The sequence below is a fragment of the Neobacillus sp. NRS-1170 genome, assembly GCF_050468025.1.
On the sequence record NZ_JBITPF010000019.1, the window covers coordinates 1 to 57671 of the forward strand.

The 57671-nt window shown below is 41.1% G+C and carries 42 protein-coding genes (1 of these 42 running past the window's edge); 3 read left to right on the top strand and 39 right to left on the bottom strand.

Translation table 11 applies throughout. The features are described from left to right. Nucleotides 1-134: 134 nt before the first annotated feature. From mglC to ACIFOT_RS07675, 6 genes are all read right to left on the bottom strand, one after another. Nucleotides 135-1157: a galactose/methyl galactoside ABC transporter permease MglC gene (mglC, locus tag ACIFOT_RS07650; RefSeq protein WP_430063658.1), complete on the bottom strand. Its 1023-nt coding sequence runs from the start codon at nt 1155-1157 to the stop codon at nt 135-137. Between the two features lie 12 nt (nt 1158-1169). Further along, nucleotides 1170-2672 (bottom strand): galactose/methyl galactoside ABC transporter ATP-binding protein MglA, encoded by a 1503-nt coding sequence (gene mglA / locus ACIFOT_RS07655; RefSeq protein ID WP_430063660.1) that lies wholly within the window; start codon nt 2670-2672, stop codon nt 1170-1172. Nucleotides 2673-3020: 348 nt separating this feature from the next. Continuing rightward, entirely contained in the window at nt 3021-4085 is a 1065-nt protein-coding gene (gene mglB, locus ACIFOT_RS07660; protein WP_430063662.1) for a galactose/glucose ABC transporter substrate-binding protein MglB, read from the bottom strand. Between the two features lie 261 nt (nt 4086-4346). Continuing rightward, on the bottom strand, nt 4347-6317 hold the full coding sequence (locus ACIFOT_RS07665; RefSeq protein ID WP_430063663.1) for a beta-propeller fold lactonase family protein: 1971 nt from the start codon (nt 6315-6317) through the stop codon (nt 4347-4349). Nucleotides 6318-6330: 13 nt separating this feature from the next. After that, the gene (locus tag ACIFOT_RS07670) at nt 6331-8418 is read right to left on the bottom strand and encodes a hypothetical protein (RefSeq protein ID WP_430063826.1); all 2088 of its coding nucleotides are present in this window, start codon (nt 8416-8418) and stop codon (nt 6331-6333) included. A 145-nt stretch (nt 8419-8563) separates the two neighbouring features. After that, nucleotides 8564-9184 (bottom strand): hypothetical protein, encoded by a 621-nt coding sequence (locus ACIFOT_RS07675; RefSeq protein WP_430063665.1) that lies wholly within the window; start codon nt 9182-9184, stop codon nt 8564-8566. A gap of 329 nt (nt 9185-9513) precedes the next feature. Here ACIFOT_RS07675 and ACIFOT_RS07680 point away from each other — a divergent pair, with 329 nt between their 5' ends. Both ACIFOT_RS07680 and ACIFOT_RS07685 read left to right on the top strand, forming a co-directional pair. Beyond that, nucleotides 9514-10188 (top strand): response regulator, encoded by a 675-nt coding sequence (locus ACIFOT_RS07680; RefSeq protein WP_430063666.1) that lies wholly within the window; start codon nt 9514-9516, stop codon nt 10186-10188. Between the two features lie 6 nt (nt 10189-10194). Continuing rightward, entirely contained in the window at nt 10195-11598 is a 1404-nt protein-coding gene (locus tag ACIFOT_RS07685) for an ATP-binding protein (RefSeq protein ID WP_430063668.1), read from the top strand. A gap of 170 nt (nt 11599-11768) precedes the next feature. Here ACIFOT_RS07685 and ACIFOT_RS07690 read toward each other — a convergent pair whose 3' ends face one another. The 30 genes from ACIFOT_RS07690 to ACIFOT_RS07835 form a co-directional block, all read right to left on the bottom strand. Continuing rightward, the gene (locus ACIFOT_RS07690) at nt 11769-13346 is read right to left on the bottom strand and encodes a response regulator (RefSeq protein ID WP_430063670.1); all 1578 of its coding nucleotides are present in this window, start codon (nt 13344-13346) and stop codon (nt 11769-11771) included. Then, nucleotides 13321-14802, bottom strand: coding sequence for a sensor histidine kinase (locus ACIFOT_RS07695; RefSeq protein WP_430063672.1), 1482 nt, complete (start codon nt 14800-14802; stop codon nt 13321-13323). Before ACIFOT_RS07695 ends, ACIFOT_RS07690 begins: the two co-directional genes overlap by 26 nt. Then, entirely contained in the window at nt 14802-15803 is a 1002-nt protein-coding gene (locus ACIFOT_RS07700; protein WP_430063674.1) for a sugar-binding protein, read from the bottom strand. The genes ACIFOT_RS07695 and ACIFOT_RS07700 overlap by 1 nt, the downstream gene beginning before the upstream one ends. Before the next feature lie 155 nt (nt 15804-15958). Beyond that, nucleotides 15959-16951, bottom strand: coding sequence for a LacI family DNA-binding transcriptional regulator (locus ACIFOT_RS07705; RefSeq protein WP_430063676.1), 993 nt, complete (start codon nt 16949-16951; stop codon nt 15959-15961). A 3-nt stretch (nt 16952-16954) separates the two neighbouring features. Further along, the gene (locus tag ACIFOT_RS07710) at nt 16955-18013 is read right to left on the bottom strand and encodes an aldose epimerase family protein (RefSeq protein WP_430063678.1); all 1059 of its coding nucleotides are present in this window, start codon (nt 18011-18013) and stop codon (nt 16955-16957) included. A gap of 30 nt (nt 18014-18043) precedes the next feature. Further along, nucleotides 18044-19525, bottom strand: a complete 1482-nt coding sequence (gene galT / locus ACIFOT_RS07715) for a UDP-glucose--hexose-1-phosphate uridylyltransferase (protein WP_430063827.1) — start codon at nt 19523-19525, stop codon at nt 18044-18046. 4 nt (nt 19526-19529) lie between these two features. Next, on the bottom strand, nt 19530-20519 hold the full coding sequence (gene galE / locus ACIFOT_RS07720; RefSeq protein WP_430063680.1) for a UDP-glucose 4-epimerase GalE: 990 nt from the start codon (nt 20517-20519) through the stop codon (nt 19530-19532). Continuing rightward, the gene (locus ACIFOT_RS07725; RefSeq protein ID WP_430063682.1) at nt 20520-21701 is read right to left on the bottom strand and encodes a galactokinase; all 1182 of its coding nucleotides are present in this window, start codon (nt 21699-21701) and stop codon (nt 20520-20522) included. It lies immediately after the preceding gene. Between the two features lie 158 nt (nt 21702-21859). After that, nucleotides 21860-22696 carry a DMT family transporter gene (locus ACIFOT_RS07730; protein ID WP_430063684.1) on the bottom strand — a complete coding sequence of 279 codons (837 nt, stop codon included), beginning with the start codon at nt 22694-22696 and terminating at the stop codon, nt 21860-21862. Nucleotides 22697-22849: 153 nt separating this feature from the next. Continuing rightward, complete coding sequence (locus tag ACIFOT_RS07735) at nt 22850-25090, bottom strand: alpha-galactosidase (RefSeq protein ID WP_430063686.1); 2241 nt, start codon at nt 25088-25090, stop codon at nt 22850-22852. Nucleotides 25091-25169: 79 nt separating this feature from the next. Continuing rightward, on the bottom strand, nt 25170-28385 hold the full coding sequence (locus tag ACIFOT_RS07740) for a glycoside hydrolase (protein WP_430063688.1): 3216 nt from the start codon (nt 28383-28385) through the stop codon (nt 25170-25172). 348 nt (nt 28386-28733) lie between these two features. Beyond that, nucleotides 28734-31778 (bottom strand): glycoside hydrolase family 2 TIM barrel-domain containing protein, encoded by a 3045-nt coding sequence (locus tag ACIFOT_RS07745; protein ID WP_430063690.1) that lies wholly within the window; start codon nt 31776-31778, stop codon nt 28734-28736. Between the two features lie 33 nt (nt 31779-31811). Next, nucleotides 31812-32630, bottom strand: coding sequence for a carbohydrate ABC transporter permease (locus tag ACIFOT_RS07750; protein WP_430063692.1), 819 nt, complete (start codon nt 32628-32630; stop codon nt 31812-31814). Beyond that, complete coding sequence (locus tag ACIFOT_RS07755; protein ID WP_430063694.1) at nt 32623-33552, bottom strand: carbohydrate ABC transporter permease; 930 nt, start codon at nt 33550-33552, stop codon at nt 32623-32625. Before ACIFOT_RS07755 ends, ACIFOT_RS07750 begins: the two co-directional genes overlap by 8 nt. A 149-nt stretch (nt 33553-33701) precedes the next feature. Next, complete coding sequence (locus ACIFOT_RS07760; RefSeq protein WP_430063696.1) at nt 33702-34991, bottom strand: ABC transporter substrate-binding protein; 1290 nt, start codon at nt 34989-34991, stop codon at nt 33702-33704. 187 nt (nt 34992-35178) lie between these two features. After that, nucleotides 35179-36948 carry a sensor histidine kinase gene (locus ACIFOT_RS07765; protein WP_430063698.1) on the bottom strand — a complete coding sequence of 590 codons (1770 nt, stop codon included), beginning with the start codon at nt 36946-36948 and terminating at the stop codon, nt 35179-35181. Between the two features lie 12 nt (nt 36949-36960). Beyond that, nucleotides 36961-38493, bottom strand: a complete 1533-nt coding sequence (locus ACIFOT_RS07770) for a response regulator transcription factor (RefSeq protein ID WP_430063700.1) — start codon at nt 38491-38493, stop codon at nt 36961-36963. A 227-nt stretch (nt 38494-38720) separates the two neighbouring features. Then, a complete protein-coding gene (locus ACIFOT_RS07775) occupies nt 38721-39083 on the bottom strand; it encodes a VOC family protein (RefSeq protein WP_430063702.1) in 363 nt (120 codons plus the stop codon). A gap of 265 nt (nt 39084-39348) precedes the next feature. Further along, nucleotides 39349-40626: a sensor histidine kinase gene (locus tag ACIFOT_RS07780; protein ID WP_430063704.1), complete on the bottom strand. Its 1278-nt coding sequence runs from the start codon at nt 40624-40626 to the stop codon at nt 39349-39351. Between the two features lie 97 nt (nt 40627-40723). Then, the gene (locus tag ACIFOT_RS07785; protein WP_430063705.1) at nt 40724-41398 is read right to left on the bottom strand and encodes a response regulator transcription factor; all 675 of its coding nucleotides are present in this window, start codon (nt 41396-41398) and stop codon (nt 40724-40726) included. Nucleotides 41399-41501: 103 nt separating this feature from the next. Further along, nucleotides 41502-42170, bottom strand: coding sequence for a PspA/IM30 family protein (locus ACIFOT_RS07790; RefSeq protein ID WP_430063707.1), 669 nt, complete (start codon nt 42168-42170; stop codon nt 41502-41504). A gap of 1 nt (nt 42171) precedes the next feature. Continuing rightward, the gene (locus ACIFOT_RS07795; protein ID WP_430063708.1) at nt 42172-42570 is read right to left on the bottom strand and encodes a hypothetical protein; all 399 of its coding nucleotides are present in this window, start codon (nt 42568-42570) and stop codon (nt 42172-42174) included. A 277-nt stretch (nt 42571-42847) separates the two neighbouring features. Beyond that, the gene (dmpG, locus tag ACIFOT_RS07800) at nt 42848-43876 is read right to left on the bottom strand and encodes a 4-hydroxy-2-oxovalerate aldolase (protein WP_430063709.1); all 1029 of its coding nucleotides are present in this window, start codon (nt 43874-43876) and stop codon (nt 42848-42850) included. A gap of 21 nt (nt 43877-43897) precedes the next feature. After that, nucleotides 43898-44782, bottom strand: a complete 885-nt coding sequence (locus tag ACIFOT_RS07805) for an acetaldehyde dehydrogenase (acetylating) (protein WP_430063711.1) — start codon at nt 44780-44782, stop codon at nt 43898-43900. A gap of 47 nt (nt 44783-44829) precedes the next feature. Continuing rightward, the gene (locus ACIFOT_RS07810) at nt 44830-45609 is read right to left on the bottom strand and encodes an IclR family transcriptional regulator (RefSeq protein WP_430063713.1); all 780 of its coding nucleotides are present in this window, start codon (nt 45607-45609) and stop codon (nt 44830-44832) included. A 160-nt stretch (nt 45610-45769) separates the two neighbouring features. Beyond that, entirely contained in the window at nt 45770-47002 is a 1233-nt protein-coding gene (locus tag ACIFOT_RS07815; RefSeq protein WP_430063715.1) for a Zn-dependent hydrolase, read from the bottom strand. Nucleotides 47003-47489: 487 nt separating this feature from the next. Beyond that, complete coding sequence (locus ACIFOT_RS07820; RefSeq protein WP_430063717.1) at nt 47490-48782, bottom strand: ATP-binding protein; 1293 nt, start codon at nt 48780-48782, stop codon at nt 47490-47492. Nucleotides 48783-48859: 77 nt separating this feature from the next. Further along, nucleotides 48860-49486 carry a histidine phosphatase family protein gene (locus ACIFOT_RS07825; protein ID WP_430063719.1) on the bottom strand — a complete coding sequence of 209 codons (627 nt, stop codon included), beginning with the start codon at nt 49484-49486 and terminating at the stop codon, nt 48860-48862. A 197-nt stretch (nt 49487-49683) separates the two neighbouring features. Beyond that, nucleotides 49684-51066, bottom strand: a complete 1383-nt coding sequence (locus ACIFOT_RS07830) for an L-cystine transporter (protein ID WP_430063721.1) — start codon at nt 51064-51066, stop codon at nt 49684-49686. Between the two features lie 365 nt (nt 51067-51431). Beyond that, complete coding sequence (locus tag ACIFOT_RS07835) at nt 51432-52481, bottom strand: LacI family DNA-binding transcriptional regulator (protein WP_430063722.1); 1050 nt, start codon at nt 52479-52481, stop codon at nt 51432-51434. A gap of 241 nt (nt 52482-52722) precedes the next feature. On the opposite strand from ACIFOT_RS07835, the gene ACIFOT_RS07840 reads away from it, so the two are divergent. Beyond that, nucleotides 52723-54480, top strand: a complete 1758-nt coding sequence (locus ACIFOT_RS07840; RefSeq protein WP_430063724.1) for a hypothetical protein — start codon at nt 52723-52725, stop codon at nt 54478-54480. 47 nt (nt 54481-54527) lie between these two features. On the opposite strand, the gene ACIFOT_RS07845 is transcribed toward ACIFOT_RS07840, so the two are convergent. The 3 genes in view from ACIFOT_RS07845 to ACIFOT_RS07855 are tightly spaced (at most 55 nt apart) and all read right to left on the bottom strand, a layout consistent with a single transcriptional unit that may run on beyond the window. Continuing rightward, the gene (locus ACIFOT_RS07845) at nt 54528-55619 is read right to left on the bottom strand and encodes a glycoside hydrolase family 172 protein (protein WP_430063725.1); all 1092 of its coding nucleotides are present in this window, start codon (nt 55617-55619) and stop codon (nt 54528-54530) included. A 55-nt stretch (nt 55620-55674) separates the two neighbouring features. Beyond that, a complete protein-coding gene (locus ACIFOT_RS07850; protein ID WP_430063727.1) occupies nt 55675-56751 on the bottom strand; it encodes a glycoside hydrolase family 172 protein in 1077 nt (358 codons plus the stop codon). 22 nt (nt 56752-56773) lie between these two features. Then, nucleotides 56774-57671, bottom strand: partial view of a DUF4185 domain-containing protein gene (locus ACIFOT_RS07855; RefSeq protein WP_430063729.1) — the 3' portion only. The gene runs 281 nt beyond the window's last position; only the last 898 of its 1179 coding nucleotides appear in the window; its start codon lies beyond the right edge, outside the window; the stop codon is at nt 56774-56776.

Sequence of the window (57671 nt, forward strand, 5' to 3'; positions counted from 1 at the left end):
GGTTCTACGTTACCCAAAACGAGGTCAGGATCAGAATTCAGTCACGTAGCGGGTTTATGTATCTGAACACAAAAAAGGGCGTCCTCCACCGCCGGACAAATGTCCACAAGTGGTGCCTGACACCCTGTTTTTTATTATTTTTTCTTCGCGTGTTTGCGCATGTCGAAAGCGACTGCGACGATGATGATTAGGCCTTTTACGATGAATTGGATGTATGGGCTTACTCCTAGGAACGCTAGTCCGTAGTTGATAACTTGGAAAATGAGAACCCCAGTGATGACGCCAGGAACAGATCCGATACCGCCTGATAGGGATACGCCGCCGACTACGCAGGCTGCGATCGCATCTAGTTCGTACATGTTACCAGTGTTGTTCGTTGCACTGCCAACACGTCCTGCTTCAAGTGTACCAGTTAAGCCGTAAAGAAGACCGGCAATCGTATAAATAATAATAAGATTTTTTGCGACGTTTACACCAGAAACCTTAGCTGCTTCTGGGTTACCGCCAATCGCATACATGTTTTTACCAAGCTGCGTTTTATTCCAAATCACCCAAATAATGATAGAAACGATAATGGCATAAAGAATAAGATACGGGAATTCATATGAACCAACTTTAATTCCGCGCTGGGCAAAGGTTGTAAATTTTTCGCTTAAACCGCCGATTGGCTGTGCTCCATATGGAGGGCGGTCAAAGTAAATCGAAGTTAAACCGTATACACCTATCATCATACCTAATGTAGCGATGAATGGAGGAACGTGAAATTTAGATACAATCACACCATTTAAGGCAGCGATTAGGCCTGTTGCAGCCATTGCGATTAAAATCGGTACAAATAGCGGCAGATCAGGCAAATTAGGATACATCTTATAAGCATAATCGCCAGCCTGCAGCATAGATGCTGAAATAACGGCGGCAAGACCGACCATCCGTCCAGCAGATAGGTCCGTCCCTGCTGTAATCAGGATACCTGCAACCCCAAGTGCAATGATGATCCTTGATGAAGATTGGGCCAAAATATTAATTAAGTTGGTCATCGATAAGAAATCAGGAGATGCAACGACGATACCGACTACCAATAGGATTAAAACTACATAAATAACATTATCAACAAGCCATTTTGATACATTCGATTTTTTTGAAGCTTGCGTATTCATTTCCATCGCCTCCTAATACAAAGCTGCTAATCGCATGATTTCTTCTTGCGAAGTTGAAGACGTCTCCACGATTCCAGCTGCTTTTCCATTACTCATTACTAAAATTCTATCTGTAACCCCTAAAAGCTCTGGCATCTCGGAAGATATCATGATGATGCCTTTTCCGTCTGCTGCTAATTGGTTAATAAGTTGATAGATTTCGAACTTAGCTCCTACGTCAATTCCCCGTGTTGGTTCATCGAGCAATAAAATGTCCGGCTTAGTCAACAGCCATCGGCCGATAATAACCTTCTGCTGGTTACCGCCAGAAAGACTTCCGATTGATGTTTTTTGTGTAGGTGTTTTAACCTTCATTGAATCAATCACCCATTGTGTATCTTCCTTCACCTTACTATCAGACAGGAACGGACCTGTTCGATATTGACCCAAATTAGAAATAATCGAGTTAAAGCTGATGCTTAGCTCTGGAAAGATTCCAGTGGATCTTCGCTCTTCCGTTACAAGGGCAAAGCCATTTTTAATGGCATGCTGCGGTGAATGATTTTTGACCGTCTTACCATGTAATTCAATTGTTCCGGATTTCAAAGCTCTCATTCCAAAAATCGCTTCGACGACCTCCGTCCGTTTCGAGCCTACGAGGCCTGCGATTCCTAAAATTTCGCCTTTTCGGAGTTCAAAGTTCACATCCACAAAGGAAGGCTGCGTTTCTGCTGTTAAGTTAGAAACCTTTAAAATCATATCGCCCGGCTTGTTGATTTTTGCAGGGAAGCGCTGTGATAAATCACGGCCGACCATCAGTTTGATGATTTCGTCAGTCGTTAGTTCTTTCGCGCTTTTTGTCGAAATGTACTGACCATCACGCATGATGGTGACTTCATCGGAAATCTTTAAGATTTCTTCCATTTTGTGCGAGATATAGATGATGGCAACATTATCACTTTGCAGCTTTTTGATGATTTTAAAGAGATGGTTGACTTCATTCTCTGTTAAAGATGAGGTAGGCTCATCCATTACGATGATTTTGGAACCGTAAGAAACAGCTTTGGCGATTTCCACCATCTGCATCTCGGAAACGGAAAGCGTGCTGACCTTGCTGCGAGGGTCGATGTTAATATCAAGACCTTTGAAAATCGCTTTCGTGTCCTCGTACATTTTCTTTTCATCTATAAAAATACCTTTTTTCGTATAACGGCCGAGCCATAAATTATCCATTACATTTTGCTGGCGTACTTGGTTCAATTCCTGGTGCACCATGGAAACGCCGTTTTCAAGCGCCTGCTTCGAATTGACAAAGGAAACCTCTTTTCCGTCGAAAAGAATTTTGCCTTCATCCATCGAATAAATTCCGAATAAGCATTTCATTAAGGTTGATTTTCCTGCCCCGTTTTCCCCCATCAAAGCATGCACCGATCCCGCCTTCACTTTGAGAGATACATTATTAAGGGCGATAACGCCAGGGAATCGTTTCGTTATATTCAGCATTTCGAGTAAATTAGTTGAACTAGCTTCTGCCATGAGCGAACCTCCTCACTTAACCATTTAAAAAATATGAGACCCTGAAAGTTCGTCTCATATCTATTCATTAAAAGTATTCATTTATCAAATATATAGGGCGATGTCCTGCTTCAAAGGGGGTACTCTTTGAAGCAATGCCCCGAACGAAGGAAAAGCAACATCTTTTCCTTCGTTCGAGGAGCGCCTGAGGGCTGAACCCTGGACTGGCGCTTCCGCTTTTCTTACTGTCTAGCTCCAGCGCCTAGGGGCTCGGGGGGTCATAAGCCAATCAGTCAAGAAGCTAAAAAGCAGCCTTCTCGCCGGCTCGTCTTATGCCTGTCGCCCCTGTTCAAGGCGCTTCCGCTTTTCTTACTTATAAGCGTCTTTACCTACTTGGATATTGTCTTTTGTTACTTCAACGTAAGGAACGCGGACTGCTTTCTTATCGTCGAGCTTCCAAGAAGTTCCGTCTAAAACATCCTTGCCTTTTGCAGCGTTCGTAGCAAGCTCGACCGTTGCTTTACCTTGGTTTTTCGCGTCATTTAAGACTGTACCAACCATTTTGCCTTTTTCAATCATTTCAAGTGCTTCCGGAATCGCGTCAACACCTACAACTGGCATGAATTTGTCGCCAGAGAAGAATCCAGCTTTTTCAAGGGAAGCAATTGCTCCAAGTGCCATACCATCGTTATTAGCGATAACGAACTCAATTTTGTCGCTGTATTTTGCTAACCAAGCATCCATTTTCTCAGTTGCCTTTGTTGCATCCCACATAGCTGTATCCATTGCTAATTCTTCAACTTGGATACCTTTTTCTTTTACAGTATCAACGGCGAATTTCGTACGTGCTTCCGCATCTGGATGTCCTGGCTCACCTTTTAGTAATACGTATTGAAGCTTGCCATCTCCATTTTTATCCCATTTAGCTTTGTTCGCTTCCCAAGCTTTTGCAATCAACTCACCCTGGATGACACCTGATTCAGAAGAAGTTGTTCCTACATAGTAAGCTTTGTCATAGCCAGCTAAAACATTGGCATCCGGCTCTTTATTAAAGAAGATTACTGGAATATTTTTTGGTTTCGCTTTGTCAATGATAGTTTGTGCTGCTTTTGGATCTACTAGGTTAATAGCAAGAGATTTCGCACCTTTTGCGATCAATGTGTCCACTTGCTCAATTTGTTTTGCTTGGTCGTTTTGGGAGTCGTTCAGCATTAGGTTTACTTTGCCTTTTGCGGAATTCTCCATCGCACGACGTACATAGCTCATGAAGTTATCGTCAAACTTATAGATGGTTGCACCTACTGCAGGAAGTTTACTGTCTTTGCTGCCTGCAGAATCGCCAGAACCGCTGGTTGAACTGCTGCAGCCTGCAGCTAATAGAATACTAGATGCAATTGTTAATGATAGAACTAAGCCTTTTTTCTTTTTCACCATGTCATCATTCTCCTTTTACTTTTTGTAAAGACTCTGGTAAGCACTAAGAACCTGCTTAACTCAGCCTCCCTGTAAGCCCTTACACATATGTTAGCATCAGGAGTATTTTCGCAATAGTTCAAAACTATAGCACATATTTGTGATTATCTAGACTTTTTTGCAAACGCTTTCTAATGTAAATGTAATATTTGTAAAAAAACACCCACCTCTATGCACCTGCCCGTTAAAAAAAAAACCTGCCGCTTTTACGGCAGGTTTCGACTATTCAATCGATTTAATATATTCGGCAATGGCGTTCACTTCCCATGAAGATAGCTCCGGAATGCTGTTATTTCCATGACGTTCAATTGCATCCTCTATAGTCTTGGCGCTGCCATCATGAAAGTACGGTGCTGTTGCCCACACACCTCTTAGAGTTGGGGTATCAAACTTTTTTCCATCACGCGGGTTTTGATACTGACCGCGTGCATCTCCTTTTGATGGAACATCGAGTTTGCTTCCTGTTCCAATATCATGGAGAAAGTTTGTGTTCCGCTCCGTCAGCTCCCCATTTCCATTCACAGCCTTGCCGCTGTCAGTGAAGAACTCCCCGCCATGGCAGCTTAGACAGTTTCCTTTTCCGTTAAACAATTGTTCTCCTTCTTTGGCTGTGTTTGTTAAACTGCCATCTTTTTTCCGATAAGGACTTTGTGGGGGTGGAAACGAGTTTGGATCTTTCAAAAAAGCCTGGAGCGCATCATACATGTGCTGTACATCTTTAGGTATCGGTTTGGCAGGATCAAGTTCCGTCATGCCTCCCATTTCGCCTTGGACAGTATGAATGTAATCCGTAAACTCATTCCGTGACCCATCCCACAAAAACAGCCCTGTTTCCATCGTCACCACGTTGCTTGGAATATTGCGTGGACCTTTTGCCGTCGTTAACGTTAAGCGATTCATGTCCCCATCGGCATGACACGAGGCACAGCTCATCCAGTTGTTCCCCGTAATGCTTGAAGCAAATTCACCACTGTTGGCACTGTAAAATATTGTTTTACCTTCCCGCACCTCTTTTGACAGAGAATCTTTTTTAATCAGCTTTACAGGTTCCCCTGACATGGTGGCCCGTGCGTATGGGCTGTCTCCCCCTGTTTGAATCGTCGCTAAATTATGACTCATCGCATTATGGATATAAAGTGTCTTTCCATCATTTGAAATGACAATCCCCCGTGGGTTGTCTCCTTTAATGCGGCGCAAAACCTGTGTCGCATTTCCGCCGCGTGTTAAATCAAAGACGACAAGGTCTTCGCTGCCCGACATCACCACATAGGCTTTACTTCCATCCGGCTGAAAGGCTACATCATAGGGATTCGCTACAATGATGGTTTCATTTTTTACATCGCGAATATTCATTTCGTCAAAGAGCTCTTTTCGTTCAGCTACGATTTCTTCATCTTTTTCCAGATCAATAACGGACACTCCAGGAAAAATCGTTTCTTCAAAATTTATAGGTGTATCGATATTCGTTAACAAGTGTGGAACAAACGCCTTTTTCCCGTCAGGCGATATTACAAACTGCTCAAACGTATTCGGAATCCCTTGGCTTTTCTTACGGTCAGGCTGATCCGGTGAATTGGCCAAGGTAATAGTCTTTGTCACTTTGTCTTCCCCTGTGTCGATGACAGAAATATTGCCATCTAAATAATGAGGAACATATAGCTTTTTCCCATCCTTTGTCATGGCAAGCGTTCGAGGACGGTCACCAATTTTTAATTCCTTCTTTACTTCCCTCTCATTTGTATCAATGATAGATAGGGTACCAGACTGATAGTTTGCTACATAAAGTGTATCACCATTCGGGCTTGTGACAAGCCCGAATGGTTGAATGCCAACCTCTATGGAGTCGACCACTTTCCTCTTTTTTGTGGAAATAACGTCTACTTGGTTATCAAATAAACACGATACATAAACATATTGGCCATCAGGGCTTACTGTTAACTGCTGCGGTTGTTTTCCGACCGAAACTTCTGCTTGTATTTTTTTCGTTTTTACATCAAGGATCGATACGGTGTCCACATCTATATTGGCAACATAAAGTGTATCCCCTTTGTCATTTAGCACCATATTATCGCTGTGGACCGCATGGTCGCGATGGACCTCTTTGGTCGTGACCGCCTGTTCCCGCACACAGCTTGCAGCGATAATGGCGGTTACAGATAAAATCGTCAATTGCAAAAGTCTCTTCCAGCTCATAATGTTACCTTCCTTAACGTTTCTTCACTTCTACGTTCACTAAAACAGGGGCAATTCCATATTTCCCGTGTCCTGCCTGTACTTGCGGAACATTGTCTTTGTCGGTATTCCCAAGCTTTTTACCTTCAATATAAGCATCTCCTGTATCCCAGAACTCACTTGCTTGCATTCCTTCCTGTAATGATGGACCGTCAATTACCGTATCGTAAAAAGCAACATAGCGGGAGATAATCGTTTCACGGTCCAGAGCTGAAAATGTCTCTTGATCTCCGTCCGTATTGTATAAATTATTTAAGGCAACACGGAAGACAGCTGATAAAGCCCCTGCTGTCATTGGGTTATATTTCATTTCATCTTTACTTGTGTAATATAAATTTGTTTCTTTATCGAGCATTTTCTCATCCATCGCCTGGTATAATTCACGGGCAGCATCGCGGTACTTAGTTTCTTTCGTTGCTAAGAATGCTCCAGTCAAGCCTCTGATCGCTCCTAGTTGGGCATCTAACGCTGGCTCTGTGTCGTCTTGGCCTTTTCCGATCGTATAGCCGTTTGCAACTAGGCCATCTTCACGTTTTAACTCATTGATGATAAAGTCGGCCTGCTTTTTAATCATTTCCAGAGCACGCTTTCCTTCTTCTGTCTCTAATCCTTTTGCATCCTCACCATTGGCGTATCCGACAGGAAGACCGTCAATCGCGCGCTGGAACATTCTTAGTGCCTCTGTCGTGTATCCGGCCTGGAATGTATCTACATGGGCTCCCTGTGTCTTTCCGTCATGTTGATCGATAAAAGCTCCCGCTTCATTGTTAAAGTGCATGGCATCGATATTTTTAAAGACTTGGAGCAACACATCGCGGTTGATGGAATATGGATCTGACGCTTTTACATCGTTGGCAGCAGATTTGTCCACATTCTCCTTAGCTGCACTTGGAAACGGTTTTCCGTCAAAGGCAGCTAAAAACGCCGGGTTTTGCGCTTTGTTTTCCGGACGCTGATCTGTCATGCCGTAAAATTCGGATGCCGGCCATAACATCAGCCATTGGTCCTGCAGCATGCTTCGTGCATCTTTTACGGTCAATTGTTTGGCGTTTGGCATCTCATCATTGCCGTCTTCCACGACTTCGATTTGGTGCGGTAAATAAACAAAGCCATTAGCCGGATTATATTTACTTCCAGTCCCAGCCGTCAGCTGCTTTTTAGCTGTATCATAAAATAATCCGTCGCGAATGTAGGCCAGCTTGTTCCAAATTTGTTCCGTCAGAATAGCTCCCTGCATCCCATCAGCTGAACTAACCCCCAGTGCGATGTTTGCATCATCATCATCTTTCAGTGATACCGCTTCAAGTTCTTCATCGCTGTCTACTTTATGTAAGCCTCCCATAAAGTCTCCAGACCAAAGCGCCTGCTTCAAGAAGGTTGCTCCATATGCTGACGGATTTAACATTTTTTCCATCTTTGCCCTGCCCCAGCGCAACGTTTCAAAATTCACCTGATACATTGGGACATAGGAGTCATCGTCATTTTCTGCATAAACATTTGTATCCACTTTTTGTATGTAGTGCGGGTCACCGGAGGAATATTCAATTAATGTCGGAAACATATTCCTAAACAACTCATCTTTGGGATATCCGACACTGTCTGCCAGTTCGTAAAAACGTTCACCCAGCATAGCCGGTGCGTCTTTTCCTGCTTTCTTCGCTAATTCCGCAACCGCCGGTCCGTGGATTAAATGTAAGCCCATACCGGATTTCTCCGTCACTTCATACATCGCTTCTTCTGAATATTCATATGATTCTACACCCGCTGTGTAGTCAAATTTGGAAGGCTGATCAAGCTTTCTTGCATCAAGAACATCTAAATCTAAGCCGAGGCCTTCTACTAATGGCTCTCCGGAGAGCTCAAATTCTGCATAAGCAAACATATTCGAAGCTGTATCAAATGTATAATCTGTCACTGGAACAGATACGCTGCTTTTTTTTGTTTTCGTCTCTGCTTTTGTATCTTCTTTGACGGTTGATTTCTCGTTTGAGCAGGCGCTCATTAATAAAAGCGACGAAGCCAATGCCACTGTGGTCATCACTTTCCATGGTTGTTTTTCCATCATCGTTCCTCTCACCCTTCATTTATGCCTCTATATTAGATTTTAATTATTTTTCTATTATCTATTTTTAATTGAGAATAACTTTCATTATCAATTAAAAATAGATTAATTTATGAAATTAAGTCCTTTATCCTATACATTGAATCTATTTATTTAATTGTTCGATCCGCTCATTTTGGGATACCTGAGCTTTTTCAACAGAACTTGCAATCTCGTTAATACTGCCTTGCAAAAGTTTTTTAAAATCGTCTTGAGAATTCCGTTCTATAAATTTAGGGATCGTATGCTCTAACTTGAAATATCGATCCAAGCTAAAACCATACATTTTTCGCCCGCTTAGTAACAATCCAAAGGCGCTTGTATAAAGGGTAAGGCTCATTATATTGATGTTTCCTGAAAGAAGAAAATTTATATGCATAAGGAGACATGACAGAATGGATGGAAGGATCATAAACCCGGCGATGAGAAATAAACCAACCATCACCTGAACGATGGGAATGGTATAATTTAATGCCATCACATGCTTCAAGGCTGCCTCTTCTATAAAAAATTTATAAAACTCAGGTACATTCGGTTTATCTAATGATTTCACCAAGTAATCACTGAGCAATACTCCGGGTTGAGCAAACCAAGAATGTCCAGAAGAACCCCCTTCACCTAAAATTTTCGTTACTCCCGCTAATAACCAGCCTATCCCAAATAGAATACGCATTAAAACAACTAAATGATGAAAAACGTATTTTCCAAAATTATTTTGATTTTGCACCTTAAAGCCCCCCAGATTATATATATAAACAGGAAATCGGTAATGATAATCATTATCATTTAATTTACTAATAGCGATATGTTACAAAAAAAATCTTAAAAACTATTTAAGGAAAAATTAAAAAAGTTTAATGATTTAAAGTTAATGTAAGTAAGTTCAGAGATAAAATAAACGCGCTTGAAGAAGAGAAGCTGTCAGCAGATTTTTCTATGGAAACGATTTCCCGATTGACCAAAATAGAGTATCAATTTAAGATATTGTTAGCAACTTATTGATAATGATTATCACTATCGACATATAAAAAGAGTAATTTTGTTGGGGGAAATGGGATGAGGTTGTTATTGGTTGAAGATGAGACAAAGGTAGCCCGTTTTATATCGCAAGGATTAAAAGAGCACCATTATGTTGTAGATGTAGCGAACGATGGTGAAATGGCATCCGAGCTTGCTTATGCAGAAGATTATGATCTTATTATTATGGATCTTATGATTCCGAAGAAAAATGGAATGCGGTTGATAAAGGAACTAAGGGTGAATGGAAGAAATGTCCCTATACTTATTCTAAGTGCTAAAGATTCCGTGGCAGATAAGGTGGAGGGACTCGATTTAGGGGCAGACGATTATATGACAAAGCCTTTTGCTTTTACGGAATTATTAGCTCGTATACGGTGTCTTTTAAGACGACACCAGGAAGTGTTGTCACCTCTTTTACAAGTAGCCGATTTGACGTTGAATCCTTCTACTAGAGAAGTGACTCGCGGGGGACACCATATATTCCTATCCAATAAGGAATTTGCTATTTTGGAATTTTTCATGAGGAATGCCGGTAAGATTTTGTCTCGAACATTAATTCTGGAACGTGTGTGGACGGATGCTTACAACATAGGAACGAATGTAGTTGATGTTTATATTAATCACTTAAGAAATAAAATCGACAAAAACTTTGATATAAAACTAATACAAACGGTTTATAGTATTGGTTATATGATCAAGGGTGAAGAATAAACCATCATGAAATTTTTAAAAAGCATCATATGGAGAATTTCATTTTGGCATTCAATTATGTTTATTTTCATTTTATTCCTATTTAGCGGATTCTTATATTTTACATTTTCTGAAATGGTTACCAAAGAAGTCGATTCGCTGCTGACCCGAGAACTTGGTTTGATTGCCTATTGTTTGGAGGAAGAGGATTCATATTCTAAAATCGAACACCATATCAATCGATTGCCGAGTTTTGAAAGGGTAAACCAAGAATCGATCTATTGGCAAATTGAAAATGAACGGGGGCAAATCATTGCAGAATCTAGCAATTTGTACGGTCAACGCATCTACGATTCAGAAACTTTAAAGAAGATGGACGAGAATACCTTCAGCTGGGACCCCGAGCTAAATGGAATACCGCTTCGTGCAATGTCCATGCAACTGATATCACATAATGAATTAACATACAGAATCACAGTTGCTACAAACGACAGGATCCGGCATTTCGCCATTGATCAGTTACGGAACATTATTATCATCTGCAATTTTGTATTCCTAGGAATATCGATCATGATGGGATGGCTGATTTCGAAAAAAACGCTGAAGCCTATTCATCAAATCATCAGTACGACGAATGCCATTACTGCAGCGAGTTTGCACGAACGGATGCCTATTGAAGGGCCAGAAGATGAATTGCAAGACTTATCAAAAACGCTGAATGGCATGATTGACAGACTAGAAGGCTCTTTTACTCAAATCCAACAGTTCACTTCGGACGTCTCCCATGAACTTCGCACTTCCTTAACAATAATTCGAGGAGAACTAGATGTGGCTTTGAATAGATCCCGCTCTGAAGAGGAATATAAAGATGTCCTATATTCTGTTTTAGAAGAGGTCATCTATTTATCTGATATGGTAGAAAAATTCTTATATTTATCAAAAAATACCTCGAATTCAAATCTGATAGAACGAAAAACAGTTGACGGAATACTCTTATTCCAACAAGTTAGACATCATTTACGAACATTGGAAATAAAAAAACAGATCGAATTACATCTTCAAATACCTGATCCATTCTATTTGTATGGGGATGAAGATCTTTTACGAAGATTATTTATTAACTTGATTGAAAATGCTCTTAAGTACACCCCAGAAGGCGGCATAATAGAAATAAAGGCAAACAGGAAGGAAAAATTTATTTATATTAATATCATTGATAATGGAATTGGGATTTCAGAGAAACACTTGCCTTTTATTTTTCAGCGATTTTACCGCGCGGACGAATCACGGACAAGAAGTCAAGGGGGGACTGGATTGGGATTGGCTTTGTGTAAATGGATTGTTGAAGTTCACAAAGGTACAATTGAGGTTCACAGTAAGCCGGATGAAGGAACTAGTGTAATAGTAAAGTTGCTTGCTGAATGCCAATAAAAATCGAGTAGGAGGGACGACTCCCCCTTTGTTTTCCTGTTAAAAAGATTAGACCAATCCCAAGATGGGAATTGGTCTTTTAAATAACCCCTATTAATCTCGGATAAAGACGTTTGTTTGATCTATTTACCTCAGTTATCAAAAGGTAATACTGATTGGATATTAGAATTTCACACAGTCGCTTTACGAAATTCGGTCGGCGATAAGCCTGTAGCCTTTTTAAACACACGGCTGAAATAGTTAGGGTCTTTGTAGCCGACTGAATAGCAGATTTCTTTTAAGCTTTTGGCCGGGTCGGTCATTTCAACCTTGGCATGCTTGATTCGAATTTCCGTCAAGTAATCAATGAACGTCATCCCGAATCGATCTTTAAATAGCTTGCTAAAATAAAACGGGCTGAGTTCTACATATTCTGCTGCAGATTCTAAGGTAATCGTTTCGCAATATTGCTCTTCAATATATTCCTTCGCTTTATGCAGCATTCCCTTGGCATGATTGTTTCGCCAAATCTGAACCTGCTGCACAACCTCAAGTAAATGTTTTTTCCCTTTTTCAAAAATCACCCCGATATCCTCCGACCCTTCGATCACAGGGGTTCCTTCGTAGATAATGCCTAAATCATGAAGCATTCGAGATATGAGAATAAACAATTCATCAAAGGATTTTTTTACTAATGAAGCTTTTAAATCCTTGTTCGTTTCGACCTTGGTCACAAAAGAATCAAAAATGAACAACACCTGATTGACATCACCTTGCCGAACGGCATCTAACAACTTTTTTTCTATTTCAAGAAAACCAGATTCAGCAGGCATTTCAAAGGCATTTCCCTTCTTGTCGCAAAATAAAAACATACGATTAGGTGTTTTAGCAAGCTGCTCCAGCGCCAAAACCGCTTCATGATAGGATTTATTGAGCTCTTGTGCTTGGCTGTATGGATGTCCGATTCCGATCCGTAAATCACCTGAAAAGTCTTCTTTTTTGAAAAAATTAATCAGGTTATCACAGATTTGTTGGGCATTCGTTTTGAAATGGAGTTTTTCCGATGTTAGGAATACAACTGGCACTTGTGTGTCTGTAATTGGTCCAATAATGATCTCATGCTTTTTCACAACGGATTTAAGGGTATCCTTAAGCCACGAATACCAATATTGTTTTTTATTGTTCGTGAAATCAGATTTCCCTGCTGGCTGAAGGGAAAAGAGCATCACGTGGCCCGAAATAATTTCTGCCCCCAGAAGCTGCCCCCATTCATCAAAGGTAATATCCTGGACTTGGTTCATTAACAGCGATGTTACCCATTCTTTTTGGGCAATCGAAACGGCCCGGGTCAAATTTTCCCGCAAGTTGTTCTGCTCTTCTGTTTGTTTTCGCTCTGCATGGATTTCATCGGCTACACGCTTAAGGCCTTCAAGAATATCCTGCTTACTGCTCGGCTTTAAGATGTACTCCTTCACTCCTTGCTGCATCACTTCTTTGGCATATTCAAAGGTATTAAAGGCCGAAACCATGATAAAGCGGATGTTCGCATCGAATTTTCTGATTTCCTTCACGGCTTGTACGCCATCGATTCCGGGCATTTTGATATCCATAAAAATAATATCCGGCCGCTGCTCCGCTGCCATTTCTATCGCCCTTCTCCCATTGGGGGCCTCACCAATAACCATTACGTCCTCTGAAGAGTTTTTTAAAATCATGGCAACCGCTTTTCTTTCAAGAACTTCATCATCCACTATAAGAACTTTCAACAAGCTCGCTTCCCCCTTTGGCCGCGACAGGAATTGTCAGTCTAAAGTTTGTTCCTTTTTTCAATTCAGACTCAATTTCAACTATGTCTTTTCGCTGGTAAAAAAGCTGTAGTCTTCTAATTACATTTTTTACGCCAATCCCGTTGGAATGCCCTTTTGATTTTTCACGTTCAAATCCCTCTTCAGCGATAGCGCCCTCCGCATATTGAAGCAATTTGTTTTTTGTGGCGGTGTCCATCCCTTCGCCGTTATCAATGACTTCCACATAAATCCGGTCCCGCTTCCTGTAAATATTTAAGCGGATTTCGGCATTTTCTTCATATTCCTCAACACCGTGAATGAAAGCGTTCTCTATGAGCGGCTGCAGTGTTAAACTAGGAATCTCGATATCTAAACAATCATCCTCAATATCTGTGATAAATTGAATCCGCTCTCCGAATCTCGTTGTTTGGATAAAAAAGTACTCTTTTACAATCCGAACTTCATCTCTAAGCGTTGAAGCTTTATCTAAATCGCTCAGATTATACCGCAGCAGAGCCGCAACAGCTTCAATCAATCTCGAGGTATGTTCCGCTTCCTCCAAGTACGCCATTTTTGAAACCGTATTCAATGTATTGAATAAAAAATGAGGATTAATTTGGTTTTGCAGACTCTTTAACTCTAATTCTTTTAAAAGCTTATCCAGTTCACCTTGTTGTTTGATTTCTGTAACGAGCTGCCTAAGGTTTGCGCGCATTTGGTTAAACGTTTCCGTTAATGGCTTGAGCTCGTCTTTTGTGGTAATTTTAATATCCTCGCCGGACAGATTTCCCTTCGAAATTTGCTTCGCTGCCTGTGATAATAATCTAATCGGCTTGGTAATCCCGCCAGATATCCATAAGGCCAGCAAGGTGCTAAGGAAAAAAGCAGCCGCGAACAAGGAAATCGACATGAGTTTATAATAATGGTTTTGCTGTTCCATTTGATTATATAACTTTTGATAGTCCGTTAGCTTATTATTTAACAGTGCTAGTGTGCTTTCTTGAAGGAAGGAGTTAATTTTTAATACTTCATTAAAATGACTGGAATACTGGTTAATCTCATCTTTTTGAGATGCGCCCACAGTGGCATCGCCTTCATCCAAAAAACTGTCAATCATATTGTTATAATTTGAAAGTGTAACATCATTTGTGTTAATGACTTTAAAAAGCCGCTTTTGGTCCTTGATCAGCTTTACCTTTTCTTTTCGATAGTCTTTAAGATAGGATTCATCTTTTTCTAAAATATAAGCGTGGAGATTTTCGGTAATTAAATTTGTTCTTTGTGAGATATTGTTAAGCAGGAGAAATCGTTCGAAGCTGTTATCATATTCATTCACTAATTTTTCACTGCTGCTATAAAAAAAGAATCCTACAGATGTCAGCAATACCACTAGAACGATAAAGTAAAGAAGTAATTTCGATCTGATGCGGAATAACATTACCGGTTCCCCTCCAATCTCACGTGGTAATTAACCGGTAAATCCCCTTTTCTCAAAATCCGGGTATCTGTATGAACAATTGGAGGAACGGTTTTCCCCTCTCTTAGGTCAATCATCATTTTTACAGCTTTGTATCCCATTTCATAGGGTTCTTGAACAACTGTTGCCTTAATTGTGCCTTTTCGAATGTAATCAAGAGTTTCCGGGAGTGTATCAAAGGCGATGATATAAATTTGATCCTGTTTTTTATATTTCTCGACCACATGGGCGATTTCAATACCGTCTAAAGCACTTGTCCCAAAAAATGCGTTGACCTCAGGATGATCCTGCAAAATTTGATTCGCTTTTTCCGCCGCTTTTACTCTGCTAATCTCGGATTCTTCTACTGTAATAATATGGATTCCTTTTTCACCCTTTACGGCATCCTGAAACCCCTTAACCCGCTGCTGCATGTGGTTTGCATAAAAGCTCCCTGTAATAATGGCAACGTTGGCTTGCCCTTTTGTATCCTGTATCAAGGCCTTACCCGCTAGAAATCCCGAAAAATAATTATCCGTTCCAATATAGGCAAGACGCAAACTATTAGCGGCATCTGTATCAACAGTTATAACTGGGATTCCCTTAGATACGACCCGGTTAATCAGGGGCGTAAATTGCTGATCACTTAATCCCTGAGTCATAATTCCATCTACCTTGGAGGCTGCCGACATTTCAATTGTTTTAACATGATCTTCAATGTTAGCCTGCTTTGGGCCGGCATATTCAAGCAGAACGCCATATTGTTTTGCTGCCGCTCGTGCCCCTTTCTCGACAAGTCTCCAATACTCGTTATCCAATTCCTGGGACACTAGCACAAAGTGATAATTATACTTTTCTACTGTTTTCTCCTCTTTAGGCAAATCATGGGTTACAACCTTATATCCATAAAAACTAGCAAATGAGCAACTGACAAGAAAAAACAAAACCCCAAACGAATACGCCATGATGGACAACCTGCCCATAAAACACCACCATTCCAAATACCTGATTAGATAAGCATATTATACGTAACACACCAAATTTCGACAATGGCAGAAGGTGCTAATGGTGTCAGGCACCACAAAAAGACAAAAAGGCCAAACTGTCTGCCCCAGGCGGACAGTTTGGCCTTTTTGGGTTAGAAACTGCTATTTCTAATTATGAGTTTTGTTGCGATGAATGTTTTTTTGGCTGTTTTTCTGCCTTCTATTCTTTCCAACAATGTATCAACGGCTGTTTCTCCCATGAGTTCAGTATATACCTTTACGGTGCTAAGCGACGGAAAGACATATTTGGATATGCTGATGTCGTTTACGCCGATGATGTTCACGCGATCTGGAACAGATACTCCATCCTCGAGTAAAGCCCTGAGAGCACCGACTGCAATCGAGTCATTTCCGGTGAAAAAGGCGGTGGGCAGATTTTCTCCGTGTTCCTGGATGGCCTGTTTCATCAAAGAATGGCCAGCATCCACGGAGAAGTTACCAATGTACATAAACGCTTCATTCAAAGAGCCTTTTTCTGCTAAATAGCTCTTGAACATCCTTTCCCTGGGGTCTTCTATTTTGGAAGTTTTATCTTTGAAAATCTCCCTGCCGCCAATATAGCCGACACGTTCATGACCCTTTTCTAGAAAATAGTCAAGGACCTTTTCGGTTGCCTTCTCAAAGTCAATCACAACGGAATCATATTTCTCTTCATCTGGAGAAGAATCGACAAAGACGATATTTTTCGTAATCGCTGATAGTTCTTTCACTTGCTTGCTGCTGTACTTTCCGATGGCGATGAGCCCTTGAACCTCATCTTCTCTTAAATCATCGTAATTATCTTGAAAATACTTTACCACTTGGATTCCATGGTGCCGGCAGCGATTTTCCACCCCCAGCCGGATGGACATATAGTATAAGTCTTCTAGCTCTTCTTTTTCTGAATGCCATTGCAAGAGAGCAATCTTGCCTGACTCCTGTTTTCGGGACGCGGTTTTCTTCTTATAAGATAGCTCCTCGGCAACCTCGAAAATCCTTTTTTTCGTTTCATCGCTGACTGAGAGCGTCGTATCATAATTGAGCACCCTTGATACAGTGGCAATCGATACCCCCGCTATTTGTGCAATATCTTTAATGGTGGCCATATTTTAGTCTCCTAATGTGTTAGCAAAAAAGCGATATTTCGTTGTGGAATAGTATACATCCTCAGGATTTAAAATGACAGACGGAAACTCCGGTTGATGAATGGCATCAGGAAGTCCTTGTGTTTCCAAACAGACGCCTAGATAATTTCTGGCCCTGACACCAGAAATCGAAAATGGTCCTTCTAATTGGTTCGAAGTATAAACAACGACACAAGGCTGGTCCGTCGTTACCATCAGCGTCCGACCGCTTTCCTCATCGCTCAATACGATGGTATTTTCACCATTTCCGGTAAAAATAAGCGGATGATCGTATCCGTTTCCGGCCAGCACATTTTGTGGATGTACCGAATTCACTCCTGAAAGGATTCTGCGCCCATGCTGAAAATCAAATGGAGTATTCTTTGCAGCAATCATTTTTCCAGTCGGAATCAAATCTTTACCCAATTCCAAAAACCGGTCGCTTTCTAATTGAAGGATATGCTCGGTACAATCTCTTTTTAGATTGCCGCTCAGATTAAAATACGAATGATTCGTTAAATTGACCAAGGTTTTTTGATCGGTTTTCCCTTCATAGGTAATAACCAGTTCATTCTTATTGTTTAAAAGATAGGTTACAAAGATGTTAAGATTTCCTGGATAGCCTTCTTCCCCATTTGGGCTATAGTAATAAAACTTTAGACCAACTTCTTCATCTTCCTCTATTTTTTCTGCTTTCCATATCACTGAATTAAATCCCTTTTTCCCGCCGTGTAAGTGATTGGGATGTTCATTGTCTGCGAGCAAGTATTCCTTTCCGTCCAATTCGAACCGAGCACCTTTAATTCTGCCGGCTACCCGTCCGACAACGCAGCCAAAGTAAGGGGACAAGTCGAGGTAGTCCTCAAACTCCTCAAAACCAAGCACCACATTTTCAAAGTTTCCTTGTCGGTCTGGAACGATTATTTTGGTGATTACACATCCGTAATTTAGACATGAGACCGTCATCCCCGAATCGTTGGAAAGCGTATATTCAATCACAGACTGCCCATCATAATTGCCAACTAATTTATCAATTATCTTCATCTAATCTCACTCCATTTTTTCGAGGGCTTCTCATGATAAGGTTCGAATAAACTTGCGAAATCCAGCAGCACCTTCTTCATTCCATTTAAACACACCGGCATCCTCTAAACACTTTAAAAATTTATTTCCGACTTCTTCTCTTACCAGTGACTCCACATTTGATTCATCCGCAATAGCGTGATAGCGGTCTCTTAATTCTACTGCCCAGTTTAAATGATGGTCCGCAACCAGTACTTCTTTCCCAACTACAAAATCCTCCACTTCTTTGAGCTCTTCCTTTAAGCGGGCTGGCAGCACAGCCAATCCCATCACTTCAATCAAACCGATGTTTTCCTTCTTAATATGATGAACATCGCTGTGAGGATGGAAGATTCCAAGTGGATGCTTCTCACTTGTCCGGTTGTTTCGTAAAACCAAGTCGAGTTCAAATACTTCACCCTTTTTGCGGGCAATCGGCGTAATGGTATTATGCGAAGACTCTCCCGTCCATGCTAAAACTCCAACCGCTTCATCGCTGTAATTTTTCCAGTTAGCTAAAATATGGTCCGCAGCCTCAACAAGGCCGGCCTTATCTTCTGAGCGCAGCCGAATCACCGACATCGGCCATTTTACAACGGCTCCTTCTACATTCGGAAATTCTGCCATATCAAATGTCCAATCAGATTCCGCCTTCGCCATGGCAAATTCATAATTCCCGCCTTGGTAATGTTCATGCGATAAAATCGAACCGCCCACGATTGGGATGTCTGCATTCGAACCAAGGAAATAATGCGGGAACTGCTCTACAAAGGATAATAATCGTTGAAACGTCGCCCGGCTAATTTTCATATCGGTATGCTTTTCCGATAAAACAATACAATGCTCATTGTAGTAGACATATGGTGAATATTGGAGATACCAATTTTCATTCAACAACTTCATCCGGATCATGCGGTGATTAGAGCGGGCCGGGTGGCCAACCCTCCCTGCATAGCCCTCATTTTCAATACATAGCAGGCATTTCGGATATTCATTTTTCATGGCTGCCCGTTCGGCAGCAATACTTCTTGGGTCTTTTTCCGGCTTTGATAAATTAATCGTAATGTCCAATTCACCGAATATCGTTTCAGCCTTGTATTCAATATTTTTTCGAATCCGATTCATTTGGATGTAATTGCTGCTTTTACTTAATTTATAAAAATACTGCGTCGCTTCCCATGGGTCCTGTTGATATTTTTGATAAAAAAGCTGATTCACGGTGGATGGCCTTGCCATAAAGCAGTTCATGATTTTACTTGAAAAAATTTCTTTTTCATCAAAGAGATCTTCAATGATTCCCTGTTCGCAGGCATAATCAACGATTTCATCAAGCAAATCTGGTATGGATAGTTTCTTTCCTGGTTCGGGTTCCTTATAGTCTGCTATATGAAGCAGCGAAAGAACTTGATTACGTGCATATATCTCATCATCGTTCTCTATTAATTGAGCCTCGAGCGCTTTTTCCACTAGTTGTTGGATCAATTGATAAATCATTTCCTCACCTCTGATATCCATTCGGATTATGCTTATGCCAGTTCCAGGCATCGTTGATGATTTGCTGTATCGATGTTCTTGATGGATTCCAGCCAAGTACCTGCCCTGCTTTTTCAGAAGAGGCAATTAACGTACTCGGGTCACCGGAGCGTCGTTCCCCCATTTGGACCGGAATATCTATTCCTGTTACCATTCTAGCTGTCTCAACAATTTCATTTACAGAGAAGCCCTGACTTGAGCCGAGGTTAAAAATATGGCTCTCTCCGCCATTTTGCAATAATTTCAAAGCTAAAAGATGAGCCTCAATTAAGTCCTCGACATGGACATAATCTCGGACGCACGTACCATCTGCGGTATCGTAGTCATCTCCAAAGATGGTAACTGCCGGTCTTTTTCCCAATGCTGCTTCTAGGACAACGGGAATGAGATGTGTTTCGGGGTTGTGATCTTCGCCAATTTGCCCGTCTCCTCTGGACCCGGCAACGTTAAAATATCTGAGGGATACATATTTGATTCCAAATGCCTTCTCACACCAAGCGATCATTTTTTCCATCGCCAATTTGGTTTCCCCATAGGTGTTTGTTGGCATTGTCTGGGCTTCTTCTGTTATCGGCACTTCCTTTGGCTCCCCGTACACGGCAGCTGTGGACGAAAAGACAATGTGCTTAACGCCAAATTCCTTCATCATTTCGAGGACAATTTGGGTGCCGTACACATTGTTATCAAAGTATTTTAACGGCTCGACCATCGATTCGCCGACAAGGGAGTTTGCGGCAAAATGCAGGATAGCTTCTATCTTTTCTTTTTCAAAAGCAGACCGCATGAACTCACGGCTTCGGATATCCCCTTCATAAAAGCGCGCCTCCGAATGTACTGCATCCCGGTGGCCTGTTTGCAGGTTGTCAATTACGATTACCTGAAAGCCTTGATCGATTAACTGGTAAACAGCGTGCGAGCCTACATAACCGGCCCCTCCTAAAACAAGAATACTCATTTAAAGCGCCTCCTCCATTTCAATTTCCTTCGCTCCGTCGCCAATGCTGGCAACATAAAAATCGGCTTCGTAACCAATCTTGTCAAGATAGGCTGCGCCAACGTTTGCAATAAATCGCTCAACCTCTTCATTGGCAACAATGGCAATCGCACAGCCGCCAAAGCCTGCACCTGTCATCCGCGCCCCAAGGACTCCTGGATGATTCCAAGCCGCTTCCACTAACGTGTCGAGTTCTACACCCGTTACTTCATAGTCGTCTCGCAAGGAAATATGCGATTGGTTCATCAATTGGCCAAAGGCTTCCACATTCCCGGCTTTTAGTTCGTTCAAAGCCTTCAGGGTTCTGATATTTTCATAGACGGCATGTTTCGCCCGCTTACGGACGATTTCGTTGGTTATCAAGGATTGATTTGTATCAAACTCCTCTTCCGATAGCTGACCAAGCGCTTCAATCGGCAGTTTTAACTGCAGCTGGGCTAGTGCTTCTTCGCACTCAGCCCGCCGTTCGTTATATTTAGAATCTGCTAACTCCCGGCGCTTGTTTGTATTCATGATTAGGATTTTGTGATTTTCGAGATGAATCGGTGCGTATTCATATTTCAAATTCTGGCAATCTAGTAGAATCCCTGCATCCTTCAAGCCCATCCCAATTGCAAACTGGTCCATGACCCCGCTGTTCACGCCAATAAATTCGTTTTCGACTTTTTTGCCAAGCTTGATTAGATTAAGTCTAGGGAGCTCTAATTCAAACAGGCCGTTCACCAGAACCCCAGTCAACACCTCAATGGAAGCAGATGAAGAAAGTCCGGCACCATTCGGAATATTCCCTTGTATGACGCACTCAAATCCTGAGGGAATCTCATATCCTGCTTCAATAATGTACCGAATCATCCCCTTCGGATAATTGGCCCAATTTTGATGTTTATCGTATTCAAGTTCATTTAAGTTAAATTCGATGATTCCTTTTTCGGCGAAGTTCATGGAATACACTCGTACAAGCTGATCCTCGCGCTTCCTTGCAACCGCATAAGTACCGTAGGTAATCGCGCATGGGAATACATGGCCGCCATTGTAATCGGTATGTTCGCCAATTAAGTTTATCCGGCCAGGGGCAAAAAAGGCTCTTTCAGGTAAAGTATGGAATACGTTTTCAAAGGTTGTGTTTAGCATCGTCAAGTTCATGTGGCAGTCCCCTCCAGGCAAATTATCATTAATTCAATTTTACTCCTGTTAGTAAAATTAAACAATTATTTTTACTAAAATTTTTACTAAATAATTAACTGTTTTTTTGCTAATCTTTGAATATAAAAAAACAGCCCCCAATGGAGCTGCTTTCAATCTCATATTTTTGTAAAAATAATTCCGAGAATGGCAGAAAATATGCCTATAAGCTGATATCGTTTTAATTTTTCTTTAAAAAACCAACAGCCTGCAAGGATAACAACGAGACAATTCAGGCTGACGATTGGGAAGATGATACTTGCAGTCCCTATCTGCAGCGCGTAAAAATAACAGCTGTAGCCTATTACACTGACCAATCCGACTAGAGAACCGATATTGGCTTCCGATCGCTGCCAGGTTTCCTTTTCCCGAATGCTTGTTATTCCTAGATACACACTTCCTACACCGTACATACAAGTTATTGTATTGAACGAGCTAATGTGCAAAAAGGATGTTGTTTTCATTAATATACCCAGGATACCGAAGGACAGGATAGCCAAAAGTACCCGGAATAGCCATGGACCGTACTCTGTTCCCCTGCTCTGTCCCGGCGAATATTGAATAGCCATTGCCGAGCCTAAGATAACGGCAATCCCTACCCAATGGAGAAGGCTGATATTTTCATGGAAGATTATCGCTGCTCCGAAGATCGGCAGGATGGCATTTGCGCCGATTAGCGGTGAAGTTAGGCTGGCGGGCCCTTTTTCGAATGCCTTTGACATTTGAATATTGCCATTGGCATTTAAAATCCCAATCAGTCCTCCAAGGATGACGGCATAAAGATTAAACTGGAATTGCTCTGTCGCAATCCCATACCCGAGCGTAAGCAAAAAAGCTGTAAAATAAAAGAAAAACTGAATATGCACCTTGGACAAGCCGCGGCTTGTACTCCATTTAAATAGAGTATTGTTCGTTCCGAAGCTTAAGGTAGTTATCAATGCTGCAGCAATCCACATGCTGAAACCTTCTTCCCTATCTTGTCTTGATACATACTCATTTTAAATCCAGTAACAAAGGATTCGCAATCCTTTTTTTTCTGGTTAGAAAAAGAGGCTTTGATAAAAAAAACTGATCCTAAAAGTAGTTTTTGGAATCAGTATCCTTTTCCTTTAATCGATCCGGCCCTCTATACTTGTCAAATGAAAAACATGTGATTGGAAGTCCCCTCCACGCTCGGCACTTTGGCTGTTTACACCATTGAACTCCGTTGGAAGCAGAAGGCCTGCGTGTATCAGTTCATCTCCATAGCAGCACTGGCCGCTCTCAGCCACTTGATAAAACTTCGCTTCATCCAGCCCATTAAGCTTTAATGTTTGCTGCTTTGGAGAATTCGGGGTTGCCAAAACCTTGTAGTAGCCGATTAATGCTTCTGATTGATCCTGGCTGACGACCATCCATGCTGTCTCATTTCCATCGAACGGACTTTGCAGGCGATAAAATTTACCGTCGCGGATTAACCCACGGTGCTTTTTATAAAAAGAAACCTGCTCTTTGATTTCCAGACGTTCCTCTTCTGTTAAATGAAGAGGATTCAGTTCATAGCCAAAGGTTCCAAAGTAAGCCGTATTCGCTCTCGTCGATAATGGCGTGGTCCTTAATGTTTGGTGATTCGGAATGGCCGAAACATGAGATCCCATGCTGTAGACCGGATAAGCAAATGATGTTCCGTATTGGATTTTAAGCCTTTCGACGGCATCCGTATCATCACTTGTCCACGCCTGTGGTGCGTAGTACATCATTCCCGGATCAAACCGTCCGCCCCCGCCCGCACATGATTCAAACAACACCTGAGGAAATTCACTGGTTAACCGTTCGTAAAGTCGATAAACGCCTAAAATATAGCGGTGGAAAAACTCCCCTTGCTGATTTGGAGCTAATTTTTGCGAAAAGGCTTCTGTAATATTGCGATTCATATCCCATTTAATGTAAGCAAGGTCTGTCTGTCTAATAATGTCGGCCATTTTTTCGTATAGATAATCAACGATTTCCGGCCTTGAAAAATCAAGAACCAGCTGATTGCGGCCAAGTGTACGCTGCTCCGGCATACCAACCGCCCAATCCGGATGTTCTCTAAATAAATCACTGTAAGGGCTGATCATCTCAGGTTCAAACCACAGACCAAACTTCATGCCTAACGCAGAAATTTTTTGAACGACACTCTCTAACCCATTGGGAAGCTTATTTAAATCCACATGCCAATCACCGAGTGAGGATGTATCATCGTTTCTTTTGCCAAACCAGCCATCGTCAAGCACAAACAATTCGATTCCTAATTCACTGGCGGACTTAGCGATGTTCACCAGCTTTTCCTCATTGAAATCAAAGTAGGTGGCCTCCCAGTTATTAATCAAGATTGGCCGTTCCTTCTTCTGCCATTGAGCTGGGATTAAATTTTTCCGATAAAGATCATGAAAAGCCTGGCTCATTCCATTTAGCCCTTGTTCTGAATAGACCATCACTGTTTCAGGTGTTTGGAAGGATTCCTCCGGCTTTAAAGACCACCTGAAGCAAAATGGATGAATTCCAACTGTCAGTCTCGCCGTGTCATAATGATCTACTTCCACTTGCATGAGAAAATTACTGCTATAAACAAAATTAAAGCCGTATACCTCACCTGAATGCTCCGTCGCAGATGGTCTTTTTAATGCTAAAAATGGATTATGATGGTGAGAGCTTGCCCCGCGCAGACTAGAAATGGACTGGATTCCAGTTTCAAGTTTTCTTTCCTTTACATGCCGTTCCCGTGACCATGTCCCGGCTAAATGAACAAACTGAAAATCCTTATCAGGCAAATCAAGCGATGCACTCATTATTCTTTCAATCGACAATTCCTCTTGACCGTTGTTTCTCAAGAAGGCGCTTCTCGTAATCACTGGCTTTTCACGGAAAATAGTATAATTTAAGGTTAATTCTGCTTGTAACACCGCATCCTTTAAGATGATTTGGAGTGTGTTTGCATCGCTGAAGTCTTCTGTATAAGTTGCCGGCAGCCCCTCAAGACGAGGTTTACCTTCCAGCAAACGAAACGATTCATATTTAAAATCGGGAACATGGTTAACGTTCTGTTTGGTTAGACTGATAGCGGGTTCCCGGAAATCCGAATTTCCGTAGGCCGGGTATTCCTGCCGAACTGTCTCGAGACAAAAAGCTGGATTGTCTGCATAAACATGACAGCTGGCGGGGGTTGGTACATCATACTGCTGCAAATGGGAAAAATCGCTTCGATGCCTTATTGCTTTGCCAAAATAGAGATGACCTAGCTGCCCATTCTTCATCACGTGGAAAATGTAGCTTACCTGACCATTTGTCAAATGAAATTGCTGTTTTTCTAAATTCGTATGTATTTGCATAAAACTTCACCTTCTTCTAAATGAATGTTGTTTTGAAAATAGGGGGTTCATCATAAAAACCCCCTATAAATCTCCTATATCATTGAACTAATAAGGTTCCATCTTCATTAACAAACTCAATTGTATAAGTTTCCTTATGTTTACGATCCTCAGAGGTTACGATAATTTCCGCTTTGCCAGGCAAAGATTCAGGAAGGTTGATTTGTGCATCCGCGAAAAGGTCATTTGTAATTGCCTTTATATTTAAATCCTTATGCACCCGGCCATTCATTTCCACTTGATAGGTGAAGGTATCGGCTTTAAAGTCTTTAAGTGGCTGCCCATTAATCAAAACATTTTCAAGCGTCGCATCCTCCCCTGCACTTGGAACAGAAGATTCTCCAACACCCCATACCATTAGTTCTGAAATGGCTATACATGTGTTCGGCATTGCCTGCATCATTGCCCGAATCTTTGAAGTTTTGAGAGGCTCAAACGAAAGATTGATTTCTTTTTTAGCCGCCACCTCAGTTTGCGTCCCTTCAATATCAACCCATGCACTGCCATTCCAATATTGCAGCACGAATGATTGTGCTGGTCTCGTACCGCCGCCATCATCATAGAAATGGAAATCTACTTTTGAAATGGTCTCTTCTTTGCCAAAATCAATCGCAACCCAGTCTTCTTTTCTCCAATTGTTTGGATCCCAGTTCGTCCAGCGGACACTGGAGATAATTCCATCATTTATGTTTGCGGCTCTGTCGTACATTCCCGTGAAGGAAGCACTTGCTTTCGGGAACTCATTTCCAGATATCTTCAAGGCAAGGTTTTTCAAAGCGGGCTTTACAACTTGGACCTCTGCAAATGCTTTAACTGGGCTGTCTGGATTTTTTCCTCTCACTGTAAATTTGCCTAGACCCGCATAAAGCGAAGGATCGATTTCATCCCATAGAATTGCCACCTTACCGTGAGAACCGTTGGTTAATTTGGCGGTTGCTTCTTTTGGTAAAATTGGTGCCGCACCTGGTGTCGTTTTAACTTTGACAGGCTCGATACTCTCAATCTTAGAAACTATTACCGTTGCAATGGCCTTTATTTTTGTACCTTCTACCTGTCCCTCAACTGTAAAGACATTTTCTCGATCATAGAGGGCTGGATCAATTTCATTCCAAACGACACCTTTCAAAACTCGATCCCCATCACCGTATACTGCCGTTACTTCATTAGGCAGAATGGGTGCCGTTTTTTTCTTTGGCACAACAACCTCTACCGGTTCAATCTTGGAAATTCCCGCTTTAACCAGCTTCCATACCTGATTATTTCCGGCATTCGGCAGCCACACCGTTGCCCGGGCATCCTCGGCTTTGGATTGTCCGCCTATCTCAAGCAGTTTGCCATCTTGTACATTGACAAATGTATATTCTCCATTTCCATAAGTTGATAGAATCCATTTTTGACTTGGTTGATCCTCATCCTTCTGCAAAATAGCCGAACCGTTTTCGATACCAAGTACCTTACCGCTTGCCGGATGAACAATTTGATAGATCTCCTTGTTGCTGTTGCCATTTGTGACTTTTTGAATTCTCCAGCTTTGACTATCTTTTTCATGAACCTTCGTTTTTTGTACAATCGCTGCTTGATTCTGGGCGATCTCAAGTACTTTCCCGCTGTTTTTATTGATGATATTGTAGTCATCGGAATCCACAACACTTTGATCCGGGGCAACGCCGGATACCTTTGAAACTACAAAAGTAGTAATCGATTGAGGTTTAACGACAACTGATAACTTTTTATCCGAGATTTTTATGGCAGATCCCTTAGCAATATTATCCGTTGCTGACGTTACATAAGGAACAGCTTCCGCATTATCTTTTACAGTTTCAAATCCTGATAAGTCAAAGTTCAGCGCCTTTTCCTCTGTCGTGCTGTTTGTATAAACTAAGACAAGTGATTCATCCTGTTTATTGATGGCTGCTAATGTACTGCTGCTGTTCGAATTGATGACTTGAGAACCTGGACGGATAAATTTGCTGTAGTTCCCCATTGCATAGTATTTTTTATTTTTATAAATTTTTACATTGCTGAAATCCTTAGGATCAAAGTCCACTTGGATTAGTCCCCAGTTTGCATTTTCGTGTTCTGGATTCATATTGACTTCATCTTCAATTGCCTGCCATAGCACCCATGCCTCTGGTTCAAGCTTTTGAATATCACTGGTAATTCGTTCAGACAGGCCAAGGCCTGTTCGAATATCGGTATGACTTTGTCCGATGCCTCCCGGACTAAGATCCACCTCTGACATCCACAATCTCTTGCCAGAAGATTTGGCAATATCCCGCACACCTACTTGCTGTTCAGGCCAGTACGTATGTACATTTAATTGCCCGATATTGGAGCGTGTTTCAGCATTATATTGCTCCCAGTTTTCTCTAAATCTTTGTGGATGTGTCTCATCCATAGCAGAAACAACCGTACTAAGTTGTTTTTCATCTAACTGTTTTTTAACCTCATTTATGATTTTCGACTGAGAAGCACGGGACCAGTTAGAGCCTTCCTGTCTGCCCTTTGCGCCCCAATAGCCAGTGAAAGGCTCATTAATTGGGGAAAGCGTTTTAAATTCAACATCTAAATCTTTTTGTAAATGATCAACGACTGTTGTTAAGTATGTTGCAAAGTTTTCGAACTGATCTGCTTTTAAATTGTCGTCCCATGAGTTCCAATTGCCAGATACATATCCACTTTGAGTCATAAAATATGGAGCTGAATTGGAGAAGGCTTCGAACGTGTCTGCACCCCTTGATTTGGCAGCCTCCAGCCACCAGCGCTGATTTGCATCCGCGTCCCAGTTCCAATGATCTGGATTCTTTGGATCCCACCAATTCGCTTGTTCCTTCCAGCCAGTTGTGTTTCCTTGTGGAGGACCAAATTCTGCCGGACGATTCCAGTAGCCGGGAACCGCCCCGCCTTTACGCATATATGGTGCCGTCTCCGGCGAATCACCACCGCCAATATTATAGCGGGCAATATTAAAATTCAGCCCATCTTTCCCGAAGAGATCATCTGCCAGCTCATTTCTAAGTTCATCCGGCCAGCCTCCAGTAACATTTGCAAACCAGACAAGCGCTGTTCCCCAGCCATCAAAAGGCTCATGCTGATAGCTTGGGTCTAATTCAATCGTTTCTATATTAGAATTTACTTCAACAGAATTTTCCTCAGCATAAGTCTTCTTCGTTATAGCAGGTGAAACCACCCCCATGACAAGCAATACAATCATGCAATAGGCAGATATTTTTCTTCCAAACCCCTTTGGCAACATACACAAATCCTCCCCTTTAATAGTTCTGACATACATCTCCTGACAGTTAAGGAATTCGATGTTTACTCAAAGATGGATGATACTAAATCTTTCATATCCTTGACTGATGTCCATAATTCCGGGCATTACGGAAACAGTAGTGTAATAATTCAGATCATGACACCACCCCCTATATACAGAGAGTCACTCCAAATCCTTTCTAAAAAATGGTCAATCTATTAGTGGAGCACTCATTTATATTTTCAAAAAATACTATACTAGGGTAAGGTTTATTCCATTTTGATAAAATACTAATCCAGTAAAGAGTCCAGATCGAACTCTTTACTAGTCATTATCGTTTTGAAATACTTAAATCCGATGAATCATAAACTCAAATTCCATATCCTGTTCTGCGTGAATGAGATGTTCGTCGTGAACTGGTGCACCCCAGCTGTCATCCCCGCCGACGCCCATCTGCCTGCCGGCTACCGTCACCACGGTATAATGAACATTCGGCAGCTCGAAAACATGCTGAGCATTCTCAAGCTCAAATGGTGTATAAGGTGATAAATTGCATTCAAGCGGTTCTGTCACTGAAGAAATTCGGATTCCTTTTCCCTCTTTGTCTGTCACGCTCACACGGCGTACTCCGGTTCGGTTGCCTGATTCCTGCGGCATCACATAGCCGGAAAGATTATCAGCTACATGATTTTTAAAAATACCTAATCTTGCTCCCTTGTTTCGGTCTGAGTAATTCTCTTCTGGCCCCATCGCATACCATTCAAGCTGGTCATAATTAGCCGGAAGCTTAAAGGACACCGCAAAAATCGGCAGCTGCGGTAATTTCTCAGCACCTTTATACTTAGATCGAACCTTGACGCTTCCATCTGGATAAACAGTGTAAACAGTAATTACTTCAATATCATCATTAATTGAGAACTTATAAGTAAACCCAACGCTTACATGACCGCCCTTTTCCTCCAATTCGATCTTTACACACTTTCGAGCCAGGCTCGCAGCGTACCAAAGCCCGGAATGGTAGCTCTGGGAAAAGCCACGATCATTATCCGTTGTCGCTCTCCAGAATAATGGTGCCGGTGGAAGAGCAATCATTTCTCTGCCAGCATAGTTCAGTGAAATTAAACTTCCAGCTTGCTTCGAAAACATCACCGTAAAATCCCGGCCGTGAACACCAATATTGACGTCACCATTGACTGCCCTCAACTCTCCCCTAACAGGAACAGTTTTCCTTGAACCCGACTGATATACAAACTGTCCAAATGCAATCTCATACCCTGCATCTGCCCAAAGTGTGTCTTCCTGCAGCTTTAGTGATGCTTGAACAGAATACTCACCCGAAATGGTATCAATGTTATCAGGGAAATTGAATTTATAGTACCTCTGACTTTGAGGTTCTACAGCCGCTTCAAGAGTGTTTCGGTACAATTCCTCGCCCTCAAAGAAAAGAGCATATTCAAGCACAAAGTCTTCTGTATTGGAGAACAGGCTTTCATTTTTGATTGTAACCCCGTTCTTATCCGGTAACAGCTTGAAGTATTGATATAAAAATTTTACTTCCTGCATTTTTGGTGAAAGCTCACGATTCGCATACACAATGCCATTCGTACAGAAGCCGTAATCAGTCGGACGATCTCCAAAATCCCCCCCGTAAGCAAGGAACTCCCTGCCGTAACGGTCATTCTTATAAATCGCCTGATCAATGTAATCCCAAATAAATCCGCCTTGGTACATTGGATATTTTTTCTCTAAGTCCGTATATTTGTACATGCCGCCAAGCGAATTTCCCATTGCATGCATGTACTCACAGCTAATATAAGGCTTTTCTGGGTTTTCTGTTAAATACTTTTCGATGTCCGCAGGCTTTGCATACATCCGGCTTTCCATATCACTTGTATCATTGTAAGCGCGATTGTGAAATACACCTTCATAATGGACAAGCCGGCTTGGGTCTGCCTTCTTAAAATATTTTGAGACATTAAGGATGACCTCCCCGGCATAAGATTCATTGCCACATGACCAAATCAAAATGGATGGGTGATTCTTATCCCGCTCAACCATCGAGATCGCACGGTCCATGACGATGGCCTCCCATTCCGGCTTATTGCCCGGAATGTTCCAGGATGGTTCAACTGCCCCCATCTTTTGCCATGATCCATGTGTTTCCAAATTCATCTCGTCGATGACATAGACCCCATATTCATCACATAACTCGTACCAGTAGCTTTGATTCGGATAATGCGAGGTGCGAACTGCATTGATATTGTGACGCTTCAGGGTTTTAATATCCCACAGCATATCTTCCTTTGTAATCGCCCGGCCGCTGCGCGGATTAAATTCGTGACGGTTTACTCCTTTAAACACAAGCCGTTTCCCATTTAAGCACATTATCTTATCCACAAGTTCAAACCGTCTAAAGCCGACCTTTTGGGGTACTGACTCTGCCAAGCTGCCAGTTACATTAAAGAGTTGAATATATAATTTGTATAAATATGGACTCTCCGCATTCCAAAGCTCTGGATTGTCCAGTTGGAATGTTACTTTCCATTTGCCATTAAGCTGTTCACCATGTGTGCTCGCTACCTGAACTCCATTGGCATCAACTAATTCCGCGGTGATTTTGGACGCAGTCCCTTGAATCTTGATATCCGCAGCAAGTGTACCTTTTGTAAAAGTTGAGTCCAACTCCGGACGAACATGTAAATCTGTTACGTGTACCTCCGGAACGGTATATAGAAAGACATCACGGAAAATACCTGAAAATCTCCAAAAGTCCTGATCTTCCAGCCAGCTGCCAGTGCTTCTTTGGTAGACCTCTACCGCAAGCTTATTTTCTCCTTCTACAAGATAAGGAGTAAGCTCAAACTCTGCAGGGGTAAATGAGTCCTCACTATAGCCGACAAATTCACCATTTAACCACACGAAGAAGGCAGATTCCACTCCTTGAAAGGATATATAAACCGGCTTATTTTGCATATTGGCTGGAATATTAAAAAATTTCACATAGCTGCCCACTGGATTATGATCCACAGGAATTTCCGGCGGACGGATTTCATTGTGCCCATCCCAAGGGTACATCGTATTTACATATTGCATTTTCCCATACCCTTGGAGCTGAATATGTCCAGGAACGGAGATATTTCCCCAGCCAGAGCAGTTGAATTCGGGCTTATAAAAATCTGCCGGACGGCTGTTCGGATTGACACTGTAGGTAAATTTCCAGTCTCCGTTTAAACCATGACGCCACTTCATTGAGGCTGCATTTTTCGCTTCTTCCATTGTCTCGTAATAATAGTGATCCGAGTGTGCAGGGAGACAGTTAACAGCGAAAACATTTAAATCTGTCAGCCAGTCTAATGATGGAATGGTTTTCATTTTTTTAGAAATCGTTGACATGATCTAGTACACTTCCTAACTATTTTTATTCCACTATTTCACAGACCCCATCATTCCGGCAACAAAATGTTTTTGCATTATAAAGAAAATAAGCGCTGCCGGCAGGGTTGCAATTACTATCGCGGTCATAATTACTCCAAAGTCAGGAGAGTAGCTTGAGCCAAGGTTAGAAATCAGCAGAGGAATCGTCTGATTTTCAGGAGATTGCAAGATAACAAGCGGCCATAGATAGCTGTTCCAGCTGGCCATGAACGTAATAATTGCTGCTGCTGCATAGGTTGTTTTCATCGTTGGAACATAAATTCTAAAAAAGACACCCAATTCGGTTAATCCATCAATTCTTCCTGCCTCCAGTATTTCCTTCGGAAACATTTTTGTGCTTTGCCGAAAGAAAAAGATAAGAAAAGCAGTGGTAACGGTTGGCAAGATAACGGCCGCCAATGTATCAATACCAATCATCGGAACCGATTGTGATATTGTCCCAAACATCCGGAATAACGGAACCATTAGCGCTGCAAAAGGAATCATCATGGAAAGAAGCAAAAAGTTGAATAAAAAGTCTTTTGTCCTGCTTTTAAAAATTTCAAATCCATAGCCCGCCAAGGAGGCAATCAGCATCGCAAGAACTGTTGTAATAAGCGAGATTTTGGTTGAGTTGACTAATGCTGGGATAAGATCGACTGTATCCAACAGGTTTTGAAGATTCTCGATAAAATGAGTTCCTGGCAGTAATCTTCCCTTCGTTACATCCACAGACTTGTTGGTAGAACTAACAATCATCCATAAAAATGGGAATATCGAAACAATGGAAGCGATAATAAGGACTGTATAGCTAAAGATCCGTTTACTCATTTTTATCACCTGCCACTTTAAACTGAATAATCGAGAAGATGACAATCATAATGACAATGGCATACGAAACTGTAGCTGCATAGCCAAAATCAGGAGTATATTTAAACGATAAATTATAGATGTATTGAGAAATCGTCATCGTTGCATTTCCTGGCCCGCCTTTGGTAATATTCATGACTTCATCAAACAATTGAAGCGTACCAATGGTTGAGGTAATCGATGTAAATAGGATAATAGGCTTCAGCATTGGAATCGTAATTTTGAAGAATTGCTGGATTGATGAAGCTCCATCGATTTTCGCTGCTTCATATATGGATTCATCGACGTTTTGCAGTGCAGATAAATAAAAGATCATGTTATAGCCAGTCCATCTCCACGTAATCGCGACGATGATCGCAATTTTTGCCCAGAAGGGGTCTGTCAGCCACTGAATCGGTTCAGAAATAAGCGAAAGCTTCATTAACATAATGTTGATAATGCCATCCTGTCCGAACAAATACTTAAAGATAACCGAATAAGCGACAAGCGAGGTTACGCAGGGAAGGAAAATAGCAGTTCGGAATAATCCCTTATACTTCAGCGTTTTATTATTCAGTAAAACAGAAAGAAATAAAGCAAGAATAATCATGATAGGCACTTGAATGACGAGATAAATAACAGTATTTTTCACTGTTGTTAAGAATGTCGGATCCTTCAATAACCGTGCATAATTATCAAGACCTGTAAAGGTTAGATTCGCGCCAGTACCAGATTGAAAGGATAAGATAAGTGCTTGAACCATTGGATAGAAATAAAAAATAAAAATCATGACGGATGCAATCGTCACAAAGGACCAGCCGATTGCAGTATTTTTCGCTCGAATTTTTCGGCCTGATTTTGCCGTTTTCAGCGCCTGGTTTTGATTGACTTTAGCTGTTATCACTTCGATCGACTCCTTACCTTGTCAATAAAAGAAACAGCCTCAGAACGAATCGCCTGATCAAACAGTTAGCTCCGTTACCGTTAAACCGTATAGGAGAAGCCGGCGAATTTCCGAGGCTTACTTCTTTATTATTTTTTTAGATGTTAGTTTTATTTAATTTGTTCTTCGGCTTGTTTTTGAGCGTCTTCTAACACCTTATCAAGGTCTTTTCCTTTAAGGTAGTCCTGCATTCCAACAGCTAAAATATCTTCAATGGCATACGTATGCAAACCATAGTTTACTTGTGGAATTTGCTCAGTCCAGTTAGCAAAATCAGTAATGATTTTTTGTCCTCCAAAGAAATCATCGGATGCCTTATAGGCTTCGCCTTCTGCAGCTGGCTTGTAGGTACCAATGGCACCGATTTCTTTATTCAAAGTCTGGTAGAAGTCAACATTGGAACCAAAGGTTTTAGCAAGGAAATCAACTGCTTTTTCTTTTCCTGGAACGTTAAGGACGTACCAAGAGCTTCCACCTAAGTTTGATGCGTTTACCGAACTTGCAATTCCAGATTGTTTTGGCATTGGCACAACTGCCCATTTGCCAGATTGGGAGGCCTCAGACTTAATGGATGGTGTAATCCAGTTCCCAGTTGGAACAGTTGCAACATCCCCGCTGTTAAATCCTGCGACAAACTGGCTCCAGTCAGAAACAGGTTTCACTAAATCAGCGTCTAAAATTTCTTTGTATGTTTTGAATGCTTCTTTTAAAGCTGCATTTCCAGCTAAGTCAGGTGTAACCCCATCCTTCTTTAAGTACCAAGCACCGCTTGTCTGAATCATCATGCGGATAAGTCCAAGGTCTTTCGGATCCTGTGTCAGCATGACTTTACCAGTTGCTTCTTTTACCTTTTTACCAATCTCAATATACTTATTCCAGTCGATATTTTGTAAATCAGATACTTTGTAGCCGGCTTTTTCTAAATAATCCGTTCTTACATATAATCCAGTTACGCCAGTGTCGAATGGAAGTCCATAGTTTTTGCCGTCCAAACTGGTTGGAGCCATTTTATACTGAGCAAAGTCTTCTGGTTTGAAAGAACCGGTCAGTTCCTGGAACATGTCCGGATAGGCTTTCAAGAAGCTTTGCGCCCGATAATCCTCAATCAACACAATATTCGGCAAGCCTTTCGTCGTTCCAGAGCTTAAGCTGGTGTTTAGCTTTTGAACGATGTCTGCCTGAGCGTTTTCAACCACTTTAATCTTAAGATCAGTGTTTTCAGATTTATAGGCTTCTTTTGCCAGATTCATCGCTTTAATGTTAAAATTCGGGTCCCATGCCCATACAGTAATTTCCTTCGTATCTTTTGACTCGCCTGAAGCTTGTTTATTCTTTGATCCAGAAGAACAAGCAGTTAAAAGTAAAATACTTACTAAAAATAGTGCTAATACTTTTTTCATTCGATATTCCCCCCAAGCTTATCTAATGTGTTTTTGTAAGCGTTATCTCCTTACATGTACTATCGTAGCACCTGCTGGGGCTTTACCGTTAGGACGATATTTTTTAGAGTTGGTAATATTTTTGCGAGTTGAATGCGCTTCCATCTTTCTAAATTTGTACTATTTTTAGATTCTATGATTTTTTTTATTAGTTCGAACAAGGAAGTGTGATCCGTACTTTCGTCCCTTCGCCAAGCTCACTCGAAATGGTTACACCGAATGCTTCCCCATAAATAAGCTGAATGCGTTCATGGACATTCCGTACACCAATGCCGGAAAAAAGCGCCTGCTTCCGTCTTGTATTTGGAAGGTTAGTTTCCGCTGAAACTTCCATTCCGTCTCCGGTATCGACCACTTCGCAAATTAGATTGGCCCCCTCCTCCCAAACAAGAACATTGATATACCCATTAGCCTTTTTATTAAAACCATGAAAGAAAGAATTTTCCATGAAAGGCTGTAAAATTAGTTTCGGGATTTGATAATCCCTGCAGTCCGGTGAAATGAAATAGTTTACTTTTATTCGGTCCCCATATCGTTTTTGATTGATTAACACGTAATTTTTTAAGTTCTCTAATTCCTGTTGAACTGTAATGGTTTCACTGACATTACCAATTGTATTCTGCAGCAAGGATATCAGGGCATTAATAACTGCCTCTGTTTCTTCCTTCACACCCTGCTGAACCATGAATTTAATGGAAGTCAATGTATTGTATAAGAAATGTGGATTAATTTGCTGCTGTAGGGCAGCCAGTTCGGCGTTACGCTGTTGTTTCTGCGCAAAAACCAGTTGTTCAACATAATCATGCAGTTCATCAAGCATTGAGTTAAAGGCATTGCCAATTTGTCTTGTTTCATACGTGCCGGTAACAGCAACATATTGGTCGAAGTTGTGTTTCGGAGCATTTCCAATTTGCTTCACCAGTTTCGAAAGCGAATTTGTTACTCGTCTAGAGGCTAAAAACACGATAATCAGGGCTGCAAAAACAATTCCCATCGAGATCAGGACAATCGCCTTTTTATTAATCAGATCGCCGATTGCCTTTTGTTTATCAATGATATTAAAAAGGAACATATCGAATGATGGAAGGTATTCCATCGTGATAATTTGATCCTTTCCCATGAATTTTTCGATCGTGTAATCTTTTGATCCTTTTTCAATTTTAGCTGCATAGTTTACAAGCTGCTCATCTTTTTTCCCAATGAGCTTCGATATGTTACTCGACACAATCACTCCCTGCCTGTCTGCCATGACAACATTATTTCCAGGTGTGGTGTAGCTCGAGTAAAACTTTCTGAACTCTCTCTCTTGAATTGCAAAATACATTGAACCATAAATCGTTCCTGATAAACGGTCCATCAGTGCTTTGGAGGCAACAATGACATTTCCATCACCATCCTCTGAAGTCTGGACTAATCGGTGGTCATACTGATACAAGAGCCTTTTCGGGTTGTTAAACGTATTACGAGTCAGATGACTATACTTTAATTCTTCATCTGATATTGGCCAGTACCTGCGATCAGTTGCGTAGCTTAGCCCATTTTTCCCGGTAACAATGATTTCAACTTCATAGGCGTCTAAATTGGATTGAATATGTTCCATTTGCTGGCCTATCGTAAAAATGGCATTCATTTTTTCCGTATTGGAGCCTTCCTCCGTTAGGATTTTCTTGAGATTGCCACTTTGCAGGAGGTTGTTTGACGCAATTACGATTGAATAATGAAACGACTCGAAGCTCTCTTTTACTTGATTCATCACTTTCGAGTTCGTAATACTGAACTTTTCAAAAAAGAATTGCTCCGACATGCGAATGGTCATCCACGTGATTGTGATGGAAACGATTACAACCATGAGAACTGTAATGAGGAACATAATGATAAACAGGTTGTTATGTTTAAAACGATTTGGAATAAGTCTCATGAATATCAACTCTTATCTTAAGGTTTGTTTTCGTTTGTATTGGCTCGGTGATACTCCCTTAATTTTCTTAAATACCTTACAAAAATAACTATGATCCGAGTAGCCGACCAATCCGCTGATTTCAGAAATGGATACCGTCCCTTGAATAAGCAGTTTAGCCGCTTCCTCAATCCGAATCTTATTCAAATATTCAATAAACCCTTCATTATTATGGGTTGAAAAATAGTTTGATAGATACGAAGGATTAAAATGAAATTGTTTGGCGACATCCTTCAGGGTAATCGGTTCTGCATAATGGGTCCTTATATACTCCATTATCTTTTTCATATTTAGATTGTCAGGCTGAGATTGGGTCGAAAATATACATGTCTTTGCTTCCTCGATAAACTTATTCAACAGGGCAGCAGCCTCATCCGCATTGCCCGCATCTTCAATGGATTTAAAATACGAATATCTGGCATTCTCTAATTCTTTCACGTTATATTCCATATTACTTAGCAGAATGGTTATGTTAAAAATAATGTTTCCAAAGAAAGCTTTATATTCATAAACATCTGTTGTGTAACTCTTTGATAACAAACCAACATGTTCAAGTAAATATCGGAATGCCTCATCGAAATTCTTCAGTTTAAATTCTTCTGTAAACCAATCCAAATTGAAACTTTCCTGCTTGATCGGCAATTCCGGCAAATCCCGTTTCGTTAAGAATTGCTTATGAGGGAAATAAAAACGATAGTTTATCAGCTTTAACAGATTTTCTTTGTAGATGGTTCCTATTTGAGAAAGTTCAATGAATTCTTCTGACAGCACCAAACTAATCCCTGGATTCGCTTCTGCAAATGAGCTAGCCAAGCCTATGACTTGGTCCATATTTTCTTTGTTCACATTCAATAAAAGCACATGGATATTTTGGTCAAATTGAAATGAGTAGTGTGCCGCTTGATCGATATAATGGGGTATTGCCTCCTCCAATTTTGATTGAATGTCAGTACTGAGCGTCTTTAAGTCAACACCCAATAGACAGTATTGGCTGTATGGAAAAGCATTTAACACTGAATCCATATCATAAATTGCTTCATATCCTGAAACCAGCTTATGAATGATTTGTCCTAAATAGAGTCGAGCATCCGTATTCCTGGCCACTTTCTGAAACGCTGGAATGCGGCTTGATGCTGTCTTCAATGCTTTTAATAAGTTTTGTGCATCCAGCTTCGGCTTCAAAATGTAATCAACCACACCATTTTGGAAAGTGGAGCGAACATAGTCGAATTCGCCGAAACTGCTCAGGATGATGATTTCGATTTGAGGGTATTTTTCCTTGACGATTCTTGTTAATTCTTCGCCATCCATGATGGGCATGACAATATCGGTAATAATGATATGGGGATTCGTCGACTCTATTAATGCAAGAGCTTCCTGCCCGTTTGAAGCCTCCCCCACAATCAAGAAACCTTCCTGTTCCCAATCAATATAATGTTTTATCCCTTGCCTGATTAGCATTTCGTCGTCAACAATCAGCGTTCTGCATCGTTCCCCAACTGTCATTTCTATCCCTCCAGATGGCAGCATGTAATCATGTACTTGTTCTTATCATTTTAATATATAACTACCATCCTTAAATAGATTTTTAAATATTATCAATTAAAGAGCTGAAAATTTTAAAAAACGGTTTACAAAAAAAGAACTTTGTTAATCCCTTGTGTAGGATTGGCAAAGTTCTCTGCGTGGCTCTATTTAATCAAACGTTTGATTAGTTTTATTTAATTCTTTATTTACCCTTTAAGTAGGAATTCATTACCATCTTCATCGCTAAAATGAACAAAGGTGCCCCATTGCATTTCCTTCGGCTCATCTTTAAATACAACACCGTTTGCTTTCATTTTTTCATATGTACCCATTACATCTTCACAGTTAAAAACGATGGATGACTTCATGCTTTCATGTCCTGGCATCATGGATTTTGGATAAAGCACTAAGTGTGATTGGGCATTAGCAGGGGCTACTTCGAGCCAAAAGGCATTTGGTCCCATTGGAAATTCCGCTTTCACTTCAAAACCAACCTTCTCCGTCCAAAATTCTTTTGCTTTTTGTTGATCGTCTACATAAATCGCGACCGTTGCAATATTTGAAATCATCTTTGTTTCCTCCTAGGAATTTTTGCTTTCTCCCTTATTTAATCAAACGTTTAATTAGTTTTTCAATTGCTGATTTCAAAGTTTCCAACAAACTCTTATTTACCAATGGTTCAGGTGGATTTAATCAAACGCTTGATTAGTTTTCTTCCTTTGTAATGATTCCCATAAATCAAGTGTTGGACTCTATTATTTAATCAAACGTTTGATTAGTTTTCTTCATGTGTAAGCCTATTTAATCAAACGTTTGATTAGTTTCGTATTATTCCTATTTGAGACCAAATGGAATCCTCACAATAAAGGTGCTTCCCCTTCCAATCTCGCTGGATACTTTGATGGTCCCTTTATGGGTATCCACAATCCATTTGGCGATGGAAAGTCCCAACCCGTGTCCGCCCATCTGCCTGGAGCGTGACTTATCAGATCGGTAAAAGCGTTCGAAAATTCGCTTGATCTCCTCTCGCACAATACCAATTCCAGTATCCTGAACAGCTATACCTAACTCCTGTCCTTCTCCTGAAAGGAATAACTTGACTTTCCCGTCATTTGGCGTGTATTTAATCGCGTTGTCTAATAGAATATATAAAAGCTGTGAGAGCCGTTCGGGATCTCCCACCGCCAACAGTGTTGCTGGTGATTCCAGGCTTAGCGAAATTTGTTTTGCCGCAGCCAGCGGACTTACAGATTCCAAGGCTTTATCTGCATATGGACGAAAATCAAAGGTTTCAGTTTTCAGTTCGAATGTATTCGAATCAGACCTGGCAAGAGTCAATAGATCACTAACCAAATGGGTCATCCGCTTTACTTCCTGCCTCATATTCGTAAGCATTTTCCCAGAAAAGTCCTCTTTTTGCGGTTCAATCGTCATTTCCATCGCATCAATCGATGAGAGCAGAACACTTAAAGGTGTCCTCAGTTCATGAGAGGCATCTGCGACAAATTCCCTTTGCCTTGAAAAGGCTCCGCTGATCGGAACCATCGCTCTTTTCGACATGGACGTACTAATAGCGATTGAAATTCCGAAAAAGATCGCACCCAGTGCAACTAGAATAATGAGTACCCAGTGAAACAATTGATAGACAAATGATATGTCTTTTCCTGCATAAAGCTGACCAATGAATTGTCCTTTATAATAAATGGGCTTACTGGCAATGATTAAGCGGATATCCTGATTCGCCGCAGTAGGATGGAATTCGCCCTTATTGCCCCTACTCTCCATACGTAGAGTTTTCTTCTGTACATCATTTTGATGACCTTCCTGAAGTATGCGGAGAATATCGGGCCTGATGCGGTGATTAGCCTCATGTCCCATCATCATTTCGCCATTAGCGCCTACTACATAATAGAAATATTGATTTACTCCAGCGAAGACAACCTCTTGATTTTGCAAGTCATGGAAATCCGTTTGGTTATTTTTCAATAAATATTCTTCAATGTAGGCGGCTTCCTGATTTACTAAAGTTTGAAGCTCCTTTTCTTGATTTTGCATGATTACAAAATGGAGCACAAAATACACGATGACGATAAATAGGATGAGAAATAACATCAAAATTCCGCTATAAATCCGAGTAAGTTTGCCTTGTGTGCTCTTAAAGACATCCTTTTCCCTATGGCTGGTAATTGAGCGAATGAATGATAATGGGTTAAGATTCAAATTTATACCCTACCCCTCTAATGCTTTGCAGCCGTTCTTGTTTTCCAAGTGGAACCAGCTTTTTGCGGATCAATTTGACGGTCGCATCAATCGTTTTCATGGCCACATCCGCATCAAAACCCCAAATTCGCTCGAGTATGACCTCGCGTGGCAGGACTTGTCCCTTATTTTGCACCAATAAATCCAAAAGCTGAAATTCACGGGGACTTAATAGAATCTCCTTTCCCCTTGAACGTACGACGTGGCTCATCCGATTCAGAATCAAATCTTCCATTTCAACTTCTTCTTCTAAAATTGGAGCATAGTTGCGGCGGGAAAGTGCCCGCAACCGAGCCAGCAGCTCGTCAATTTCAAACGGTTTGACGAGATAATCATCAGCACCGGAATCCAGTCCTTCGATTCGATCCTGAACTGAATCCTTTGCCGTTAACATGAGAATCGCACCGGAATAACCGTTTTTTCTTAGTCGCCTGCAGATCTCTACTCCACTCCCGTTTGGCATCATCCAGTCCATGATTATGACATCATAAGGTAAGGAGGTGGCATAATAGTAAGCATCATCCCCTTCCTGAACCCACTCAACCTTGTATCCGGCTTTCTTCTTTAACATATATACAATTAATTCACCTAGGCGTGAATCATCCTCTGTTAGTAATATATTCATTCGCTAAGACTCCTTAAAGAGTTTTTTCTATACAACTAAAACATAACTTAGCAAGCTTAAAATTAACTTAAAAAGAGCACCTCCTCAGGTGCTCTTTTTTCTACTAAATTGTTACTTTTTCATTTTTTAATTTTTCAATTTCGTTATTTAATTCTTCATCGTTAATGAAATTATCATAGGCTGTATCAAATTGTGCTAAAGGCGCGGCGAATTGGCTGCCTGCTTGTACTTCTGCTTCCATTAACAAAATCCTTTCTTCGGCACGAGCTACCCCTCTTGCAATCGTGTCAGTTTGGAAGGAAACAGTTGCTTTCTGAATTTGTTTCATAGATTGTGCCACATTAGCACGAGAGGCTAATAAGATTTTCTTTTGCAGCATTTGATTGTATGTTTCTTTCAACTGGTCCAATTTTTCAACTAAGATTTTCGTCTGTGATTTTACTGCCTCATATTGTTCCTGATAGAGAGCAACCTGCTTTTCTAGGGTGAGTTTTTCCTGCACGGCCAGTTTTGCCATTCCCGCTTCACCTTTTTCTATAGCCAGCTTCGCCTGGCGAGTACGCTTGTCCACTAAAGCCTGCGTTTCAGATATAAGTGCCGCTTGTTTTTTTTCTACAAAAATTTGTCGGGCTAACGCTTTTTGACCTTTTGCAATTTCTTGCTCCATTTCTCTTGAATATTCATTTAACATCGCAATCGGATCTTCGATGCCGTCTAATAATCCGTTAACCTCTGCCATTGCAATTGTTTTTACTCTTCTAAAAATACCCATTTTATTCAGTCTCCTTTTTAGTAATGATATTTTTTTCCCATTGGTCTAAAATCGCTGCATTTTGATTGATGACCGGTGTATGTGAACCCACAATAGATGTGTCTATAAACTGTTTCATTGAAGAAGTTTTTGCTTTTTTTCTAAGCCATCTTACTAGTAGAGCGAGGACAGCTAGTCCAATAAAAATGGCGAGCCATGGGAATCCGCCTTCATGGTGCGGGCCGTTCATGAACTGGTGGTGACCGAAATCTCCGCCTCGTGGTCCCATTCCTTCATGGCCTTGTCCATGCGGACCTCTGGCAAAAGCACTCTGCCCTCCTAAAAGAAAGTGGAGTACATTGATCACCAAAACTGAAGCGGCAATGATGAGACCCCAGAAAACAACTTTGTTCTTTTTCATATATTTTTCCTCCTTTCGTTCCTTGATGTTATGAATTTTAATAGAGAATGGTGAAAACTTGGTGAAAGGAAAGCTAGTTATGGAATTCTTTTTGTAAAAAATAAAATATGAGCATGGATTGTTGGTTCCATTCTTTAAAATTGTGGAGGGATTCTACAATTTTCAGGTTACTTTCTACAAATTTGACTAGGTATTCTACTAATTCCCAAGCCATATTCTACAAATAAAAAGGACCCTCCCGATTTACGGAAAAGTCCTTGAGTGGTGCCCGGCACTATTAACGTACTGTTTCTACACTCTTTGCTTTGGCAATTTCTGCGGCCACATCAACGATCATGTCCTCTTGGCCGCCGACCACTTTACGTTTGCCCAACTCAATTAAAATATCACGTGAATCGATGCCGAACTTGGATGCCGCCCGTTTCGCATGAAGCGCAAAGCTTGAATAAACGCCTGCATAACCAAGCACAAGACTGTCTCTTGTAATCTCTTGTGGAGTTTGTAAAATTGGTGCGACAATCTCTTCTGCCAAATCCATCATTTTATAAACATCTACACCTGTTTTGACACCCATCCGGTCAAGCACGGCAACAAGCACTTCCGTTTGCGTGTTACCTGCCCCGGCGCCTAAACAGCGGACACTTCCATCGATTCTAGTAGCGCCTTCTTCGATCGCCACCAAAGTGTTGGCCATTGCAAGGGAAAGGTTGTTATGACCATGGAAACCAATGTTAACACCTACATGCTGTTTCAAAGCACGGATGCGCTCACGAACCCCATCAGGAAGCAAGGCGCCCGCAGAATCTACTACATAAACCGAGTCTGCTCCATAGCTTTCCATTAATTTTGCTTGCTCTACTAATTTATCAACCGGTGCCATATGGGACATCATCAAAAATCCGACGGTTTCCATCCCTAGTTCCTTCGCAGCATGAATATGCTGGAGGGAAACGTCCGCTTCCGTTACGTGGGTGGCCACACGCGCCATCTTTGCCCCTAATTTCGCTGCTTCCTTTAGGTCCTTAACCGTACCAATACCGGGCAAGAGAAGGACGGCAATTTTAGCCTTGTCTGCAACAGAAACAGCCGCTTCAATTAATTCCAGTTCATTTGTACGGGACAGGCCATACTGTAAGGATGAACCTGCTAAACCGTCACCATGGGATACTTCAATATAAGGAACGCCTGCATCATTTAATGCTTTTGCTACCTTTAAAACCTGGTCGACTGTAAATTGGTGGGCAATGGCATGGCTGCCATCCCTTAATGCTACCTCTGTAATAAAAATATCTCGGGCATTTGTCATTGTGTTGTTCTCCCCTTTCTATTAAACAAGCTGATTCGCTTTTAGATTTTTCGCAAACTCTTCCGCTACCTTTACGCCTGCGGCTGTCATAATGTCCAGGTTTCCGGAGTATTTCGGCAGGTAGTCACCCGCACCTTCAACTTCGATAAAAATAGTCACCTTATTGCCATCAAAAATAGGTTCGGTACGTAGGCGATATCCAGGCACGTAAGACTGAACTGCTTTTTCCATTTCTTTAATAGATTGGGTGATCTTCGCTTCATCCATCGTTCCTTCTTCTACAAGGGCATATACGGTATCACGCATTAATATTGGCGGTTCGGCAGGGTTAAGGATAATGATCGCTTTTCCTTTCTTCGCGCCCCCTACTTCTTCTATTCCTCGTGATGTCGTAACCGTAAATTCATCAATATTAGCACGTGTTCCTGGTCCGGCACTGCGGCTGGAGATGGTTGCAACAATTTCCGCATACTCTACCGGGCTTACGCGGTTAACCGCATGAACCATTGGAATCGTTGCCTGACCACCACAAGTAATCAGGTTGATATTCTCCGCTTCGATATTCGAACCCATATTTACTGATGGAACGACAAATGGTCCTCTTGCTGCCGGAGTCATATCAATCACTTTTTTCCCTGCTTCTTTTAGCAGCTTTGCATGGCGGATGTGGGCTTTTGCTGAGGTGGCATCAAAGACGATATCTGCTAATTCAGGCCGCTCAAGAAATCCTTCTAATCCTGTATCGATACCTGTGTATCCTAATTCTTTGGCACGTCGTAATCCATCCGATTCCGGATCAATACCAATGACAGTCGTGAGTTCCAAAATTTCAGAGCGCCCTAATTTAATCATGAGATCGGTTCCAATATTACCTGAACCAAGAATGGCAACTTTTACTTTTGACATGTTCGTTCTCCTCCTTTAATTTCAAAGAATAATTTATGTAACCGAGCCTACGCGAGCGCAGGTTGGGTTTTATATCCCATATTTGTTGAAATCACTAATGCTGCCTGTTTAATTTCTTTAATCACTTCAGCCAACTTGTCTTCGGTAAGCCTTATTTTTGGTGAGGCACAGCTAATGGCGGCAATGACCTTCCCTTGATGATTAAAAATAGGGGCGGCAACACATTTGAGACCTAATTCAATTTCTTCATCATCGACAGAATAGCCCTGCTCCCGAATGATTTGAAGCTGTTTTTTTATATCAGCTTTGTCCGTCAGGGTATACACGGTAAACGATTCCAAATCCTCGTTCGCTAAAAGTCTATCTATCTCTTCTTCCTCTTGAAAGGCAAGAATAGATTTCCCAACACCTGTACAATGGATTGGAGCTCTTTTACCGATTTGTGAGTAAATTCTTAAGGAACGGGGGCCATCCAATTTTTCAATATAAATGACTTCACCGCGTTCAAATACAACTAGATGGACGGTTTCCATAAGTGATTCGACTAGTTCTTTCATGATTGGTCGAGCAATTTTTCCAATATCAAATTGATTGCTTACTTTGTTTCCAAGCTCGAAAAGCTTTAAGCCAAGCTTATATTTCAAATCATCAGGGTTCTGTTGAAGATACCCTCTATTTTCGAGGGTTTTGATGATTCCATGAATCGTACTTTTGGAAAGGCCGAGCTTTTCACTAATTTCTTTTACACTGAGTTCTTGATTGGAGGCTAAAAACAATTCAAGGACGTCTGCTGCTCTTTCGATGGATTGAATATATCGTTCAGCCATAATTTAACCCTCTCTATTCGACATTATCGAACGCTGTTCGTAAATTTTAACTTATGTCTTTATAGTAACCAGCGGGCAATATATCTGTCAATTCAGAATTATAATTTTTCAAAAAAAAGACCCTTCCGCCAATTCGTGGTGGAAAGGTCTTTAACGTTTTTTATTTTGATAACAAAGCTAACACTGTATCTAAAATTATATTTACACCTTTTTCGCAATCTCCCCAAGTGGTTAGTTCCTCTTCGCAATGGCTTTTTCCGTTAATGCTTGGAACAAACAGCATGGCTGTAGGGACGTAGCTGGCGATGAACTGAGCATCATGGCCGGCGCCGCTGACCATTCGTTTATTGGAATACCCCAATGAGTTTGCGGATTGTTCTAATTGGCTGCAGATTTCCGGTGCAAACCATACGGTGTCACGATCCCAAAGCTTGGTCGTTTTAATCTCACAGCCCTCATTGTCTTTAAAATTTGCCAATCCTTGAATGAAATCTTTAACGGTGCCGACGATTTCCATATCTTTGTGCCGTGCTTCCAGAGTAAAGACCACTTTATTTGGAATGACAGTGTGGATGCTTGGATACACGTTTACTCTTCCAATCGTAAAGACCAAGTCAGGATCTAAAGAACCTAAACGTGTGCGGATTTCATTGATTAAATTATTGGTGGCGAAAAGGGCATCCTTTCTCATATCCATTGGAGTTGTACCAGCGTGGTCGGATTCTCCTGTCACTTCAATCTCATAGCAAGCCATCCCTACGACGCATTCAACGACACCGATTGTAAGTGCTTCCTTTTCGAGAATTGGACCTTGTTCGATATGTAGCTCTAAAAAGGCGGTAGCTTCTTTCAGACGGTTGGCTGCTTCCCCTTCATAGCCAATCGATTTAAGCGCCTCTTCAAATGTAATTCCGTCAGCATCTTTCTTTTTCAGCATGACAGACTTGTCAAACTTACCTGAGAGCACACCTGAAGCCATCATCGAAGGCTCAAACCTTGCTCCTTCTTCATTCGTAAAGTTAACAATGGTAATTGGAATCCGCGGCTTGATGTTATTTTCCACTAATGTTCTCACCACTTCAAGCCCAGTAACAACACCTAAGACACCATCAAAGCGGCCGCCTTTTTTGACGGAATCAAGATGGGAGCCAATTAGAATCGGAGGTTTATTTTCCGTACCCTCAAGTGTGGCATACATGCAGCCCATGTCATCCACCTTGACTGTCATGCCTAATTCCTCGCAGCAGGTCCGAAAATAGTCTCTTACGCGGCGGTCCTCCTCTGATAATGACAGGCGAGTGACCCCATTATTTTCTGTGCTTCCAAAGTTGGCAAATCGTTCCAGTTCCCTTTGCAATCTTTCCCCATTAATCAATAACTTTTGTTTCTGCATTTAAAACACTCCCTTTTAGAAAATGAGTTCAACTATTTTCTTTTAATGTTTATAAATCTCATAGAGTACAAAAGCGGGAAAATTCAGTCATTTTAATCATATCTTGGACGGCCTCCATTTGTCACTAGACAAAATATCAAATCCTTCACGAAAACTGTTTTATAGTTTGTATGATTCACAGTATACTGCCCCTGAATGACACCAATCCGTGCGAAAAGTAACTAAAAACCCATTTGAAGCAAAAAAATATCCTTCATAGGCTTGATGAAGGACAAATATCACTTCGAAATGGTGGAAATTGTCCTTCATTAGGCCGATGAAAGACAAATATCGCTTCGAAACGGGTGAAAATGTCCTTCATAGGGTCGATGAAGGACATTAAACACCTCGAAACCGCGGAAAGTGTCCTTCATAAGGTCGATGAAGGACACTTATGGCTTTGGAACCAAGAAAATTGTCCTTCATTAAAGGACAATTCCCTATGCATTTAATCACTTGTAAAGCCAGTAAATCCCATGGAGGCGGTTGAGAAGGATTCATCCCATTTTTGTTTGCGTTGTTTGTGCTGGTCGGATTTTAGGGCAGCGCATAGACGGGTGATATCAACCTTTTGATCATAATGCCATTCCAGGGCGATGGAGGCATATAGTTCATTGAGCTGGGCATAAGAAAAGTCCGTTGTTGCCTCGATGACTTCCTGAATTTCTTCCTCGGAGAGGATACGATCGATTTTTTTGCGAACCAAATACTGATGACGAAGGTCCTTGGTTGGCAATTTGATCTCATAAGCACGATCAAATCGGCCGGAGCGGTTCATCAGTGCCGGATCAATTTTTTCTGGGTAGTTCGTCGTCCCGATAAGGAAAATCCCCTCTTTTGAAGTCGCCCCATCTAATATGTTTAAGAAAACAGACCGAACACTTGCAGGCATGGAGTCGATGTCCTCAATCACCAATACCATTGGCGTCAATTTTAATACAGAGGTGAACACCTCTTTAATCGTATAGCTCGAGGTGAATTCGGTAATCTGCCAATAGGCGACAGGCGCGTTAATGCTGCTGGCAATGGATTTCACGAGTGTCGTCTTTCCATTCCCTGGCTTCCCGTATAATAGAATCCCCCGCTTGTAGGGAATTTCATAGGTTTTGAAAAACTCGCCGCTCTCGGAGAAGAATTGGTCAATCGAACGGTAGATTTCTTTCTTTAATGAATCCTCTAAAAAGACATCATCTCGGGTTACTAAGCTAGTAATGCTTTCAATCTCAGTCTCCACGCCATCATCCGTATCCGTGAAAACCGTGACGTAATTTTTGATATATTCCCGTTTTCTCTTCAGAACATATTTCAGAAACGACACTAAACAAGCATCATTTTTTGCAAAAATGAGATCTCGGTCCATATCCCCATCACTTTGGAAAATCATCACTCTCGATAATGCCACTCCATAGTTCGGATAGTAGTAAAGCCCGTTTTCTACACGCGGTTTTACAATGAATTCCATCGTTTTATCGGTATGGTTCGACGAAATCGTTTTCGTCTCGCCTTCCTTATAAATATAGCTAATCAGCTGTAATTCCGAAGATTCCTCTTTTAAGTCTTCTTCGAGGATATCCCAAATTTCATTGGAGGTATCTGAATCAGAGTACATTTGAAATTCAATTCCCGTTTCAGCTGCAAGCTTTTCTTGAATAGTAGAAACAATTTTGCCAAAGTCATAATAATATGGCAAGGCTTCTCGGTCTACTTCCCCTATTTGAAAAAGAACATTATTATTTTTCATTCAGTTCTCCTTTTAAAAAATATACACCTTTATTATCCCTCTACTAAGCTAATAGTCTAGTGGATGATTTTAGCATTTCATTCCTCTACAATAGGAACAAAAATCTTCTCATATTGGTAATCCCAATCCGCTTCGTTAATCTTAATGACAGATGCATTTTCAACTGGTTTAAATTTCTCCAGAGATTCAATAGGCCAATTCATTAGGAATGTAAGGAACATTTGAATAAAGGCTGCATGCGTGACAATCACGACATTTTCGTACCGCCCCTGCTGCTTCGCACGTTCTAGGACGGTGTTCATAAACATGGTCGCGCGCAGGTACACATCTGCTAATGATTCTCCATTTTGGTAGCGGAAATAAAATTGTCCTGCTGCTTTAAATTCCTTCTTTGCCTCCGGAGTGCGATTGTTAAAATCGTATAAATTTCCAAACTCCCACTCTCTTAGCAGGGGATTCTGGAAAAATGAAACTTGCTCGGGCAGTAACGAATGAATCGCCTGCGCCGTTTGCATTGTCCGTAAATAGGGAGAACAAAATAGGACAGACTTTTCATTTACTATCTCTTTCATAAATTCAGCTGTCAATTGTGCTTGCTTATGGCCAATCTCGGTCAAACTATGCTGGGAATCATGCGTATGTGCCATCAAGAATCTATCTACATTATGCTCTGCTTCTCCATGGCGAATTAGATAAATATTCATAGTCTCCACCCCTTATGTATTTAATCGCAATCTCGATTATCTTAAAATCTACTTTACCAAGTTCCTAATGATTGGTAAAGGAAGATATCTAAATAATCTGAATTATATATTTGAAAAATCAAGACAAGACGACGGAATTGGCAATAAAAAACTGGATAGCTTTTAAATTGCTATCCAGCATTATTATTAATCTTTTTTTATGCCTCTACGATATCGGGCTGTTGATATACTTCAGTTTCGAATTCACCTGTTGCTTTGCTTGTTAAGACCCCAGCTGTCATGGCTCCACTGACGTTTAAGGCTGTGCGCCCCATGTCGATCAAAGGCTCAACAGAGATTAATAGACCGACAATCGCTACAGGCAGGTTCATGACGGATAGAACAATTAAAGCTGCGAAGGTGGCTCCACCGCCAACACCTGCTACGCCAAATGAACTAATGGCTACTACTAAAATTAGCGTTAGGATGAAGGAAAGACTTGTTGGATCTACCCCTGCTGCAGGTGCTACCATAACAGCTAACATTGCTGGATAAATTCCAGCACAACCATTTTGACCGATGGTAAGCCCGAAGGAGCCGGCAAAGTTGGCAATCCCTTCAGATACGCCTAAATCCTTCGTTTGTGTTTTAATTGTCATCGGCAGCGTTCCGGCACTAGTCCTGGAAGTAAAGGCAAAGGTTAGGGTTGGCAATGCTTTTTTCACATAGTTATACGGGCTAAGTTTTGCTAATGTTAATAGCAATAAATGGACAATAAACATGATGATCAGTGCCACATAGGAGGCAATAACAAACTTACCTAATTTGGCAATGGCATCGTAATCACTTGTAGCTGCTACCCTTGAAATTATCGCAAGGATTCCATATGGCGTCAGCCGGAGAATTAGTGTTACCACCCTCATAGTTATGGAATAAAGCGTATCTATTATTCTCGCAAACGATTCAGCATGCTCTGATTCCCTTCGTTTTACCCCAAGATAAGCAATGCCAACAAAGGCAGCAAAAATGACGACGGCAATGGTAGAGGTCGGACGGGCACCGGTTAGGTCTTGAAACGGATTGCTTGGGATAAGTTCGATAATTTGCTGCGGCAGTGTCATGTTTTCTACACCGGCTACTCTTTCCTCTAACTGAGCATTTCGGGCTTTTTCTGCAACCCCTTCTGTTAACTGAACACCATCAAGGTTAAATCCTAATGCTGATCCAATCCCAATGGCTGCAGCAATTGCAGTGGTTCCAAGCAGAATTCCTATCACTAGGAAACTGATTTTACCTATGTTTTTTGTTAATTTTAGTTTCGTAAACGCTCCAACGATAGATATGAAAACTAGCGGCATCACGACCATTTGCAACAGTTTTACATACCCGTTGCCGACAATGTTAAACCAATCGATTGAACCAGTGGTTACTTCGGATGTTGTTCCATAGATTAAATGAATGAGATAACCAAAAATAATACCTAAACCCAGCGCAGTAAAAACACGCTTTGAAAAGGAAACATGCTTTTTTTGCATCATGAACAAACCAGCCATGAGTAATACCAGAACGGCGATATTCACGATGATTAGAAAGGTATTCATATTGTTCCTCCTCAGCATTTTGTGGAAATTAACAATCCATACATTCCATAAAACAAGTCGGAATTGTAAAATGCGAATTTCATCAAACGTTTGATATCTAATGGATATGCAAGGTATTGCCTTTATATACCAAGCCTTTAGTCCCGTTTAATCAATCGTTTGATTAGTTTTCTTCAATTTGAAAATAAAGAAACTAGAAAGCCTTCTTAGCAGCCCCTGATGTAAATTCGCTGATATTTTGTATTTTTCCGCTGATAAACGACTTGTTATTAGTTTCTGAAACTTTTTATTTGCGAATCGAGTAAAAAGCCAATTCACCAACCATTTAAAATGAAAAAAACTGCCCAAATGGACAGCCCTGATATCTATTTTGTCGATTCCCTAATTAACAATGCTGGTTCTAGTTGTATCCTCACTTTTTCCGTTAAAGGAATTCTGCCTTCGATCTTATCTATTAATATTTCACATGCTTTCCTTCCCATTTCTTCGATTGGAGTAGAAATGGTTGTCAGCGGAGGGTCAATTATCGATCCTAAATATACACCTTCAAACCCGCCAATAGAAATATCCTCTGGGATGGAGAGCTTTAATTTTTTTACAATAATATAAACAAAGGAAGCGGTGATATCATTACATACAAATAAGGCAGTCGGGCGATTGGGTTGCTTTAAACAATCCGTTAATTCCGGATTTTCACCACAAAGCGAATCAGGATTAGTCTGATTATAGTTTGCCAAGTGAAAGGGGACAAACAAACTCTCATTTATGGGAAGCCCGTTATCCTTTAACGCTTGCAGGTATCCCCGTTTTCGATTAACGACTTCTGAGGAAGATTCAAGGTAATCATCATAAACGAAAGCGATATTCTGATGTCCTAAATCAATCAAGTGTTTCGTCATGGAATAGCCGCCAAGAAAATCATCACAAACCACATGATCCGCCTCAAGCTCCTCAAAATATTTCGTATAAAACACAAAGGGAAAATTCGCTTTTTGAAGTTGTTTATAGGTTTCCACTTCATTGCAGTGAAAGGCTAAAAAGCCGTCCACCATCATATTTTTATATCGATCAATAAGTGACTTCTCTACTTTACTATCACATTCAGATGGACCAATGGAAACGGTATAGCCCCTCTCCATTGCATAAGGTATAGCACCCTTAATAAATTGATTTTGATAGTCATCATGTAACAAACCGCCTATTAATAGACCAATTGTATGGGAACGCCCTGAATTTAATCCCTGTGCCATTCGATTTGGAATATACCCTAAATCAGCTGCTATTTCTTTTATTTTATTGGAGGTCCCGGTGCTGATAGATGGGTCATCTCTTAAGGCTAATGAGACCGTCATTTTTGATACTCCGGCAACCTTTGCAATGTCTTCTAATTTCACACGCTTATTAATGGAACTCACTCCCATACCCTTAATGGTAAAATTATTGTATTATATCCTGTTTTTATTGACAATGAGATTAACAGTTTTTGTCACATGATAATTTTTTAAAAATTTAGAATTTCATTGAAAACACTGACAACCTATAATAAAATAAAAGTGTACTTTACCGTTAAAGTAAAACTCATTTTTACACGAGTTTTATTTTTTTATAGTTTTATTTTACCGGTAAATCAAACAATAAATAAGGGGAGTGTAAGGTTTGAAGGCTAAATGGAAAGGTGCGTCTGTTTTAGTTACCAGTGCAGTTTTATTAGGTTCTTCGTTCTACAATATTTCACCGCTAGATGCTATCGCGGGGATTACAGGAAAAATTGATCAGCAATATGGGAAAGACAAGCTAAACAATAATAAACCTTACCCAAATGCTAGAAAAAGCAACCAAAGGGAGACCATCGTAACACCAGAAGAAAGTACCTTTTTCTCAACTGTTTCAGTCGAAGAAAACGCCTCTTATAGAACGGCAAGTGACGGAGATTTATGGCCTGCTGCCTGGTCAGATGATGACAAATTATATGCGGCCAATGGTGATGGTAAAGGATTTGATTTAAATGGTCCGTGGGCAGATATCGTAGTGAACCAAATCACTGGAGGACATCCTGCTACAAGAAATATTACTGGAACACGACTTTCAAGCGGGTATCAAGTAGGATCTGTTTGGAATGACCCCAATGAATATAACCGAAAGCCGACAGGAATGGTTTCCGCAGGCGGTAATTTATATCTCGCTGTCCAGGACCTGAACAAAGGCGGCGGCTGGCGAGCTTTCAATGATGCCCCGTCTGCCACCATCTTAAAGTCCACCGATAAAGGGAAAACATGGACATGGGATAAGGAAAAACCAATGTTTGACGACTATATTTTCACGACCATTATGTTTTTGGATTATGGAAAAGATAGTGAAAACAATTCAGATGGGTACGTGTATGCTTATGGTTTAGATTACAATTGGCGGGACTCTTTCATCGATAGTGTACCCGACCCAACCGGCCTTTACCTTGCGAGAGTACCGAAAGACAGTATTCAAGATCGCTCTAAATGGGAGTTTTATTCCGGAGATTTAAAGGGCGAGGCGAAGTGGACAAAAAATATTAAACAAAAGAAGCCAGTATTACAGGATGAGAGAAGAGTTTATAGCAATACACTATCTGCAACGAATCCTGACAATTCCACTGTTTTATCGCAAGGAAGCGTGGTTTATAACAAACCATTAAACCGCTATATTTATACATCTTGGACAGAATTTACATTTGAGTTCTATGAATCTCCTACCCCTTATGGTCCATGGAAGAGATTTTTATCGAAGGACTTTGGTGTTTATCCATGGAACCTAAATCACAATGGAGGATATGGTGTAGTTATGCCTTCCAAATATATTAGTGACGACGGTACCGAAATGTGGATGAACTCTAATACATTTATGGGTGCTGCCACAGTCTATAATCTTGCATTTAGAAAATTAAAAGTAACTCCTTACGTAAAAACAGAACCAACAAATGAAAGCAGCGATAACAATTTAGCTCTGCCAACAAATTCAAAAGATGTTACACCAATTTCTAAGTACAGCGCACATTTTGCCAACCTTAAATATTTGAATGATGGCAACAAAAATCAATCGGAAGATAACTGGAACGGCGAAAGAAAGCAGGAAGACTGGTGGGGCTATACTTGGTCTCAAGCGTACAACATGAACAAAGTCGTTTATACAACCGGTAACATGTACCCTGATGGCGGCTGGTTCGATAATATTAAGGTCCAAGTTAGACAAAATTTCAAATGGGTTGATGTCGAAAACTTACAAGGCACGCCAGCGTATCCAAATAACAACACTGCCGGCAGGAACCAATCCTATACCTTTACCTTTGATAAAACTTGGGGCGATGGTGTTAGAATTATCGGAGCACCTGGTGGAGCAGCAACCTTTACTTCCATCGGAGAGTTAGAAGTTTATAATAAATAATGGAAAAATCCCACCAACATATAATGCTGGTGGGATTTTTTATAGATTTAATAATCAAAGCACTTCTTCATATCGTCTTCATTAAACCCTAAAATATCAGCAAGAGGCATTCTTTTTGCAACCGGAAGAATGATTGGATGATCCTTGTGCGGTTCAGTTTGATACCAATAGGCGGTGCTGGAATAATCATCGCTGCGATTATTATTATGACCATGCTCAATAGTAACCTTTATGGACTTATCAAACATGATTGGATCCTGTATATGGAAGCGGTAGTAAGATACTTTGCCTGACCAGTTTGGCCCGCCGCCTAAAATAATTCCATGATATGGTGAATGATATTCTTGTGTCGGGCACCAGGCTGTATTAAAGTAGTCTTCCATTCCTGTGCCATGCAGTGAAGGCGGCCATGGCTCCCCATCAATGAAAATCATGTCATCTCCCTCACCGTACCAGTTCCATTCTCTTGTCATACGCAAATTATGAATATTTAAGTTACAGCCAACATAATGACCCTTTCCTTCTGCTTCAAAGAAAACGTAGTTTCCATCACCTGTGGTATTTTTACCTCCAAATTCAAACAAAGCATTCGAAATATTATCGTCGATTCCATCTGTCAATTCTCTTTTCCAAAGAGCATGGAAACGCAGTGGGCTGTCAATTTCTTCGTCATAGATTTCATGGTCGATGTAGTAATAAAATTTAATCGGTGCATCAGCATTAGACTCGATCTCAATGCGTGCAGATTTACCAAACGGCATTGGGAAGAAACAGTTTAACGATCTTCCATCCTCCGGACTCATAGCCAATGGAGCTGAGCTGAAATTTCTTGTGATCCCGTGACCCATACCAAAAAAGTCTCCTATCGGTGCTTGGACACTCGGATTGGCCTCACCGTCCCAATACATTCTGATTACAACCTTGCGATGTAAAAATTCCTCCAAGGTATCTTCCAAAGGAGCCATTGTCATCCAAATATGAGTGATACAGCCGGACCCTGTCAGATTACATACATCCACAACATCGCCAGGATAAACTTTTAAATAATCTCGATTGCCTCCAGTCGTATCATAGCTGGAAGCACGCTTGCTTTTCCCTTTTCTTTGTTTGTATAGATCTCTTAATGAAGTTCCAATCATGGACAATTCCTCCGTAAAAATGATTATTTGAATAGTATACCGTTAATAAATATTCCTATATTACTTCGAGTTCATCCTTCCCAGGAAGCTGCGGAAATGGATTGTGCGGTTCCTCCTGATACCAATAGGCGACAGAAGCAATATCATCCTGCAATGGTAAATATCTTCCTTCAGAACGCCACCCTAATGCCTGGATGGTTACTTTTAAATCTTGTTCAAACCGGATTGGATCCATGACATGCCAGCGATACATCCCAAATCTTTGCTGGCTTCGATATAAACCATCTGGCTTAATGACTTGATGCATGCCTAAATATGGTGTGGAATAGGTGCAATATTCACCCTTTGGCTGCTCCCAGTTCCAGGCCCCGCCAAAGTAATCCTCCGTTCCCGTTCCGCAAATCGTGGGAAAATCCTGATCTCCATCGAGGTAAAATTTAATTTCACCCTCTCCCCACCAGCCGCAGCTGTTAACCTGCCAGGCGATGTAGGTACCAACATAATGACCGTGACCCTTCACGCCATCAATGATGGTATGGACATCCTTGTATGAAACCGGATTGCTTCTATTCCACTGAGCATGAAAATAGGCTGCATCGTCAGGCACTTCGGTTAAAGCATAGTTAACTTGATAATAAAGAATAACATCGTCATTTGAAATATTCTCCACTGTAATCTTAGCGGACTTACGGAATGGCATTTCCCAATAGCTATTCATTCCTCCGGCGGGATTTACGGCAATCGGCAAGGAATTCACATTACTGCGCTCGCACCAGCCATTGCAAAAGAAATCGCCAATCGGCACTTCAACAGAAGGGCTTTCCTCCCCGTCCCAATACATTCGAAAGATGAGATTTCGCCATGCATCAGGATGACAGGTTAACCAAATATGCTGGATAACTCCAGGTTCATCTATTTCCGCCATTGTAAAGGTGGATTGTTTTTGAACATTAACGGAAGGAGAGACTTTCCAGCCAAGACCCAAATCTCTAGCACAGGCTGCACCCGTTCCTTCTGTAGCCATCCCGCCCTTTCCTTTTTCTCCAGTAAAATTTTCAGGGCTGATCGAACGAGTTTTTGCATTTGATAAGCGGGACAGGGACCCTAACCCCATACCAAAACCATTAAACATAATAGGTTCCTCCAATAAAAAATTAATTTGGTTCAACCACTAATTTTCTTAGTGAAAAATTGTAGTTACTCACACCACCCATGAAGGTATTCGATTGGACATACATCGTTTTTCCATCTGGGCTGATAAATTTGGAAGGAATCGTCGCGGCATAACCGCCGTTATGTGTATTTGACCAAGGATATTCCCCAAAATCCTTTGACATAAATAATTTCCAGGGCCCCCAAGGGTGGGCAGCCTCATAAAATTCAAACGTATACTCCGTCCAAGAGGTATAAATATAGCGGTTAAGCGGTTCATTATAAACCACACTGCCTTGAGATAGGACCGTTAAGTTATTGGGCTCTGATGAAGAATCCTGAAAGAGGACTCTATCATCCTGTAAAACTGGAACTCTCTTTTTTATATTTCTAGTCCAAGTTGGTGAATCTTCTTTATAACCTGAATAAAACTCCCATGAAGAACGATCTAATATACTCGCTTTGGGCACCCTCGCTAGATAAAGCTTATTAGGGTCCTTTTCCCGATTATTGAAAGAGTCCCGCCAATTGTAGTCCAGACCATAGGCATAAACATAATCATCCGGTGCACTTTCATAGTCTTTGCCATAATCAAGAAACATGATGGTTGTAAAAATATGATCATCAAACATTGGCGCTTTTTTGTCCCATGTCCATGTTTTCCCCTTATCTGTTGATTTAACAATAGTGGCTGCTGGAACGTCATTAAAATCTTTATTCAGGTCTTGAACAGCGAGATATAGATTGCCATCTACACATGCCATTCCTGTAGGCTTTCGATTATATGCTTGAGAGTTATTCCAAATTTGACTGATTTGGTCGCCGATAGAAACCGTCTCTCCTGATAGATTTCCGGGGTTGCCGCTTATTTTACTAATCGCAATATCCTTTATTAGATAG

Coding starts and splice junctions, on each gene's coding strand:
- galE (WP_430063680.1), bottom strand. CDS start 20,519: ATGAGTATTCTTGTTTTAGGAGGGGCCGGTTATGTAGGCTCGCACGCT.
- ACIFOT_RS07735 (WP_430063686.1), bottom strand. CDS start 25,090: ATGCAAATACATACGAATTTAGAAAAACAGCAATTTCATTTGACAAAT.
- ACIFOT_RS07825 (WP_430063719.1), bottom strand. CDS start 49,486: ATGAATATTTATCTAATTCGCCATGGAGAAGCAGAGCATAATGTAGAT.
- ACIFOT_RS07795 (WP_430063708.1), bottom strand. CDS start 42,570: ATGAAAAAGAACAAAGTTGTTTTCTGGGGTCTCATCATTGCCGCTTCA.
- ACIFOT_RS07820 (WP_430063717.1), bottom strand. CDS start 48,782: ATGAAAAATAATAATGTTCTTTTTCAAATAGGGGAAGTAGACCGAGAA.
- ACIFOT_RS07830 (WP_430063721.1), bottom strand. CDS start 51,066: ATGAATACCTTTCTAATCATCGTGAATATCGCCGTTCTGGTATTACTC.
- ACIFOT_RS07695 (WP_430063672.1), bottom strand. CDS start 14,802: ATGTTATTCCGCATCAGATCGAAATTACTTCTTTACTTTATCGTTCTA.
- ACIFOT_RS07665 (WP_430063663.1), bottom strand. CDS start 6,317: ATGAGCTGGAAGAGACTTTTGCAATTGACGATTTTATCTGTAACCGCC.
- ACIFOT_RS07705 (WP_430063676.1), bottom strand. CDS start 16,951: ATGGCCACCATTAAAGATATTGCACAAATAGCGGGGGTATCGATTGCC.
- mglA (WP_430063660.1), bottom strand. CDS start 2,672: ATGGCAGAAGCTAGTTCAACTAATTTACTCGAAATGCTGAATATAACG.
- ACIFOT_RS07775 (WP_430063702.1), bottom strand. CDS start 39,083: ATGATTTCAAATATTGCAACGGTCGCGATTTATGTAGACGATCAACAA.
- ACIFOT_RS07815 (WP_430063715.1), bottom strand. CDS start 47,002: ATGCAGAAACAAAAGTTATTGATTAATGGGGAAAGATTGCAAAGGGAA.
- ACIFOT_RS07670 (WP_430063826.1), bottom strand. CDS start 8,418: ATGGAAAAACAACCATGGAAAGTGATGACCACAGTGGCATTGGCTTCG.
- ACIFOT_RS07700 (WP_430063674.1), bottom strand. CDS start 15,803: ATGGGCAGGTTGTCCATCATGGCGTATTCGTTTGGGGTTTTGTTTTTT.
- galT (WP_430063827.1), bottom strand. CDS start 19,525: ATGATTTATCAATTGATCCAACAACTAGTGGAAAAAGCGCTCGAGGCT.
- ACIFOT_RS07680 (WP_430063666.1), top strand. CDS start 9,514: ATGAGGTTGTTATTGGTTGAAGATGAGACAAAGGTAGCCCGTTTTATA.
- ACIFOT_RS07805 (WP_430063711.1), bottom strand. CDS start 44,782: ATGTCAAAAGTAAAAGTTGCCATTCTTGGTTCAGGTAATATTGGAACC.
- ACIFOT_RS07850 (WP_430063727.1), bottom strand. CDS start 56,751: ATGTTTAATGGTTTTGGTATGGGGTTAGGGTCCCTGTCCCGCTTATCA.
- ACIFOT_RS07750 (WP_430063692.1), bottom strand. CDS start 32,630: ATGAGTAAACGGATCTTTAGCTATACAGTCCTTATTATCGCTTCCATT.
- ACIFOT_RS07745 (WP_430063690.1), bottom strand. CDS start 31,778: ATGTCAACGATTTCTAAAAAAATGAAAACCATTCCATCATTAGACTGG.
- ACIFOT_RS07760 (WP_430063696.1), bottom strand. CDS start 34,991: ATGAAAAAAGTATTAGCACTATTTTTAGTAAGTATTTTACTTTTAACT.
- mglC (WP_430063658.1), bottom strand. CDS start 1,157: ATGAATACGCAAGCTTCAAAAAAATCGAATGTATCAAAATGGCTTGTT.
- ACIFOT_RS07790 (WP_430063707.1), bottom strand. CDS start 42,170: ATGGGTATTTTTAGAAGAGTAAAAACAATTGCAATGGCAGAGGTTAAC.
- ACIFOT_RS07780 (WP_430063704.1), bottom strand. CDS start 40,626: ATGTTATTTCTCATCCTATTTATCGTCATCGTGTATTTTGTGCTCCAT.
- ACIFOT_RS07730 (WP_430063684.1), bottom strand. CDS start 22,696: ATGTGGATTGCTGCAGCATTGATAACTACCTTAAGCTTCGGAACGAAC.
- ACIFOT_RS07740 (WP_430063688.1), bottom strand. CDS start 28,385: ATGTTGCCAAAGGGGTTTGGAAGAAAAATATCTGCCTATTGCATGATT.
- ACIFOT_RS07785 (WP_430063705.1), bottom strand. CDS start 41,398: ATGAATATATTACTAACAGAGGATGATTCACGCCTAGGTGAATTAATT.
- ACIFOT_RS07765 (WP_430063698.1), bottom strand. CDS start 36,948: ATGAGACTTATTCCAAATCGTTTTAAACATAACAACCTGTTTATCATT.
- ACIFOT_RS07710 (WP_430063678.1), bottom strand. CDS start 18,013: ATGAAGATAATTGATAAATTAGTTGGCAATTATGATGGGCAGTCTGTG.
- ACIFOT_RS07770 (WP_430063700.1), bottom strand. CDS start 38,493: ATGACAGTTGGGGAACGATGCAGAACGCTGATTGTTGACGACGAAATG.
- ACIFOT_RS07725 (WP_430063682.1), bottom strand. CDS start 21,701: ATGAACTTGACGATGCTAAACACAACCTTTGAAAACGTATTCCATACT.
- ACIFOT_RS07845 (WP_430063725.1), bottom strand. CDS start 55,619: ATGATTGGAACTTCATTAAGAGATCTATACAAACAAAGAAAAGGGAAA.
- ACIFOT_RS07810 (WP_430063713.1), bottom strand. CDS start 45,609: ATGGCTGAACGATATATTCAATCCATCGAAAGAGCAGCAGACGTCCTT.
- mglB (WP_430063662.1), bottom strand. CDS start 4,085: ATGGTGAAAAAGAAAAAAGGCTTAGTTCTATCATTAACAATTGCATCT.
- ACIFOT_RS07685 (WP_430063668.1), top strand. CDS start 10,195: ATGAAATTTTTAAAAAGCATCATATGGAGAATTTCATTTTGGCATTCA.
- dmpG (WP_430063709.1), bottom strand. CDS start 43,876: ATGACAAATGCCCGAGATATTTTTATTACAGAGGTAGCATTAAGGGAT.